This window comes from Streptomyces sp. NPDC005648, from assembly GCF_040605395.1.
Lineage (GTDB): Bacteria > Actinomycetota > Actinomycetes > Streptomycetales > Streptomycetaceae > Streptomyces.
Window position 1 is genome coordinate 1 of record NZ_JBEXCS010000054.1, and the last position, 57,671, is coordinate 57,671.

52 protein-coding genes and 1 riboswitch (1 of these 53 running past the window's edge) are annotated in these 57,671 nt (G+C 70.0%); of the genes, 34 read left to right on the top strand and 18 right to left on the bottom strand.

Features of this window, described 5'->3' with window-relative positions; genetic code table 11:
* A partial coding sequence (locus tag ABZT17_RS27605; RefSeq protein WP_356352426.1) for a sigma-70 family RNA polymerase sigma factor occupies positions 1–926 on the bottom strand: 926 nt, incomplete at its 3' end.
* Positions 927–1,117: 191 nt separating this feature from the next.
* On the opposite strand from ABZT17_RS27605, the gene ABZT17_RS27610 reads away from it, so the two are divergent.
* The 4 genes from ABZT17_RS27610 (at position 1,118) to ABZT17_RS27625 (ending at position 4,136) form a co-directional block, all read left to right on the top strand.
* On the top strand, positions 1,118–1,549 hold the full coding sequence (locus ABZT17_RS27610) for an SsgA family sporulation/cell division regulator (RefSeq protein ID WP_356352427.1): 432 nt from the start codon (positions 1,118–1,120) through the stop codon (positions 1,547–1,549).
* A gap of 54 nt (positions 1,550–1,603) precedes the next feature.
* A complete protein-coding gene (locus tag ABZT17_RS27615; RefSeq protein WP_356352429.1) occupies positions 1,604–2,380 on the top strand; it encodes an A24 family peptidase in 777 nt (258 codons plus the stop codon).
* A 79-nt stretch (positions 2,381–2,459) separates the two neighbouring features.
* On the top strand, positions 2,460–3,674 hold the full coding sequence (gene mqnC / locus ABZT17_RS27620) for a cyclic dehypoxanthinyl futalosine synthase (protein WP_356352431.1): 1,215 nt from the start codon (positions 2,460–2,462) through the stop codon (positions 3,672–3,674).
* 21 nt (positions 3,675–3,695) lie between these two features.
* Entirely contained in the window at positions 3,696–4,136 is a 441-nt protein-coding gene (locus ABZT17_RS27625) for a hypothetical protein (RefSeq protein ID WP_356352433.1), read from the top strand.
* 46 nt (positions 4,137–4,182) lie between these two features.
* Here the strand turns inward: ABZT17_RS27625 and ABZT17_RS27630 are convergent, their stop codons facing one another.
* Positions 4,183–5,148, bottom strand: coding sequence for a chitinase (locus ABZT17_RS27630; RefSeq protein WP_356352435.1), 966 nt, complete (start codon positions 5,146–5,148; stop codon positions 4,183–4,185).
* Between the two features lie 316 nt (positions 5,149–5,464).
* Between ABZT17_RS27630 and ABZT17_RS27635 the strand changes: the two genes are divergently transcribed.
* Genes ABZT17_RS27635 through ABZT17_RS27650 form a run of 4 tightly spaced genes read left to right on the top strand, consistent with a single transcriptional unit; the run spans position 5,465 to position 10,023 of the window.
* The gene (locus ABZT17_RS27635) at positions 5,465–5,878 is read left to right on the top strand and encodes a hypothetical protein (protein ID WP_356352437.1); all 414 of its coding nucleotides are present in this window, start codon (positions 5,465–5,467) and stop codon (positions 5,876–5,878) included.
* 17 nt (positions 5,879–5,895) lie between these two features.
* Positions 5,896–8,199 carry a glycosyltransferase gene (locus ABZT17_RS27640; RefSeq protein ID WP_356352439.1) on the top strand — a complete coding sequence of 768 codons (2,304 nt, stop codon included), beginning with the start codon at positions 5,896–5,898 and terminating at the stop codon, positions 8,197–8,199.
* A gap of 36 nt (positions 8,200–8,235) precedes the next feature.
* Positions 8,236–9,291, top strand: a complete 1,056-nt coding sequence (locus tag ABZT17_RS27645; protein ID WP_356352525.1) for an acyltransferase — start codon at positions 8,236–8,238, stop codon at positions 9,289–9,291.
* Positions 9,292–9,327: 36 nt separating this feature from the next.
* Positions 9,328–10,023, top strand: coding sequence for a demethylmenaquinone methyltransferase (locus ABZT17_RS27650; RefSeq protein WP_356352441.1), 696 nt, complete (start codon positions 9,328–9,330; stop codon positions 10,021–10,023).
* A gap of 85 nt (positions 10,024–10,108) precedes the next feature.
* Here ABZT17_RS27650 and ABZT17_RS27655 read toward each other — a convergent pair whose 3' ends face one another.
* Positions 10,109–10,423, bottom strand: coding sequence for a PASTA domain-containing protein (locus ABZT17_RS27655; RefSeq protein ID WP_356352442.1), 315 nt, complete (start codon positions 10,421–10,423; stop codon positions 10,109–10,111).
* Between the two features lie 110 nt (positions 10,424–10,533).
* Positions 10,534–11,058 carry a GNAT family N-acetyltransferase gene (locus tag ABZT17_RS27660; RefSeq protein ID WP_356352444.1) on the bottom strand — a complete coding sequence of 175 codons (525 nt, stop codon included), beginning with the start codon at positions 11,056–11,058 and terminating at the stop codon, positions 10,534–10,536.
* 98 nt (positions 11,059–11,156) lie between these two features.
* Here ABZT17_RS27660 and ABZT17_RS27665 point away from each other — a divergent pair, with 98 nt between their 5' ends.
* On the top strand, positions 11,157–12,473 hold the full coding sequence (locus ABZT17_RS27665) for a geranylgeranyl reductase family protein (RefSeq protein WP_356352446.1): 1,317 nt from the start codon (positions 11,157–11,159) through the stop codon (positions 12,471–12,473).
* 145 nt (positions 12,474–12,618) lie between these two features.
* Positions 12,619–12,936: a hypothetical protein gene (locus tag ABZT17_RS27670; RefSeq protein WP_356352447.1), complete on the top strand. Its 318-nt coding sequence runs from the start codon at positions 12,619–12,621 to the stop codon at positions 12,934–12,936.
* A gap of 40 nt (positions 12,937–12,976) precedes the next feature.
* Here the strand turns inward: ABZT17_RS27670 and def are convergent, their stop codons facing one another.
* Together def and ABZT17_RS27680 are read right to left on the bottom strand one after the other, a co-directional pair.
* The gene (gene def, locus ABZT17_RS27675; RefSeq protein ID WP_356352449.1) at positions 12,977–13,606 is read right to left on the bottom strand and encodes a peptide deformylase; all 630 of its coding nucleotides are present in this window, start codon (positions 13,604–13,606) and stop codon (positions 12,977–12,979) included.
* 370 nt (positions 13,607–13,976) lie between these two features.
* On the bottom strand, positions 13,977–14,777 hold the full coding sequence (locus tag ABZT17_RS27680; protein WP_356352451.1) for a C40 family peptidase: 801 nt from the start codon (positions 14,775–14,777) through the stop codon (positions 13,977–13,979).
* A 777-nt stretch (positions 14,778–15,554) separates the two neighbouring features.
* Here ABZT17_RS27680 and ABZT17_RS27685 point away from each other — a divergent pair.
* The 14 genes from ABZT17_RS27685 to nuoN are packed head-to-tail and all read left to right on the top strand — an operon-like array spanning position 15,555 to position 31,611.
* A complete protein-coding gene (locus tag ABZT17_RS27685) occupies positions 15,555–15,914 on the top strand; it encodes an NADH-quinone oxidoreductase subunit A (protein WP_003992243.1) in 360 nt (119 codons plus the stop codon).
* Between the two features lie 15 nt (positions 15,915–15,929).
* Positions 15,930–16,484: an NADH-quinone oxidoreductase subunit B family protein gene (locus ABZT17_RS27690; RefSeq protein WP_356352453.1), complete on the top strand. Its 555-nt coding sequence runs from the start codon at positions 15,930–15,932 to the stop codon at positions 16,482–16,484.
* A complete protein-coding gene (locus ABZT17_RS27695) occupies positions 16,481–17,227 on the top strand; it encodes an NADH-quinone oxidoreductase subunit C (protein ID WP_356352455.1) in 747 nt (248 codons plus the stop codon). The genes ABZT17_RS27690 and ABZT17_RS27695 overlap by 4 nt, the downstream gene beginning before the upstream one ends.
* Positions 17,224–18,546: an NADH-quinone oxidoreductase subunit D gene (locus ABZT17_RS27700; protein WP_356352457.1), complete on the top strand. Its 1,323-nt coding sequence runs from the start codon at positions 17,224–17,226 to the stop codon at positions 18,544–18,546. The genes ABZT17_RS27695 and ABZT17_RS27700 overlap by 4 nt, the downstream gene beginning before the upstream one ends.
* Positions 18,543–19,406, top strand: coding sequence for an NADH-quinone oxidoreductase subunit NuoE (gene nuoE / locus ABZT17_RS27705; protein WP_356352459.1), 864 nt, complete (start codon positions 18,543–18,545; stop codon positions 19,404–19,406). Before ABZT17_RS27700 ends, nuoE begins: the two co-directional genes overlap by 4 nt.
* Positions 19,403–20,752: an NADH-quinone oxidoreductase subunit NuoF gene (nuoF, locus tag ABZT17_RS27710; protein WP_356352461.1), complete on the top strand. Its 1,350-nt coding sequence runs from the start codon at positions 19,403–19,405 to the stop codon at positions 20,750–20,752. The genes nuoE and nuoF overlap by 4 nt, the downstream gene beginning before the upstream one ends.
* Positions 20,749–23,253, top strand: a complete 2,505-nt coding sequence (locus ABZT17_RS27715) for an NADH-quinone oxidoreductase subunit G (protein ID WP_356352463.1) — start codon at positions 20,749–20,751, stop codon at positions 23,251–23,253. The genes nuoF and ABZT17_RS27715 overlap by 4 nt, the downstream gene beginning before the upstream one ends.
* A complete protein-coding gene (gene nuoH, locus ABZT17_RS27720; RefSeq protein WP_356352464.1) occupies positions 23,250–24,614 on the top strand; it encodes an NADH-quinone oxidoreductase subunit NuoH in 1,365 nt (454 codons plus the stop codon). The genes ABZT17_RS27715 and nuoH overlap by 4 nt, the downstream gene beginning before the upstream one ends.
* Positions 24,607–25,257: an NADH-quinone oxidoreductase subunit NuoI gene (gene nuoI, locus ABZT17_RS27725; protein ID WP_356352466.1), complete on the top strand. Its 651-nt coding sequence runs from the start codon at positions 24,607–24,609 to the stop codon at positions 25,255–25,257. Before nuoH ends, nuoI begins: the two co-directional genes overlap by 8 nt.
* A complete protein-coding gene (locus ABZT17_RS27730; protein WP_356352468.1) occupies positions 25,254–26,093 on the top strand; it encodes an NADH-quinone oxidoreductase subunit J in 840 nt (279 codons plus the stop codon). The genes nuoI and ABZT17_RS27730 overlap by 4 nt, the downstream gene beginning before the upstream one ends.
* Positions 26,090–26,389 carry an NADH-quinone oxidoreductase subunit NuoK gene (gene nuoK, locus ABZT17_RS27735; protein ID WP_242779136.1) on the top strand — a complete coding sequence of 100 codons (300 nt, stop codon included), beginning with the start codon at positions 26,090–26,092 and terminating at the stop codon, positions 26,387–26,389. Before ABZT17_RS27730 ends, nuoK begins: the two co-directional genes overlap by 4 nt.
* Positions 26,390–26,405: 16 nt before the next feature.
* Complete coding sequence (gene nuoL / locus ABZT17_RS27740) at positions 26,406–28,379, top strand: NADH-quinone oxidoreductase subunit L (RefSeq protein ID WP_356352470.1); 1,974 nt, start codon at positions 26,406–26,408, stop codon at positions 28,377–28,379.
* Between the two features lie 5 nt (positions 28,380–28,384).
* Entirely contained in the window at positions 28,385–29,956 is a 1,572-nt protein-coding gene (locus ABZT17_RS27745; RefSeq protein ID WP_356352472.1) for an NADH-quinone oxidoreductase subunit M, read from the top strand.
* Complete coding sequence (gene nuoN / locus ABZT17_RS27750; protein WP_356352474.1) at positions 29,953–31,611, top strand: NADH-quinone oxidoreductase subunit NuoN; 1,659 nt, start codon at positions 29,953–29,955, stop codon at positions 31,609–31,611. The genes ABZT17_RS27745 and nuoN overlap by 4 nt, the downstream gene beginning before the upstream one ends.
* A 92-nt stretch (positions 31,612–31,703) precedes the next feature.
* On the opposite strand, the gene ABZT17_RS27755 is transcribed toward nuoN, so the two are convergent.
* The gene (locus ABZT17_RS27755; RefSeq protein ID WP_356352475.1) at positions 31,704–32,312 is read right to left on the bottom strand and encodes a hypothetical protein; all 609 of its coding nucleotides are present in this window, start codon (positions 32,310–32,312) and stop codon (positions 31,704–31,706) included.
* Positions 32,313–32,612: 300 nt separating this feature from the next.
* Between ABZT17_RS27755 and recQ the strand changes: the two genes are divergently transcribed.
* The gene (gene recQ / locus ABZT17_RS27760; protein WP_356352477.1) at positions 32,613–34,628 is read left to right on the top strand and encodes a DNA helicase RecQ; all 2,016 of its coding nucleotides are present in this window, start codon (positions 32,613–32,615) and stop codon (positions 34,626–34,628) included.
* A 202-nt stretch (positions 34,629–34,830) separates the two neighbouring features.
* On the opposite strand, the gene ABZT17_RS27765 is transcribed toward recQ, so the two are convergent.
* The 8 genes from ABZT17_RS27765 to fahA form a co-directional block, all read right to left on the bottom strand.
* Entirely contained in the window at positions 34,831–37,761 is a 2,931-nt protein-coding gene (locus tag ABZT17_RS27765; protein ID WP_356352478.1) for a fumarate reductase/succinate dehydrogenase flavoprotein subunit, read from the bottom strand.
* A 29-nt stretch (positions 37,762–37,790) separates the two neighbouring features.
* A complete protein-coding gene (locus ABZT17_RS27770) occupies positions 37,791–38,612 on the bottom strand; it encodes an ABC transporter ATP-binding protein (RefSeq protein WP_356352480.1) in 822 nt (273 codons plus the stop codon).
* Positions 38,596–39,486: an ABC transporter permease gene (locus tag ABZT17_RS27775; protein WP_356352481.1), complete on the bottom strand. Its 891-nt coding sequence runs from the start codon at positions 39,484–39,486 to the stop codon at positions 38,596–38,598. The genes ABZT17_RS27770 and ABZT17_RS27775 overlap by 17 nt, the downstream gene beginning before the upstream one ends.
* On the bottom strand, positions 39,483–40,832 hold the full coding sequence (locus tag ABZT17_RS27780) for an ABC transporter substrate-binding protein (protein WP_356352483.1): 1,350 nt from the start codon (positions 40,830–40,832) through the stop codon (positions 39,483–39,485). The genes ABZT17_RS27775 and ABZT17_RS27780 overlap by 4 nt, the downstream gene beginning before the upstream one ends.
* 16 nt (positions 40,833–40,848) lie before the next feature.
* The gene (locus ABZT17_RS27785; RefSeq protein WP_016437651.1) at positions 40,849–41,076 is read right to left on the bottom strand and encodes a ferredoxin family protein; all 228 of its coding nucleotides are present in this window, start codon (positions 41,074–41,076) and stop codon (positions 40,849–40,851) included.
* A 42-nt stretch (positions 41,077–41,118) separates the two neighbouring features.
* Complete coding sequence (locus tag ABZT17_RS27790; RefSeq protein ID WP_356352485.1) at positions 41,119–41,907, bottom strand: GntR family transcriptional regulator; 789 nt, start codon at positions 41,905–41,907, stop codon at positions 41,119–41,121.
* 152 nt (positions 41,908–42,059) lie between these two features.
* Positions 42,060–43,001, bottom strand: coding sequence for a M56 family metallopeptidase (locus tag ABZT17_RS27795; RefSeq protein ID WP_356352487.1), 942 nt, complete (start codon positions 42,999–43,001; stop codon positions 42,060–42,062).
* Positions 43,002–43,220: 219 nt separating this feature from the next.
* Positions 43,221–44,426 carry a fumarylacetoacetase gene (gene fahA, locus ABZT17_RS27800; RefSeq protein WP_356352489.1) on the bottom strand — a complete coding sequence of 402 codons (1,206 nt, stop codon included), beginning with the start codon at positions 44,424–44,426 and terminating at the stop codon, positions 43,221–43,223.
* A gap of 212 nt (positions 44,427–44,638) precedes the next feature.
* On the opposite strand from fahA, the gene ABZT17_RS27805 reads away from it, so the two are divergent.
* The 3 genes from ABZT17_RS27805 to ABZT17_RS27815 all read left to right on the top strand — a co-directional run bounded on the left by ABZT17_RS27805 (position 44,639) and on the right by ABZT17_RS27815 (position 48,237).
* Complete coding sequence (locus tag ABZT17_RS27805) at positions 44,639–45,886, top strand: ATP-grasp domain-containing protein (RefSeq protein ID WP_356352527.1); 1,248 nt, start codon at positions 44,639–44,641, stop codon at positions 45,884–45,886.
* A gap of 90 nt (positions 45,887–45,976) precedes the next feature.
* Positions 45,977–47,179, top strand: coding sequence for an FAD-dependent oxidoreductase (locus ABZT17_RS27810; protein WP_356352491.1), 1,203 nt, complete (start codon positions 45,977–45,979; stop codon positions 47,177–47,179).
* Positions 47,180–47,433: 254 nt separating this feature from the next.
* On the top strand, positions 47,434–48,237 hold the full coding sequence (locus ABZT17_RS27815; protein ID WP_356352493.1) for an HAD family hydrolase: 804 nt from the start codon (positions 47,434–47,436) through the stop codon (positions 48,235–48,237).
* Between the two features lie 47 nt (positions 48,238–48,284).
* On the opposite strand, the gene ABZT17_RS27820 is transcribed toward ABZT17_RS27815, so the two are convergent.
* Positions 48,285–48,767: a transglycosylase SLT domain-containing protein gene (locus ABZT17_RS27820; RefSeq protein ID WP_356352495.1), complete on the bottom strand. Its 483-nt coding sequence runs from the start codon at positions 48,765–48,767 to the stop codon at positions 48,285–48,287.
* A 6-nt stretch (positions 48,768–48,773) separates the two neighbouring features.
* Positions 48,774–48,965: riboswitch (cyclic di-AMP (ydaO/yuaA leader) on the bottom strand.
* Positions 48,966–49,518: 553 nt separating this feature from the next.
* Between ABZT17_RS27820 and ABZT17_RS27825 the strand changes: the two genes are divergently transcribed.
* The 5 genes from ABZT17_RS27825 to ABZT17_RS27845 all read left to right on the top strand — a co-directional run bounded on the left by ABZT17_RS27825 (position 49,519) and on the right by ABZT17_RS27845 (position 55,367).
* Complete coding sequence (locus tag ABZT17_RS27825) at positions 49,519–50,529, top strand: polyprenyl synthetase family protein (RefSeq protein ID WP_356352497.1); 1,011 nt, start codon at positions 49,519–49,521, stop codon at positions 50,527–50,529.
* A gap of 250 nt (positions 50,530–50,779) precedes the next feature.
* Positions 50,780–51,796, top strand: coding sequence for a CHRD domain-containing protein (locus tag ABZT17_RS27830; protein ID WP_356352499.1), 1,017 nt, complete (start codon positions 50,780–50,782; stop codon positions 51,794–51,796).
* A gap of 290 nt (positions 51,797–52,086) precedes the next feature.
* A complete protein-coding gene (locus ABZT17_RS27835; protein WP_356352501.1) occupies positions 52,087–53,340 on the top strand; it encodes a sigma-E factor regulatory protein RseB domain-containing protein in 1,254 nt (417 codons plus the stop codon).
* Positions 53,341–53,452: 112 nt separating this feature from the next.
* A complete protein-coding gene (locus ABZT17_RS27840) occupies positions 53,453–54,430 on the top strand; it encodes an ABC transporter ATP-binding protein (RefSeq protein WP_356352503.1) in 978 nt (325 codons plus the stop codon).
* Positions 54,417–55,367 carry an ABC transporter permease gene (locus ABZT17_RS27845; protein WP_356352505.1) on the top strand — a complete coding sequence of 317 codons (951 nt, stop codon included), beginning with the start codon at positions 54,417–54,419 and terminating at the stop codon, positions 55,365–55,367. Before ABZT17_RS27840 ends, ABZT17_RS27845 begins: the two co-directional genes overlap by 14 nt.
* Positions 55,368–55,398: 31 nt before the next feature.
* On the opposite strand, the gene ABZT17_RS27850 is transcribed toward ABZT17_RS27845, so the two are convergent.
* Positions 55,399–55,995, bottom strand: a complete 597-nt coding sequence (locus ABZT17_RS27850; RefSeq protein WP_356352507.1) for an NAD(P)H-dependent oxidoreductase — start codon at positions 55,993–55,995, stop codon at positions 55,399–55,401.
* Positions 55,996–56,246: 251 nt separating this feature from the next.
* On the opposite strand from ABZT17_RS27850, the gene ABZT17_RS27855 reads away from it, so the two are divergent.
* Complete coding sequence (locus ABZT17_RS27855; RefSeq protein ID WP_356352509.1) at positions 56,247–57,494, top strand: tetratricopeptide repeat protein; 1,248 nt, start codon at positions 56,247–56,249, stop codon at positions 57,492–57,494.
* Positions 57,495–57,545: 51 nt separating this feature from the next.
* Here ABZT17_RS27855 and ABZT17_RS27860 read toward each other — a convergent pair whose 3' ends face one another.
* Positions 57,546–57,671 carry the final stretch of a VOC family protein gene (locus tag ABZT17_RS27860; protein ID WP_356352511.1) on the bottom strand. Its footprint extends 351 nt past the window's final position, so only the last 126 of its 477 coding nucleotides appear in the window; its start codon lies off the right edge, out of view; the stop codon is at positions 57,546–57,548.

The following is a 57,671-nucleotide window of genomic DNA, read 5'->3' on the forward strand; positions in this document are numbered from 1 at the left end:
GTGCCCGCTCCCGTGCCCGCGCCGGCCGTGCCCGCTCCCGTGCCCGCGCCGGCCGAGCCCGCTCCCGTGCCCGCGCCGGCCGAGCCCGCTCCCGAGCTCGCGCCCGCTCCAGTTGCTCCAGCCGCCCCCGATCCCGAAGACACCCCCGAAACCCCGCCGGCCGCGCTTGCCGCGAACGTCAGTAGGTACTTCGTCGTTCCGCCGACGGCCAGGGTCAGCAGTGCCGGGCCCACCAGTGCCGGCAGGCGGTTGTTCGCGGTCATCAGGGCCGCCAGACGGGACCGGCAGTCGTCGCACGTGTCCACATGGCCCAGCAGCCGCTCCGACTGCTTCGCCGTGGCCGCGCCGCGCACATACGCCGGCATCCGAGCCCAGTGCACCCGGCACGCGGGATCGTCCGGCGCGCCGGTCTGGGCGCGGAGGAACGCCTGCCGCATTCCCTCCCGCGCCCGGTGCAACAGCACAGCCGTCGCCCCCTCCTTGGTCCCGAGCTGCGGCCCGATCGCCGCGAGGGGCTGCCCCTCCGCCTCCGACAGCCACAGCGCCTTGACCCACCGCTCGGGCAACTGCCCCAGCACCCGCACCACGAGGTCGACGGAGGAGACATGCTCCGCCGGGTCGTCCTCCCAGGACGACCCCTGGCGGCCCACCGTGATCCGCTCCTCGCCGTGCGGGTCCTGAGGCGTCTCCCGCACCGACGTCCCCGCCGCCGTCGCCAGATGCCGCACCGTCGTCATCAGATACGCCGGCACGTTCTCGATCTCGTGCCCCTCCGCCAGCCGCCGCCAGACCCTGAAGTGGGCCTCGGCGACCAGGTCTTCGGCCACCCAGGGGTTCCGGGTGAGCGAACGCGCGTACGCGACGAGGCGCGGCTGCTGCTCCTCGTAGATACGGGCATACGTGGCGGTGGCGGAACCGTCGGACATGGCGGAACGCTCCAGTTGCTGCCTGCGAAGGGGCCAAAGGGTTTGTCAGCCTAGATGGCAAAACTTTCAATCAAAGTTTCGGCTCCCGCAGAAAGTGACGCACGTCACAGCAGCAACTTCCGTAAGCGGCGTAATGCAAACCGCCCCCCGGCACTCCACCTAGTACGTCCCGCCCGAACCCGGAGGCCCCCGTGCCCATCACCCTCGAACAGACCACCGGCGCCCGTCTGCTCACCCCCGACGACGACGAACTCGCGCTCACCGTCACCCTCCGCTACACCTGCGCCGACCCCCTGGCCGTGCACTTCGTCTTCCCGCCCTGGATCTCCCTCGACGGCGAGGAGGTCACCTGGACCTTCGCCCGCTCCCTCCTGGAGGAGGGCCTCGACGCCCCCGCCGGCCTCGGCACGGTCCACATCCGCCCCGCCGACCCGTCCCACACGTTCGTCGAGTTCCGCACCGAGGCCGGCATCGCGGTCGTCCTGTTCCGCACCCCCGTCCTGCGCCGCTTCCTCCTCCGCTCCTACGAGATCACCGAACCGGGGGGCGAACCCCTGGAACCGGCCCTCGACCGCGACCTTGCGGCTATGTTCGGCATGTCCGACACCGACCGCGCCGCATGAACCGCCGCGTGGAAGAGGAAGAAGAGGAAGAAGAAGGGGAGGGAAGGGGGGGCGATGGTCGCACCGCTCGTCATCGTCGCCGCCCTGTGGGGCGCGGCGGTCGGTCTGCTGCTCCCGCACGCCGCCTACCGCTTCTCCGTGCCCGAGGAGGAGGACTGGCTCGGCACCTGCCCGGAAGGCCACCCGCTCGCCGGCTGGATCGGCCGGAACCGGTGTGAGCGGTGCGCCGAAACCGCCGTAGCGACAAGGAAAGCGACCAGGAAAGCGACCAGGACGAAGACCGAGTCGTACGGTCCCGGTGCCGCCGGCCTCTGTCTCGCCACCGCCCTCGTCTGCGCCGCCCTGGCCGCCGCCACCGGCACCCGCCCCGAACTCGGGGTCTGGCTGCTGCTCGCGCCCGTCGGCGTGCTGCTCGCGGTCGTCGACCTCCGGGTGCAACGGCTGCCGGACGCCCTGACGTTGCTGTTCGCGGGCGCCGCGCTCGCGCTGCTCGGGGCCGTGGCGCTCGTACCGGAGCACGCGGGTGACTGGCCGACCGCGCTGTACGCGGCCCTCGCGCTCGGCGCCGCCTTCTTCGGGCTGTTCCTCCTCAACCCCGGCGGCATGGGCTTCGGCGACGTGAAGCTGGCGGTCGGGCTGGGAGCCGTCCTCGGGTGGTACGGCTGGGGGACGGTCATGGTGGGCACCTTCGCCGCGTTCCTGCTCGGAGCCCTCTACGGCGGCCTGCTCGTCCTTCTGCGACGGGCCGGGCGCAAGACGGCCATCGCGTTCGGGCCGTTCCTGATCGGCGGGGCCTTCCTGGGGCTGCTGGTGGGGGCCTACGCGGCCTGACGTCGGGCTTGTCACAGGCCTGGCGTAGGCTGGCTTGGTCCGTCCACGACCCTTGACGAAGCCTGCGAAAGGGACCCCGGTGACCGAGAAGGCCGACCTCACCTCTATTGATGTCACAGCCGTCCTCGACCGTGCCGCCGCAGGTGGGCGGATCACTCCCGAAGAGGCGCTCGTCCTCTACCGCGACGCGCCCCTGCACGCGCTCGGCGCCGCCGCCGACGCCGTGCGCCGCCGTAGGTACGCCGGCATCGAGCACATCGCGACGTACATCATCGAGCGGAACATCAACTACACGAACGTGTGTGTGACGGCGTGCAAGTTCTGCGCCTTCTACGCCGCGCCCAAGGACACGGCCAAGGGCTGGACGCGTGACCTGGACGACATCCTGCGCCGGTGTGCGGAGACCGTCGAACTCGGCGGGACGCAGATCATGTTCCAGGGCGGACACCACCCGGACTACGGCGTCGAGTACTACGAGAAGCACTTCAAGGCCATCAAGGACGCGTTCCCGCAGCTGGTCATCCACTCCCTCGGCGCGTCCGAGGTCGAGCACATGGCCCGGATCAGCGGGGTCTCGGTCGAGGAGGCCATCACCCGTATCCACGAGGCGGGCCTCGACTCCTTCGCCGGCGCCGGCGCCGAACTGCTCCCGGAGCGCCCGCGCAAGGCGATCGCCCCGCTGAAGGAGAGCGGCGAGCGCTGGCTGGAGATCATGGAGACCGCGCACAGGCTGGGTGTCGAGTCGACGTCGACCATGCTCATGGGCACGGGCGAGACCAACGCCGAGCGCATCGAGCACCTGCGCATGATCCGCGACGTACAGGACCGCACGGGCGGCTTCCGCGCCTTCATCCCGTACACATACCAGCCCGAGAACAACCATCTGAAGGGCCGTACGCAGGCCACGATCTTCGAGTACCTGCGGATGATCGCCATCGCGCGCCTCTTCATGGACAACATCCAGCACATCCAGGGCTCCTGGCTGACCACGGGCAAGGAGGTCGGCCAGCTCTCCCTGCACTACGGCGCCGACGACCTCGGCTCGATCATGCTGGAGGAGAACGTCGTCTCCTCGGCGGGCGCCAAGCACCGCTCCAACCGCCTCGAGATCATCGACCTGATCAGGAAGGCGGGCCGGGTTCCCGCCCAGCGCGCGACGACCTACGAGCACATCGTGGTCCACGACGACCCGGCGAACGACCCGGTCGACGAGCGGGTGATGTCCCACATCTCGTCGACGGCCATCGCGGGCGGGACGGCCCACCCCGAACTGAAGCTGCTCGCGTCCAACTGACCAGCCCCTACCGACGATCCAGTGCTGACGATTCACGCGGCGGACGAGGTCCGGTACGGCACCGAGACGCTGAAGGACGGTGCCGTGGCGGTCGAGGGCAGCCGGATCGCCGCGGTCGGTCCGCTGGAGGAGATGCGGAAGCGGTTCCCCGGAGCGCGCGTGCGGTCATGGCCGGGGGTGCTGGGGCCGGGCCGTGTCCACGAGGGACCGCTGCCGGACGCCCCGAGTCCCCGCGAGCGCGTCCACGCGGTCCTGAAGTCGGGTGCCACGGCCGTTCGGGAGGAGTACGTCGACTCGCCCGAACTGCGTGCCGCGGCCACCCGGAACGAGGTGCTGGTCATGGCCTCCGCGCAGTCGCCGGCGCTCACCGTGCACGGCCGGGCGGACCTGGCCGTCCTCGACGACACCGGCGCCTGTCTGGCGACGGTGTGCGCCGGACGGCTGGTGCACCGGCGCCGCTAGGGTCCAGCGGATCTGCGGATCTGCGGATCTGACGATCGGCGGGGCTTCAGCCCGCGAAGGCCTTCCCGAAAGCCCCCGAACTCTGTTTCACCCCACTGCAGTCGGCCGCGGCGTCCGTGCCCCCGCCCTTCGCGCACTGCTGGTCCCTGGACGTCGACCACATCGACACCCAGGCGATCCCCTTCTCCTCGGCGAACGTCCGCACCTGCGCCGCGTCGGAGAGCGTGAACGTCTCGCCGGCGACGTCGTTGACCCCGATCATCGAGGTCAGCGCCATGCCCTGCCAGGCACCGGCGGCGGAGAGCGCGAACACCTTCCGCAACTGCGTGTGCGCGGCCTTCGCCGAGGTCAGCGCGTAGTCCCCCATGTCGCCCGCGTACGACTCGCCGTAGTCCATGGTCATGATGTTGACCGTGGAGACCTGGACGTCGTACGTGTTCGCGGACTCCAGCAACGCCAGGCTGTCGGAGTCCAGTCCGGACGGCATCACGGGCAGGGTGAAGGAGACCTCCAGATCGGGCCGTTCCTTCTGCAGCGCGGCTATCGCCTCCGAGCGCAGCGCGACCGTGTCCGCGTCGGTGAGCTCGTCGCCCTCGATGTCGAAGTCGGCCTGGCTGGAGCCGGCGGCGTCAAGTGCCGTGGCGTAGGCGGCGGCCAGCTTCGTCGCGCTTGCGCAGGTCGTCGCCAGTTCCTTCCCGGACGCCCCGCCGAAGGAGACCCGCACACTCGCCCCGTCCTCTGTGAGCTTCGAGATCCGGGACTTCACGGCCGAGTCGGAGAGCGAGTCCTCACCGTTCCACTTCGGAGTGCAACTGCTGCCGTCCGCGATGACGAAGGCCAGGTTGTACGCCTCCGGAGAACCGGCCGAGTCAGTGCCGGAAGCCTCCGTGGCGCTGACGTAGGGCGCGTACGAGGTGCTGGGCGAGGCCTTCTGCGCCTGAGGGGAGCAGCCCGTCGTGGCCAGGGCAAACACGCAGGCGAACCCGGTGGCCGGCTTCAGCAGACTCCGCATGGACCATGCACCCGCTCTCGTGATTTCCGTCTCAGGACCGGAACAAGGTCCCATCAGGGCCCTATTCAAAAGGAGAACGTCTCATACGAAGCCGTCGTTCATGAGAACAGCCAATGCACAGGAAATACATGGAACATGTTGCTTGAATAGGGCCAACTGCGCGAAATGAAAGGGGTATTCGGCGCTTTCCGGTCCGTCCCCCGGCGCGCAGCTATTCACAGAAATTCTCAGGCGGGAGACAGGTTGAGGCGTTTCTCATATGCGTCTCACAAGAAGCCGGACAGCGGGCACATAAAGCCTGCCTAATATCCGTGGAATGTATTCCGAGCCTGCCTTCGAAAACGGCGCGACCCCTGGAGGTCGCCGCCGCAAACGCCGCGGCAACGGGTCCGACGCGGGACCCGTGTTCGTCGACAGCTCCGGGCGCCGCTCCAAGCTGCTGCGCCGGATCGGCCTCCTCGTCGGTGTCCTGTGCCTCGGGTACGCCGTCGTCCTGGGCCTCGCCTTCATGGGCATCGGCCTCTCGAACCCGTCCTCGGTGCTGCCCTTCGGCAACGGCCGGGGCGGCCCGGCCGGCAACGGGCCCGCCGGCCTCCGTCAGCAGGGCGGCATCGGCAGCCAGGTCGGCAGCCGGCCCAGCGGCGCCCCCACCGGCCTGCCCTCACGCCTTTCCGTCGGCACGGCCGTCCCGTCCGCGACCTCGTCCCCGTCCGCCACCACGGCCGACTGACCGGAACGCGACACCCCATGACTACGACGACGCCCTCACGACGCCGCCGCCGCGCCCCCTCCCGGATCGAACGGGCGGCGGGCAGGGCCGCGGCACTCCAGAGACCCCGGGTCATCCTGGCCGGTCTGCTCCTGCTCGCGCTGACCAGCGTGATGCTGCTCGACGGCTATCTGCGCGCCGAGGTCGGCGGCGACCAGCGTGTGCGCGACGGGGCCAGCTCCAGCGAGGTGCCCGACAAGATCCTCGACGGCGGCCCGATCCTGACCTTCCGGGGCGGCACGGCGACCACGCTCTCGGTGCCGGAGAAGACCATCGCCCTCACCTTCGACGACGGCCCGAATCCCACCTGGACGCCCCAGATCCTGTCCATCCTGGAGAAGTACGACGTCCCGGGCACGTTCTTCCTGGTCGGCTCGATGGTCTCGCGGTATCCGGACATCGTGAAGAACATGGTCGAACAGGGCGACGAGGTGGGCATCCACACCTTCACCCATGTCGACCTCTCCTACCAGAGCGGCTCCCGGGTCGACCGTGAGATGCAGCAGACCCAGCTGGCGCTCGCGGGCGCGGCCGGGATCACGACCACGCTGTTCCGGGCGCCGTACTCCTCGGAGACGGACGCCATCGACAACTACAGCTGGCCCGTCTACCAGAAGCTCGGCAAGGACGGTTACACCAGCGTCTTCGTCGACACCGACAGCGACGACTGGAAGAAGCCGGGCGTCTCGAAGATCGTCAGCTGGGCCACGCCGAAGGACGGCAAGGGCGCGTCGGTCCTGATGCACGACGCGGGCGGTGACCGCTCGCAGACCGTGAAGGCGCTGCCCGAGTACATCGAGAAGATGCGGGCGAAGGGCTACACCTTCACCACCATCAGCGGCGTCATCGAGAAGGACAACGCGAGCAATCGACTGTCCACGGGAGAGCTGTCAACGGGAAAGCAGCCCACGGGAGAACAGTCCACGGGTGGCCTCTACGGACGGGCGGCGACCGGCGGCTCCGGCCGCACCCGGCTCCAGGCGGCGCACCGCACGGCCACCGGCACGACCCTCTACGAGGGCAAGGCCCTGATCGCGGTCGTCGCCGTCGCCGAGTGGACGGTGCCGGCGCTGTCGTACGGACTCGTCGTCGTGGGGGTGGCCGTCATGGGGCGGTTCGGGATGATGCTGGTCCTCGCCCGGCGGCACCACAGACAGCGCAACAGACGCCGCTTCAGCTGGGGGCCGACGGTCACCCGCCCGGTGAGCGTGATCGTCCCGGCGTACAACGAGAAGGAGTGCATCGCCAACACCCTGCGGTCGCTGTCGAAGAGTACCCATCCGATCGAGATCATCGTGGTCGACGACGGCTCCACGGACGGCACCTCGGAGATCGCGCGCAGTGCCGCGTACGAACTCGGCATGACCAACGTCCGGGTCGTCCGGCAGGAGAACGCGGGCAAGCCGGCCGCTCTCAACAACGGGGTGCGCAGCGCCAGTCACGACATCGTCGTGATGATGGACGGCGACACGGTGTTCGAGCCGGAGACCGTGGGGCACCTGGTGCAGCCGTTCGCCGATCCGGCCGTCGGCGCGGTGGCCGGCAACGCCAAGGTCGGCAACCGCGACACCGTCATCGGCGCCTGGCAGCACATCGAGTACGTGATGGGCTTCAACCTCGACCGGCGCATGTACGACCTGCTGCGCTGCATGCCGACGATCCCGGGCGCGATCGGCGCCTTCCGCCGTGAGGCGGTGCTCCAGGTCGGCGGGATGAGCGAGGACACGCTCGCCGAGGACACGGACATCACCATCGCCATGCACCGCGCGGGCTGGCGGGTCGTCTACCAGGAGCACGCGCGCGCGTGGACGGAGGCGCCCGGCTCGCTGGGGCAGCTCTGGTCGCAGCGCTACCGGTGGTCGTACGGCACCATGCAGGCCCTGTGGAAGCACCGCAAGTCCCTCACGGACAGGGGGCCTTCGGGGCGCTTCGGCCGTGTCGGCATGCCTCTCGTGGTGATCTTCCAGATCGTCACACCGGTCTTCGCCCCGCTGATCGACGTCTTCACCGTCTACTCGATGATCTTCGTCGACTTCCGGGCGGCCCTGTACGCGTGGCTCGCGGTCCTGGGCCTCCAACTGTTCTGCGCGGCCTACGCCTTCCGCCTCGACCGTGAGAAGTACCGCTATCTGCTGATGATGCCGCTCCAGCAACTCGCCTACCGCCAGATGATGTACCTCGTCCTCATCCACTCCTGCATCACCGCCCTGGCCGGCGGGCGCCTGCGCTGGCAGAAGCTGAAGCGGACGGGCGAGGTCGGCACGCCGGCGGGGGTGGGCTGAGTGGGGGCCCACAGCAGAACCGCACCGGCCCCCGTCATGGCGCCCTCCCGGCCGCCCTCCGCCGGGAGGGACCGCTATTTCGACGCCCTCCGCGCCCTCGCGCTCATCCGTGTCGTCACCTACCACACCTTCGGCTGGGCCTGGTGCGGCATGGTGTTCCCGTCCATGGGGATCATGTTCGGCCTGGCCGGCACGCTCATGGCGAAGTCGCTCGAACGCCCCGCGGGAGAGGTGGTGAGGAGCCGGCTGCGCCGCCTCCTGCCGCCGTTCTGGTTCTGGGGCGCCTTCGTGGTGCTCGCCATGCTGGTCCACGGCTGGATGCCCGGCTGGCAGATCGTCTACTGGGTCGTGCCGCTCGGCGACCCGCCCGGCAACGCGTGGGGCGAACAGGCCTGGGAGATCCTCTGGTACCTGCGGACGTACCTCTGGTTCGTCCTGCTGTCACCCGTTCTGCTGAAGGTCTTCCGTCTGGCCCCGATCCCGGTCCTGCTGCTGTCCCTCACCCCCGTCCTGGTCCTGGACTTCCTCTGGTCCGGTCCCGACAACCGCTTCGGCAGCGCCCTGTGGGACTTGTCGACGTACCTCTTCTGCTGGCTGCTCGGGTTCGCCCACCGCGACGGCGTGCTGGGGCGGATGAAGCCGGTGCCGGTCGTCGTGACGGCGCTCGCCGCGGTCGGGTTCGGCGGCTGGTACGCCCTCGCCCACCAGGCCGACTTCGGCACCTACGACCTCGACGAGAACCCGCTCGCCCAGGCCTTCTGGTCGGCCGGCTGTGTGCTGCTCCTGATGTGGGCGAAGGCGTACTTCCGGATCGACTTCGCCTGGCTGGCCCGCCTGCGCCGTACCGACCGGGTCGTGACGGTCTTCAACTCGCGCGCGGTGACGATCTACCTCTGGCACGAGATCGCGCTGATCCTGGCCGTGCCGCTGATCGACCGGTTCTGGGACGTTCCCGCCTTCGAGAAGTGGCTGCCGCTGGACAGCCAGTGGTTCATGTTCGGCGTCGGCTGGGTCCTGATCGCGGTGTCCGTCCTGGCCTGCGGCTGGGTGGAGGACGTGGCGGCGAGGAAGCGGCCGAAGCTGCTCCCCTGAGCGGGCCGTGGGGGTCGTACTGCAAGAATGGCGGGCGTGACCCGCGCTTCCCTGAACAAGCAGCCGCACGAAGTCGCCTCGATGTTCGACGACGTGGCGGAACGGTACGACCTGACCAACGACGTGCTGTCGCTCGGCCAGGACCGGGTGTGGCGCAAGGAGGTGGCCCGGGCGGTCGACGCCCGGCCCGCGCAGAAGGTGCTGGACCTGGCGGCCGGCACGGCCACCTCGTCGCTGCCGTTCGCCCGCACCGGCGCGTACGTCGTCCCGTGCGACTTCTCGCTCGGCATGCTCCAGGTCGGCAAGAAGAAGCACCCGTGGCTGCCGCTGACGGCCGGCGACGCGACGAAGCTGCCCTTCAAGGACGACACCTTCGACGCCGTCACCATCTCCTTCGGGCTGCGCAACGTGCAGGACTTCGACGCCGGGCTGCGCGAGATGTACCGGGTGACCAAGCCCGGCGGCCGGGTCGTGATCTGCGAGTTCTCCCACCCGACCTGGGCGCCCTTCCGCACCGTCTACACCGAGTACCTGATGCGGGCCCTGCCGCCGGTCGCCCGCGCGGTCTCCTCCAGCCCCGACGCCTACGTCTACCTCGCCGAGTCCATCCGCGCCTGGCCCGACCAGGCCGCGCTGGCCGAGCACCTGAAGAAGGCCGGCTGGTCGAACGTGGCGTGGCGCAACCTGACGGGCGGGGTGGTGGCCCTGCACCGCGGGTTCAAGCAGGCCTGAGCCGCGTCAGCGGGTCCGGTCGGCCCCGCACGGGCGGTCCGGGCCGACCGGCGTCCCTGCTCGGATCGCGCGCCGCGGTCTCAGGTCAGATCGCGCACCTGATCACCTCGAACTCGTCCCCGGGCTCGTCGATCTCGCGCTGCAGTCCGCCTCCGGAAGGCCGCGGAAGGCGTGGCTCGCGCACCCCTCCGCCGCCCTCTCCGTGGCCGAAGTCGAACCACACGTAGACCACGGAGTCCCGGGGCACCTCGGCATCGGGCTGCGGATACTGCCGTACGACGTACTCGACGACGGTCTGGTGGAAGTCCGGCCGGTCCGGAGCGTTGACGAACAGACCGTTCGCCTCGGCCGTCTTGCGCGCGTCCATGGCCATCAGGCCGACCAGCCTGGGAACACGCACTTCGGGTGTTTTGGGTGTTATGCGCACAGATGTCACCCCCAGCGGTACTGGCAGGGTAACCGCCCGGGGGTGCCAACCGGAAGCCTCAAGTGTCTTTCTGTAGCGGTCGGTTACTCAGTGTGACCATTCTTGAGGTCGAGCCGGAAACAGAGCGCGTCCTCCGGGAGGCGGGGGTGCGGGAAGGTCTCCGCGAGCTCCATGCCCAGCCGCCGGGTGACCGCGATGGACCGCTCGTTGCCGGGGCGGACCATCGCCACGACGCTCGCCACGTCCGCCGCCCGCAGCCGCTCCAGCGTCATCCGGGCCGCCGCGGTCGCGTACCCCTTGCCCCAGTACGCCCGCCCGAGCCGCCAGCCGATCTCGATCTCGCCCTTGGGCCCCCAGTCCTGCGGCCATGGCTGGGCGCCCGTGAAGCCGATCACCCGCCCGGACTCGTCGACCATGGTCCACAGACAGAAGCCCAGCTCGGCGTCGTGCCGGCGCTGCCGGGCCGTGAGCTCCTCGTAGACGTACAGCTCCGCCGACCGGCCGCCGTGGAACTCCATCACATCCGGGTCGTCGAAGACCCGGTGCCAGGCCACGGCGTCCTCGTCGGTGGGGACGCGCAGCCGTACGACGGGGAGAGCTCGGTTCACGGGGGCAGCCCTTCAGCCGGGTGATCAATTCTGCTGAATAGACTGCCTGTGTCCAGTGCCGGTCGGCACAGAGATTTCGAACTTGGGGAGATCCCGCCGTGACCGTCGTGCCCGAGCCCCACTCCGAGCCCTCCCCCGAACCGTTTACCGAGAACACCGCCGATGTGATCGTCGTGGGCGCGGGCCCGGCAGGCTCCACGACGGCGTACCACCTCGCCAAGGCCGGACTCGACGTCCTCCTCCTGGAGAAGACCGAGTTCCCGCGCGAGAAGGTCTGCGGCGACGGACTGACCCCGCGCGCGGTCAAGCAGCTCGTCGCCATGGGCATCGACGTCTCCGAGGAGGCGGGCTGGCTGCGCAACAAGGGTCTTCGGATCATCGGCGGAGGCGTGCGGCTCCAGCTCGACTGGCCGGATCTCGCCTCCTTCCCGGACTACGGCCTCGTCCGCAAGCGCGACGACTTCGACGAGCAGCTCGCCCGCCAGGCCCAGAAGGCCGGCGCCCGCCTCTTCGAGCGCTGCAACGTCGGCGCTCCCGTCGTCGACGACCGCACCGGCCGGATCACCGGCGTGCACGCCAAACTCGGCGAGGAGAAGCGCGAGGTCACCTTCCACGCGCCCCTCGTGGTCGCCGCCGACGGCAACTCCACCCGCCTCTCGCTGGCGATGGGCCTGCACCGCCGCGAGGACCGCCCGATGGGTGTCGCGGTCCGGACGTACTTCGAGTCGCCCCGCCACGAGGACGACTATCTGGAGTCCTGGCTGGAGTTGTGGGACCGCCGCGGCGCCCAGGACCGGCTCCTGCCCGGCTACGGCTGGATCTTCGGCATGGGCGACGGTACGTCGAACGTCGGCCTCGGTGTCCTCAACACCTCCGACTCCTTCAAGGAGCTCGACTGGCGCGAGGTGCTGAAGGCCTGGTGCGCGTCGATGCCGGAGGACTGGGGCTACACCCCGGACCACATGACCGGCCCGATCCGCGGCGCCGCCCTCCCGATGGCCTTCAACCGCCAACCGCACTACACACGCGGCCTGTTGCTCGTCGGCGACGCCGGCGGTCTGGTGAACCCCTTCAACGGCGAGGGCATCGCCTACGCCATGGAGTCCGGCCAGATCGCCGCCGACGTCATCGTCCAGGCCCACGCCCGGCCGACCCCCGCGAGCCGTGAACTGGCGCTCCAGCGTTACCCGCGGGTGCTGAAGGACACGTACGGGGGCTACTACACACTGGGCCGCGCCTTCGTGAAGCTCATCGGCAACCCGAAGGTCATGAAGATCGCGGCCCAGCGCGGGCTCACCCACCCCGTGCTGATGAAGTTCACGCTGAAGATGCTCGCCAACCTCACCGACCCGACGGGCGGCGACGCGATGGACCGGATCATCAACGGACTGAGCAAGGTGGCGCCGAAGGCGTAGTCCGCCACCGAACGGCCAAACCGGGCATATGGATCGCGTCAGGATCCGGGCCGGGGGCTCGACGGCCCCTGGCCCGGACCCGAGTGGCGGCACACACTGAAGGCAGCCCAGTCGCTACCCGGTCCGAATCGCAGGTGTGGCACCCATGAAGACCCCGGCAGTACTTCTCCTCGTCTTCGTCCTCGTCCTCGTCGTGGCTGCCATGGCCGGTACGACGGCGTACGCGCGCCGTCGCGGTGACGGCGCGGTTGGCCGGACGGTCGTCCGCTGCCGCGACGGGCATCTCTACACGACGACCTGGATCCCCGGGGTCTCCTTCAAGTCCGTCCGCCTCGGCCGCCACCGCTGGCAGTACTGCCCGATCGGCCGGCACTGGACCATGGTCACGCCGGTGCGGGACGACGAACTGACGCCCCAGGAACGGGACCTGGCCGCCACCCACCACGACCGGCACCTACCCTGACCCCGCCCGCCCCGCCCCCGCCCGCCGTCCCCGACGCCCATCAGCCCCGACGCAACTCGACGACCTTGGCCGCGCGCCGGGCGAACACCTCGTCGCGCCGGTCGGCCATCCGCCTGAGCGCCTCCTTGCGGTCCCGCCCGGAGAGCCGGTCCAGGTAGACGTGGCCGTTCACATGGTCGGTCTCGTGGGCCAGGCACCTGGCGAAGTATCCGGTGCCCTCGACACGCAGGGCGTTGCCGTCCCTGTCGAGACCGTGCACGACGGCACGGTCGGGCCGCGGCACGTCCATCCAGCCTCCCGGCACCGAGAGACAGGCCTCGGGCTCGTCGAGCAGACGCCTTTCGGAGGCGGCGAGATGCTCCAGCACCGGGTTGACGATGTGCCCGACATGGCGCACCCCGTCGTCGTCCGGGCAGTCGTACACGAACAACCGCAGACCGACCCCCACCTGGTTCGCGGCCAGTCCTGCCCCGTCCGCGATGTACATGGTCAGGAACATGTCGTCGATCAGTGCCGCGAGATCCGGCCCGAACTCGGTGACGTCCCGGCACGGCTTGTGCAGCACCCCTTCCCCGACCTCGGTGACGCGCCGCACCGCCCCGCGCCGTGCCTCCGGCGCGAGGGGTGGATACGAGTCGACGGGCCGGCCCTGAACGAAAACACTGGGCATCGCGTAGCTCCTTTGTCGTGCCTGCCGTGTGCGTGGCGAGAATGCCGTGGCGGCGGGACAACGGGCTTCCGGCCTCCGGAACCCCTCCCCGACCTCCGGAACTCATGACAGCAGACCCCGCCCGGAAGCCGCAGCAGAACTCCGGCCACACCGCAGACACTTCCTTGCGGGTGCGGGTGCGGGTGCGGGTGCGGGCCCGGACTCGGGGGGAGGGGCGCCGGGGGAGGGGCGCCGGTGTGGGAGCGGGCGCGCACGCCTCACCGGCGGTCAAGGGCCCGGGGAGGGTGGTGCGACGGAAGGGCCGCTGCCCCCGAGCGGCTGCGGCCCTTCCGTGCGTTTGTGCGGCGCCGTGTCGTCGTGGCGCCGTGGGTCAGAGCACCCGGACCGCGCCGGTCGGCGGGTCGTAGGACAGCGGCTTCTCGGCCACACCGGTCGAGGGGTTCTGCGCGCCGACGAACATGCCGTCACCGACGTACAGCGCCACGTGGTACGCGCTGCCCGCGCTGCCCCAGTACAGGATGTCGCCCGGCTGCAGGTTGCTCAGCGACACCTGGGTGCCGGCCGTCGACTGGTCCTGCGAGACGCGCGGCAGGCTGATGCCGACCTGCTTGAACGCGGTCTGTATGAGCCCCGAGCAGTCCCACGAGTTGGGGCCGGTGCCGCCGGAGACATACGCGTCACCGATCTGGGCCTTGACGAAGGCGATGACCGCCGCGGCCGAACCCGTGGCCGTCGACGAGCTCGTCGAGGCGCTGGAGGTCGTGGAGGCGGCCAGGGTGGTCCGCTCCGCGCTGCGGGACGAGGCGCGCTCCGCGGCGGCCTTGCGGGCCTCCTCGGCCTTCTTCTTGGCCTCGGCCTTCTTCTTCGCCTCCGCGAGGTCAGCCTTGGCCTGCTTCGCGGCGGCTGCGGCTGCCGCGTCACGCTCGGCCTGCAGCTCGTAGTTCGCGGCCGTCTGCTGGGTGGCGTCCGCGGACTGGGCGACCTGGGCGGCCAGGTCGGCCGTCAGGGTGGGCAGTTGCAGGGTCTGTGTGGTCTCGGCTGCGTTCGCCGAGGCCGCACCCGCCGCCGCCATGCTGAGAACGCCACCGGCAACTCCGGCACGCACGGCGAGGTTCGTCGTCGCGCTGCGGCGGGGTTTCCGGTGGCTGCGTATGTGAGCGGTGTGGGACATGAGAACAACCGGTATCAGGGGCTCCTCCATACCTTCAAGAAACGTGTGCTGCGCCACAGTTGTTCATCCAGCCCCAATAATCCCGGGCGTGGCGTTCCTTATTGACGCCGTAACGGACATTGCGGACGCGCCCCATCGAGCCCGTGATCACGGTGTTTCGTCGGTACGCCCGAATTGCCCGCGACTTACCACCGGTGGGGACAGTTGGCCAAGCCCGGTTCTCAGCCACCTCTCATGGATGTGGCGGAGGTCACGCAACGGTTACGCCGGTGCCCGCGTCACGCGCGTAGATCACGACGGGATTGCGGCCGGGTCGCGAGCGGGTCGCGGCTGACGCGCTCGTGAATGTGTGCACGCGTCCACATCGCAGCCCGCTTCTCACCTTGATGTGTGAATGGAGCCCACTACCAAGCCGCTGAGTCCAGCGCCAATTTGCATGCAGGGGAACTCTCTTGATATTGAGACGACCCTTCCGAACTGCGCCGACGAGCCAAAATGTCACCTCCGGTGATCACTCGGACGCTTCACGTACGAAGATCACCGCTCATCCGACTTCATGATCCTTCGTCAGGTGGTGGAGATCACAAAGGTTGTGCAATACCCCGTGTCGCAGATCACAGAGCGGCGGGCATAAGATGCGAGGCAGTTGGGCTTGTGACCTGCTTCACATGTTCTCGATCTTCGTTGGGACGAACGGAGGTTAGAGCGGCGTATGAGGCTCGTGTGAGTCCGATGCCATCGCCAGCAGTCAGTGCCGACTGAGAGGAGCGAGGAGCGGTGAACGCGTATGCGCCCATCCTCGTACTGGGAGCCCTCGGGGCAGGCTTTGCGATCTTCTCCGTGGTCATGGCCACGCTGATCGGTCCGAAGCGGTACAACCGGGCCAAGCTCGAGGCCTACGAGTGCGGTATCGAGCCGACCCCCACGCCGGCCGGCGGCGGGCGCTTCCCCATCAAGTACTACCTGACGGCGATGCTCTTCATCGTCTTCGACATCGAGATCGTCTTCCTCTACCCCTGGGCCGTCACCTTCGACGCCCTGGGGATCTTCGGGCTCGTGGAGATGCTGCTCTTCGTGCTCACCGTCTTCGTCGCGTACGCGTACGTATGGCGGCGCGGCGGCCTGGAATGGGACTGAGGGGCCTTTAACGACATGGGACTCGAAGAAAAGCTGCCGAGCGGCTTCCTGCTGACCACCGTCGAGCAGGCCGCGGGCTGGGTGCGCAAGGCGTCCGTCTTCCCGGCCACCTTCGGCCTGGCCTGCTGCGCCATCGAGATGATGACGACCGGCGCCGGACGCTACGACCTGGCCCGCTTCGGCATGGAGGTCTTCCGCGGCTCACCCCGCCAGGCCGACCTCATGATCGTCGCGGGCCGGGTCAGCCAGAAGATGGCGCCGGTCCTGCGGCAGGTCTACGACCAGATGCCGAACCCCAAGTGGGTGATCTCCATGGGGGTCTGCGCCTCCTCGGGCGGCATGTTCAACAACTACGCGATCGTCCAGGGCGTCGACCACATCGTCCCGGTCGACATCTATCTCCCGGGCTGCCCGCCACGGCCCGAGATGCTGATGGACGCGATTCTCAAGCTGCACCAGAAGATCCAGACCTCCAAGCTCGGCGTGAACGCCGCGGAAGCGGCCCGCGAGGCGGAGGAAGCGGCGCTCAAGGCCCTGCCCACGATCGAGATGAAGGGGCTGCTGCGGTGAGCGACGTGAACGGCACCGGTAATGGTGTGAACCCCGAGAAGGACCTCGGCGCCTCCAACCTCCCCGGCCAGCGCGGTGAGGGCGGCGAGGAGATCCGCGTCCAGCGGGGCATGTTCGGCGCCGACAAAGGCGGCGACACCTCCGGCTACGGCGGCCTGGTCCGCTCGATCCGTCTCCCGGGACCCGCGGCCCGCCCCTACGGCGGCTGGTTCGACGAGGTCGCCGACGAGCTGGAGGGCGCCCTGGAGGAACAGGGCCTGCTGCCCGACAACGCCATCGAGAAGACGGTCGTCGACCGCGGCGAGCTCACCTTCCACATCGAGCGCGAGCACCTGCCGCGCGTCGCCCGCACCCTGCGCGACGACCCGGCGCTGCGCTTCGAGCTCTGCACCGGCGTCAGCGGAGTCCACTACCCGCACGACAAGGGCCGCGAGCTGCACGCCGTCTACCACCTGCGCTCGATCACCCACAACCGGCTGATCCGCCTGGAGGTCAGCGCCCCGGACGCCGACCCGAAGATCCCGTCCCTGGTCTCCGTGTACCCGACCAACGACTGGCACGAGCGCGAGACCTACGACTTCTTCGGAATCGTCTTCGACGGCCACCCGGCCCTGACCCGGATCATGATGCCGGACGACTGGCAGGGCCATCCGCAGCGCAAGGACTACCCCCTCGGCGGCATCCCCGTCGAGTACAAGGGCGCCCAGATCCCGGCTCCGGACCAGCGGAGGTCGTACTCGTGAGCACTTCGCAAGCCTCTCCTCGCGAGACCACGGAAGGCACCGTCTACACGGTCACCGGTGGCGACTGGGACGAGGTCGTCCAGTCCGCGGCCCGTGCCGACGACGAGCGCATCGTCGTCAACATGGGTCCCCAGCACCCGTCCACCCACGGAGTGCTGCGCCTGATCCTGGAGATCGACGGCGAGACGGTCACCGAGGCACGCTGCGGCATCGGCTACCTGCACACGGGCATCGAGAAGAACCTCGAGTTCCGCACATGGACGCAGGGCACCACGTTCGTGACGCGCATGGACTACCTGACGTCCTTCTTCAACGAGACCGCCTACTGTCTCGCCGTCGAGAAGCTCCTCGGCATCGAGGACCAGATCACCGAGCGCGCCAAGATCATCCGGGTGCTCCTGATGGAGCTGAACCGGCTCTCCTCCCACCTGGTGTGCATCGCCACCGGCGGTATGGAACTCGGCGCCACCACGATCATGATCTACGGATTCCGAGATCGTGAAATGATTCTCGACATCTACGAGCTCATCACGGGCCTCAGGATGAACCACGCGTACATCCGCCCCGGCGGACTCGCGCAGGACCTGCCGCCCGGCGCGGTGGACCACATCCGCGAGTTCGTGAAGAAGATGAAGAAGAACCTCCCGGAGTACGACAAGCTCGCCACCGGGAACCCCATCTTCAAGGCCCGTATGCAGGACGTCGGCTATCTCGACCTGGCCGGCTGCATGGCCCTCGGCGCCACCGGCCCGATCCTGCGCTCCACCGGCCTGCCGCACGACCTGCGCAAGACTCAGCCGTACTGCGACTACGAGACGTACGACTTCGACGTCCCGACCGCCGACACCTGCGACTCCTACGGCCGCTTCCTGATCCGACTGGAGGAGATGCGCCAGTCGCTCAGGATCGTCGAGCAGTGCCTGGACCGGCTGCAGCCCGGCGCGGTCATGGTCGCCGACAAGAAGATCGCCTGGCCCGCCCAGCTCGCCCTGGGACCGGACGGGCTCGGCAACTCCCTCGACCACATCAAGAAGATCATGGGTACCTCCATGGAGGCCCTGATCCACCACTTCAAGCTGGTCACCGAGGGCTTCCGCGTCCCGCCGGGACAGGCGTACGCGGCCGTCGAGTCGCCCAAGGGCGAACTCGGGGTGCACGCCGTGTCCGACGGCGGCACCCGCCCCTTCCGGGTCCACTTCCGCGACCCGTCCTTCACCAACCTTCAGGCCATGGCGGCGATGTGTGAGGGCGGCCAGGTCGCCGACGTCATCGTCGCCGTCGCGTCCATCGACCCCGTGATGGGAGGCGTCGACCGGTGACCACCAGTTCCTCCGGCGTCAGCCTGGGCATGCCCGAACTGCCCGCGCCCGCCTACCCGGACGACGTCCGCGCCCGGCTCGAGGCGGACGCGCGCGAGGTGATCGCCCGCTACCCGGACTCCCGCTCGGCACTCCTGCCGTTGCTGCATCTCGTGCAGGCGGAGGAGGGCCATGTCACGCGCACCGGGATGCAGTTCTGCGCGGACGTGCTGAACCTGACCACGGCCGAGGTCACCGCGGTCGCCACCTTCTACACCATGTACCGGCGCAGGCCGAGCGGTGACTACCAGGTGGGCGTCTGCACCAACACCCTGTGCGCGGTGATGGGCGGCGACGCGATCTTCGAGGAGCTCCAGGAGCACCTCGGCGTCGGCAACGGCGAGACCACCGAGGACGGCAAGGTCACCCTGGAGCACATCGAGTGCAACGCGGCCTGCGACTTCGCGCCGGTCGTGATGGTCAACTGGGAGTTCTTCGACAACCAGACCCCGGGCAGCGCCAAGCGCCTCGTCGACGACCTGCGCGCGGGACGGGTCGTGGAGCCCACGCGCGGGGCGCGCCTGTGCACGTTCAAGGAGACCGCGCGGATTCTGGCCGGCTTCCCCGACGAGCGGCCAGGGGCCGTCGAGGAGAGCGGCAGTGCGGGACCCGCGTCGCTGGTGGGCCTTCGCCTGGCAAGGGGAGAGGCCGCACCCGCGCGCGTGGTCCATCCGCGGGACGGCGGCCCGCACGACGAGCAGGACGGGGCCGTGCACGAGCCCTCTCCCAGCGAGCACCTGAGCTCACACGACGCGCCACAGGACACGTCGGCCTCCGACCCCGCCCACCCGGCAGGGCCTGCCGCCGAGGAGGGGGAGTGATGACCTTGGCACCCGAACTCAAGAACAACAGCCCCGAGAAGCTGCTCGCACCCGTGCTGTCGGCCTTCTGGGACGAGGACCGGTCCTGGTCCCTGGACGTCTACCGAAGGCACGAGGGCTACGAGGGGCTCCGCCAGGCGCTGGCGATGTCGCCGGACGACCTGATCGCGTATGTCAAGGACTCAGGTCTGCGCGGCCGCGGTGGCGCGGGGTTCCCGACGGGAATGAAATGGCAGTTCATCCCCCAGGGTGATGGAAAGCCACACTATCTAGTTGTCAACGCCGACGAGTCGGAGCCGGGAACCTGTAAGGACATCCCGCTCCTGTTCGCGAACCCGCACAGCCTCATCGAGGGCATTGTCATCGCGTGTTATGCCATCAGGTCGTCGCATGCCTTCATCTATCTGCGTGGTGAAGTAGTCCCCGTATTGCGGCGGTTGCACGAGGCCGTGCGCGAGGCCTACGCGGCGGGCTACCTCGGCGAGAACGTCCTGGGCAGCGGCCTGAATCTTGAACTCACCGTGCACGCCGGCGCCGGCGCGTACATCTGTGGTGAAGAGACCGCACTGCTGGACTCGCTCGAAGGCCGCCGGGGTCAACCGCGGCTCCGTCCCCCTTTCCCCGCTGTCGCGGGCCTCTACGCGTGCCCGACTGTTGTGAACAACGTCGAGTCGATCGCGTCGGTTCCCGCGATTCTCCATCGGGGCAAAGAATGGTTCCGCTCGATGGGCAGCGAGAAGTCCCCGGGCTTCACGCTCTACTCGCTCAGCGGCCATGTCGTCAGCCCCGGCCAGTACGAGGCCCCGCTCGGCATCACACTCCGCCAGCTGCTGGAGATGAGCGGCGGCATGCGGCCCGGCCACCGGCTCAAGTTCTGGACGCCGGGCGGCTCCTCGACGCCGATGTTCACCGACGAGCACCTCGACGTACCCCTCGACTACGAGGGCGTCGGCGCCGCCGGCTCCATGCTCGGCACCAAGGCCCTCCAGTGCTTCGACGAGACGACCTGCGTCGTCCGCGCCGTCACCCGCTGGACCGAGTTCTACGCCCACGAGTCCTGCGGCAAGTGCACACCGTGCCGCGAAGGGACGTACTGGCTCGTGCAGTTGCTGCGCGACATCGAGGCCGGCAAGGGCGTGATGTCCGACCTCGACAAGCTGAACGACATCGCCGACAACATCAACGGCAAGTCGTTCTGCGCCCTCGGCGACGGCGCCGCCTCGCCGATCTTCTCCTCGCTGAAGTACTTCCGTGAGGAGTACGAGCAGCACATCACGGGCCGCGGGTGCCCCTTCGACCCGGCCAAGTCGACGGCCTGGGCCGACCGCACGGAGGTGAACGCATGACCGTGACCACCAATGCTCCCGCGGGTGGGGGAGAGGCGGCGGTCCCGCCGGAAGATCTCGTCTCGCTGACGATCGACGGAGCCGAGATCAGCGTGCCCAAGGGCACCCTGGTCATCCGCGCCGCCGAGCAGCTCGGCATCGAGATCCCCCGGTTCTGCGACCACCCTCTCCTCGACCCGGCCGGCGCCTGCCGTCAGTGCATCGTCGAGGTCGAGGGCCAGCGCAAGCCGATGGCGTCCTGCACGATCACCTGCACGGACGGCATGGTCGTGAAGACGCACCTCACCTCGCCGGTCGCCGAGAAGGCCCAGCACGGTGTGATGGAGCTCCTCCTCATCAACCACCCGCTGGACTGCCCGGTCTGCGACAAGGGCGGCGAGTGCCCCCTGCAGAACCAGGCGATGTCCCACGGACAGGCCGAGTCCCGCTTCGAGGGAAAGAAGCGGACGTACGAGAAGCCCGTACCGATCTCCACCCAGGTGCTGCTCGACCGTGAGCGGTGCGTGCTGTGCGCCCGCTGCACCCGCTTCTCCAACCAGGTCGCGGGCGACCCGATGATCGAACTGATCGAGCGGGGCGCCCTCCAGCAGGTCGGCACCGGTGAGGGCGACCCCTTCGAGTCGTACTTCTCCGGCAACACCATCCAGATCTGCCCGGTCGGCGCCCTGACCTCGGCGGCGTACCGATTCCGCTCCCGCCCCTTCGACCTCGTGTCCTCGCCGAGCGTGTGCGAGCACTGCTCCGGCGGCTGCGCGACCCGCACCGACCACCGGCGCGGCAAGGTCATGCGGCGCCTCGCGGCCAACGACCCCGAGGTCAACGAGGAGTGGATCTGCGACAAGGGCCGCTTCGGCTTCCGGTACGCCCAGCAGCGCGACCGCCTTCAGACGCCCCTGGTGCGCAACGCCGAGGGCGATCTCGAACCGGCCTCCTGGCCGGAGGCCCTGCAGATCGCCGCCCAGGGGCTGCTCGCCTCGCGCGGCCGCACCGGCGTCCTCACCGGAGGCCGCCTCACCGTCGAGGACGCCTACGCGTACAGCAAGTTCGCGCGGGTGGCCCTCGACACCAACGACATCGACTTCCGCGCGCGCGTGCACACCAGCGAGGAAGCCGACTTCCTGGCGGCGCGGGTCGCCGGACGCGGACGCGATCTCGACGGTACGGGTGTCACGTACACCTCCCTCGAGAAGGCGCCCGCGGTTCTCCTGGTCGGGATCGAGGCCGAGGAGGAGGCGCCCGGCGTCTTCCTGAGGCTGCGCAAGGCCTGGCGCAAGCACGGCCAGAAGGTGTTCTCGCTGGCCACGTACGCCACCCGCGGTCTGGAGAAGACGGGCGGCACCCTGCTGCCGGCCGCCCCCGGCACCGAGACCGAGTGGCTGGACGCGCTCGCGAGCGGGGTCGGCCTGGAGGAAGGCGGGGCCGCGGCGGCGGAGGCGCTGCGCACCGAGGGCGCCGTGATCGTCGTGGGTGAGCGGCTGGCCGCTGTGGCGGGCGGTCTGACGGCCGCCGTACGGGCGGCCTCCGCGACCGGAGCGCAGCTGGTGTGGATCCCGCGGCGGGCCGGTGAGCGGGCGGCCGTGGAGGTCGGCGCACTGCCGTCGCTGCTGCCGGGCGGCCGTCCGGCGACCGATCCACGCGCGCGTGACGAGGTCGCCGCCGCCTGGGGTGTCGCCGAACTCCCGCACCGCTACGGCCGCGACACCGGCCAGATCGTCGAGGCGGCCGTGAGCGGCGAGTTGCAGGCCCTGGTGGTCGCCGGAGTCGAGATCGCCGACCTGCCGGACCCGGCACGCGCTCGTGAAGCACTTCACGAGGCCGGCTTCGTGGTCTCGCTGGAGCTGCGGCCCAGCGAGGCCAGTGAGCACGCCAGTGTCGTCCTCCCGGTCGCCGCGGTCGCCGAGAAGGCCGGCACCTTCCTCAACTGGGAGGGCAGGGTGCGCTTCTTCGACGCCGCGCTCAAGCCCGACCAGATGACCCGCCGCCTCGCGCCGACCGACGCGCGCGTGCTGCAGATGCTGGCCGACGCCATGGACGTACACCTGGGCCTGCCGGACCTGCGCACCATCCGCGCGGAGATCGACCGGCTCGGCGCCTGGGACGGGCCGCGGGCCACCGAACCCCTGGAGAGCGGGGGCGTGCTGCCGCGGCCCGCCGCCGGGGAGGCCGTGCTCGCCGGACACCGGCTGCTGCTCGACCAGGGCCGGCTCCAGGAGGGCGACGAGGCGCTCGCCGGAACCCGGCACGCCGCCCACGCGCGCGTGTCGGCCGCGACCGCCGCGGAGGCCGGCGTCAAGGACGGCGACGTCATCTCCGTCACCGGCTCCTTCGGAGCGGTCGAACTCCCGTTGCGGATCACCGAGATGCCCGACCGAGTGGTCTGGCTCCCGCTGAACTCCGTCGGCGGAGGCGTCGCCTCCGACACCGGGGCGCTGCCCGGCGCCCTCGTCCGCATCGGCCCGGCGACGCTCGCGGCCGAGGCCCCCGAGGAGGTGGAGGCATGACCCCGTACCTCGCCGCTGAAGACCTCTCGATGTTCGGCCGCGACCCCTGGTGGCTGGTCGTCGTCAAGGCGGTGTTCTGCTTCGCCTTCCTGATGGTGACCGTGCTGTTCTCCATCGTCTGGGAGCGCAAGGTCGTCGCCTGGATGCAGCTGCGCATCGGCCCCAACCGGCACGGCCCCTGGGGCATGCTCCAGTCGCTCGCCGACGGCATCAAGCTGATGCTGAAGGAAGACATCATCGTCAAGCGCGCGGACAAGGTGGTCTATGTCCTCGCACCGATCGTCGCGGCCATCCCGGCCTTCATGGCGATCGCGGTGATCCCCTTCGGCCCCGCCGACAACGAGATCTCGATCTTCGGCACCCGCACCACGATGCAGCTCACCGACCTGCCGATCGCGATGCTCTACATCCTCGCGGTCGCCTCGGTCGGCATCTACGGCATCGTCCTCGCGGGCTGGAGCTCGGGATCCACCTATCCGCTCCTCGGCGGCCTGCGTTCCTGCGCGCAGATGATCTCCTACGAGATCGCCATGGGCGCCGCGTTCGCCTCGGTGTTCCTCTACTCGGGGTCGATGTCGACGTCGACGATCGTCGAGCAGCAGCACGACCGCTGGTACATCCTGCTGCTGCCGGTCTCCTTCATCCTCTACATCGTCACCATGGTGGGCGAGACCAACCGCGCCCCCTTCGACATGCCGGAGTCCGAGGGCGACCTGGTCGGCGGCTTCAACACCGAGTACTCGTCGATCAAGTTCGCGATGTTCATGCTCGCCGAATACGTCAACATGGTGACGGTCTCGGCCGTGTCGACCACGCTCTTCCTCGGCGGCTGGCGCGCCCCCTGGCCCATCAGCACCTTCTGGGAGGGCGCCAACCACGGCTGGTGGCCGCTGGCCTGGTTCGTGATCAAGGTCCAGCTGCTGCTGTTCTTCTTCATCTGGCTGCGCGGCACCCTGCCCCGCGTCCGCTACGACCAGCTGATGAAGCTCGGCTGGAAGGTCCTCATCCCGGTCTCCGTGGTCTGGCTGATGCTGGTGGCCACCGTGCGGGCGCTGCGGAACGAGAACTACGACTTCGCCGACATCGCCCTCTACATCGGCGGCGGCGTCCTCGCCCTGCTGCTTCTGTCCTTCGTCGCCGACATGTTCCGCGAGAAGGCGAAGGACGCCGAGCAGAGCGCCGCTCGGCCGGCCGAGTTCGACCCGATGGCGGGCGGATTCCCCGTGCCGCCACTGCCGGGGCAGGAGCTCGCGCCGGTGCCGAGGCGCAGCCCGCGCCGGGAGCGGGAGCTGATTGTCAGTGGCGGGTCGGATACTGCCAGTGACGGATCTTCGGATGGAAAGGAGGGGTCCGATGGCTGAGGAGCCGAAGGAGACAGAGCAGCTGAAGCCTGGCTTCATGAACCCCGTCGCCGGCTTCGGCGTGACCTTCAAGGCCATGTTCAAGAAGCGGCTGACCGAGCAGTACCCGGAGCAGCAGAAGACCACCGCCCCTCGCTTCCACGGACGGCACCAGCTCAACCGCCATCCGGACGGCCTGGAGAAGTGTGTCGGCTGCGAGCTGTGCGCCTGGGCCTGTCCCGCCGACGCCATCTATGTGGAGGGCGCCGACAACACGGACGAGGAGCGCTACTCGCCGGGCGAGCGGTACGGCCGCGTCTACCAGATCAACTACGCCCGCTGCATCCTGTGCGGCCTGTGCATCGAGGCGTGCCCCACGCGCGCGCTCACGATGACCAACGAGTTCGAACTGGCCGACAGCAGCCGCGCCAACCTGATCTACACCAAGGAGCAGCTGCTCGCGGGGCTCGAGGACGGCATGGTCGACAGCCCGCACGCGATCTACCCGGGCACGGACGAGCAGGACTACTACCGGGGACTCGTCACCGAGGCCGCGCCCGGCACCGAGCGCCAGGTCGCCGTCTCCAAGGGCGAGGTCGTCCAGGAGGCCGCCTCGACCTTCGGTGAGGAAGAGCCCGCGTCGGAGAAGGTGATCGGCCGATGAGCGCGCAACTCGCCGCCTACTCCACCTCCACGGGAGAGGCCTTCCAGTTCTGGGTCCTCGGCACCGTCGCCGTGGCCGGCGCCCTGGCCACGGTCTTCATGAAGCGGGCCGTGCACAGCGCGCTGTCGCTCGCCGGCACCATGATCATCCTGGCGATCTTCTACCTCGCCAACGGCGCCTACTTCCTGGGCATCGTGCAGATCGTCGTCTACACCGGCGCGATCATGATGCTGTTCCTCTTCGTGGTGATGCTCGTCGGCGTGACGGCCGCGGACTCACTGAAGGAGACCATCAAGGGCCAGCGCTGGCTGGCCCTTCTCTGCGGTCTCGGCTTCGGCATCCTGCTCCTCGCCGGGATCGGCAACGCCTCCCTCACCGAGTTCAACGGCACCGGCCAGGCGAACGCGAACGGCAATGTGGAGGGCCTCGCCACCCTCATCTTCACCAAGTACGTGTTCGCCTTCGAAATCACCGGCGCCCTGCTGATCACGGCCGCCATCGGCGCCATGGTGCTCACCCACCGCGAGCGCACCGAGCGGGCCAAGACGCAGCGCGAGCTGTCCGAACAGCGCGTCCGCGAGGGCAAGCACGTACCCCCGCTGCCGGCCCCCGGTGTGTACGCGCGGCACAACGCGGTGGACATCCAGGGCCTGCTGCCCGACGGCACCCCGTCCGAGCTCACCGTCAGCAAGACGCTGCGTGACCGGGGCCAGGTCCGGGACGTGTCGGCCCAGGCACTGAACGACCTCAAGGCGCTGGAGCAGCGCGCGGAGGAACGCCTGGAGCGCACCGAGATCGAACCGGCCACCTTCAAGCGGGAGGAGGCGTCGAAGTGAACCCGGTCAACTACCTGTATCTCTCGGCCCTGTTGTTCACGATCGGCGCCACCGGCGTGCTGATCAGGCGCAACGCGATCGTCGTCTTCATGTGCATCGAGCTGATGCTGAACGCCTGCAACCTCGCGTTCGTCACCTTCTCCCGGATGCACGGCAACCTCGACGGCCAGATCATCGCGTTCTTCACGATGGTCGTCGCCGCCGCTGAGGTCGTGGTCGGGCTCGCGATCATCGTGTCCCTGTTCCGTTCCCGCCACTCGGCCTCGGTCGACGACGCCAGCCTGATGAAGCTCTGAGGGGTCGGAAGAAAACGTGGAGAACCTGATTGCGCTGCTGGTGGCGGCGCCACTGCTCGGAGCGGCCGTACTGCTGTGCGGCGGCCGGCGGCTCGATGCCGTCGGCCACTGGATCGGCGTGCTGCTGTCGACCGCGTCCTTCGTGTTCGGTGTCATCCTCTTCACCGACCTGCTCGGCAAGGACGCCGAACACCGGACCCTGACCCAGCACCTGTGGACGTGGATTCCGGTCGAGAGCTTCCAGGCGGACGTCACCTTCCGTCTCGACCAGCTCTCGATGACGTTCGTCCTGCTGATCACCGGCGTCGGTTCGCTGATCCACCTGTACTCGGTCGGGTACATGGAGCACGACGAGCGCCGCCGCCGCTTCTTCGGCTATCTGAACCTGTTCCTCGCGGCGATGCTCCTGCTGGTCCTCGCCGACAACTACCTGCTGCTGTACGTCGGCTGGGAAGGTGTGGGCCTCGCGTCCTACCTCCTCATCGGCTTCTGGCAGCACAAGCCCAGCGCGGCCACGGCGGCCAAGAAGGCCTTCCTGGTCAACCGGGTCGGCGACATGGGCCTGTCCATCGCGATCATGCTGATGTTCACGACGTTCGGCACCTTCGCCTTCGGACCGGTCCTCGGCCACGCGACCGACGCCTCCGAGGGCAAGCTCACCGCGATCGCCCTGATGCTGCTGCTCGCCGCCTGCGGCAAGTCCGCCCAGGTGCCGCTGCAGTCCTGGCTCGGTGACGCGATGGAGGGCCCGACCCCGGTCTCGGCCCTCATCCACGCCGCGACGATGGTGACCGCGGGCGTCTACCTCATCGTCCGCTCCGGAGCGATCTTCAACGCCGCGCCGGACGCGCAGACCGCGGTCACGGTCGTCGGCGCCGTCACGCTGCTGTTCGGTGCGATCGTCGGTTGTGCGAAGGACGACATCAAGAAGGCACTGGCCGGCTCGACCATGTCGCAGATCGGCTACATGGTGCTGGCGGCGGGCCTCGGCCCCATCGGCTACGTCTTCGCGATCATGCACCTGGTGACGCACGGCTTCTTCAAGGCAGGTCTCTTCCTCGGCGCCGGTTCGGTCATGCACGGCATGAACGACGAGGTCGACATGCGCAAGTACGGCGGCCTCAGGAAGTACATGCCGGTCACCTTCATCACCTTCGGCCTCGGCTACCTCGCCATCATCGGCTTCCCGGGTCTGTCCGGCTTCTTCTCCAAGGACAAGATCATCGAGGCCGCCTTCGCCAAGGGCGGCACCGAGGGCTGGATCCTGGGCACCTGCGCCCTGGTGGGCGCCGCCATCACCGCCTTCTACATGACGCGCGTGATGCTGATGACGTTCTTCGGAGAGGAGCGCTGGAAGAACCGGCCCACCCGCTCCCCGGAGGCACCGAGCGCGGAGCCCGCCGCCGCGCACCACGGCGGAACCGCGTCTGATCATGCCGCTGACGCGACGGGCGAGCCGCACCCGCACGAGTCCCCGAAGGTCATGACCATCCCGATGATCGTGCTGGCTTTCGGCTCGGTCTTCGCCGGCGGGTTCTTCAGCATCGGCGACCGCTTCCTGCACTGGCTGGAGCCGATCACCGGCCACAGCGAGGGCGACTCCCCGCTCAGCGCGGGGGCCGTCACCGGCGCGACCATGGTCTGCCTGATCATCGGCGTCGGCATCGCGTACGCCATGTACGGCCGGCGCCCGGTGCCGTCCGTCGCCCCGCGCGGCTCGCTGCTCACCCGGGCCGCCCGGCGCGACCTGCTGCAGGACGACTTCAACCATGTCGTCCTGGTCCGCGGCGGCGAGCACCTGACCCGCTCCCTGGTCTACGTCGACCACACCCTGGTCGACGGAGTCGTCAACGGCACGGCGGCCTCGGTCGGCGGCCTCTCCGGGCGCATGCGCAGGCTGCAGAACGGCTTCGCGCGCTCCTACGCGGTCTCGATGTTCGGCGGTGCGGCGATCCTCGTCGCCGCGACCCTGCTGATGAGGGCGGTCTGATACCGATGTCCTTTCCTCTGCTGACAGCGACGGCGGCTCTCCCGGCGATCGGGGCGATCGCCACGGCCGCCGTGCCGGCCGCCCGGCGCACCGCCGCCAAGTGGCTGGCGCTGGGCGTCTCGCTCGCCACCCTCGCCCTCGCGATCGCCATCCTGGTCCGCTTCGACCCGGACGGCGGGCGCTACCAACTCACCGAGTCCCACGCCTGGATCAAGGACTTCGGGGTCCGTTACGAGCTGGGTGTGGACGGCATCGCGGTCGCCCTGATCGCGCTGACCGCCCTGCTGATCCCGTTCATCATCCTCGCGGGCTGGCACGACGCCGACCCCCTGGAGACCGGCAGCAAGCGGTGGCGGCCGACGCAGGGTTTCTTCGCGCTGATCCTGGGCGTCGAGGCGATGGTGATCATCTCCTTCGAGGCCACCGACGTCTTTCTCTTCTACATCTTCTTCGAAGCCATGCTCATCCCGATGTACTTCCTCATCGGCGGCTTCGGGGACCGTGCCCACGAGCACGGCGAGGAGGCGGCGTCCACGCAACGGTCGTACGCGGCCGTGAAGTTCCTCCTCTACAACCTGGTCGGCGGCCTGATCATGCTGGCCGCGGTGATCGGCCTCTACGTGGTCGCAGGGAACTTCAGCCTCCAGCAGATCGCCGAGGCCCGCGCCAACGGCTCGCTCCACATGGCGACCAGCACCGAACGCTGGCTGTTCCTCGGCTTCTTCTTCGCCTTCGCGGTGAAGGCGCCGCTGTGGCCGCTGCACACCTGGCTGCCCAACGCCATGCAGGAGTCCACCGCCCCGGTCGCCGTCCTCATCACGGCCGTCGTCGACAAGGTGGGCACCTTCGCGATGCTCCGCTTCTGCCTCCAGCTGTTCCCGGAGGCGAGCAAGTGGGCGACGCCCGTCATCCTCGTACTGGCCCTGATCAGCATCGTCTACGGGGCGCTGCTCGCCGTCGGACAGCGGGACATCAAGCGCCTGGTGGCGTACGCGTCGATCTCGCACTTCGGCTTCATCATCATGGGCATCTTCGCGATGACGAGCCAGGGCCAGTCCGGCGCGACGCTCTACATGGTCAACCACGGGATCTCGACGGCCGCACTGATGCTGGTGGCCGGCTTCCTGATCTCGCGGCGCGGCTCGCGGCTCATCGCCGACTACGGCGGTGTCCAGAAGGTCGCCCCGGTGCTCGCCGGCACCTTCCTGATCGGCAGCCTGGCGACCCTGTCGCTCCCGGGTCTCGCGCCCTTCGTGAGCGAGTTCCTCGTCCTGGTCGGCACGTTCACCCGCTACCCGGCGATCGGCATCATCGCGACCTTCGGCATCGTGCTCGCCGCGCTCTACACCCTCGTCCTCTACCAGCGGACGATGACGGGCCCGGTGAAGCAGGAGGTCTCCGCGATGCCGGACCTCAGGGCGCGTGAGCTGGTCGTCGTCGCCCCGCTGATCGTGCTGTTGATCTTCCTGGGCGTCTACCCGAAGCCGGTGACGGACATCGTCAACCCGGCGGTGAAGTCGACCCTGTCCGACGTACACAAGAAGGACCCCAAGCCCTCGGTGGAGGCGGCCAAGTGAGCGCAACAGCCGTCCACAGCCTGTGGACAACGGCGGCAACCGCAGCCGATCCGATCTCCAAGATCCCCGCACCCAAGATCGAGTACGGGCAATTGTCGCCCACCTTGATCGTCGTGGGCGCGGCGATCGTCGGGGTGCTGATCGAGGCCTTCGTGCCGCGCAAGTCCCGCTACTACGCCCAGGTGTTCGTGTCGGCCGTGGCGCTGTGTGCCGCCTTCGCGGCGGTCGTCGCGCTCGCGGCCGACGGCTACGGCACCACCAAGGCCCATATCGCGGCGATGGGCGCGATTGCGGTCGACGGACCGGCCCTGTTCCTCCAGGGCGTGATCCTGCTGTCCGGACTGGTCGGCCTGTTCACCTTCGCCGAACGGCGCCTGGACCCGGAGGCGCACGGCAACCGCGTCGACTCGTTCGCCGCGCAGGCCGCGTCCGTGCCCGGCAGCGACAGTGAGAAGGCCGCGGTCAAGGCAGGCTTCACCACCACCGAGGTCTTCCCGCTGCTCCTCTTCGCGATCTCCGGGATGCTGGTCTTCCCGTCCGCCAACGACCTGCTGACGCTCTTCGTGGCCCTGGAAGTCTTCTCGCTGCCGCTCTACCTGCTGTGCGCGCTGGCCCGCCGCAAGCGGCTCATGTCGCAGGAGGCCGCGGTCAAGTACTTCCTGCTCGGCGCGTTCGCCTCCGCGTTCACGCTGTTCGGCATCGCACTGCTGTACGGGTACGCGGGCTCGGTGTCGTACTCGACGATCGCGCAGGTCGTCGACGGCACGGTCACCAACGTCGACCCGGCGCTCGCCGACACCATGGGCAACGACGCGCTGCTGCTGATCGGCGGCGCGATGATCGTCATGGGGCTGCTGTTCAAGGTCGGCGCCGTCCCGTTCCACATGTGGACGCCGGACGTCTACCAGGGCGCGCCGACCCCCGTGACCGGCTTCATGGCGGCGGCCACGAAGGTGGCCGCCTTCGGCGCGCTGCTCCGCCTGCTCTACGTCGTCCTGCCGGGCCTGCGCTGGGACTGGCGGCCGGTCATGTGGGCGGTCGCGATCGTCACCATGCTGGGCGGCGCGATCGTCGCGATCACACAGACCGACATCAAGCGGCTGCTGGCGTACTCGTCGATCGCCCACGCGGGATTCATCCTGGCGGGTGTCATCGCCACGTCGAAGGACGGCGTCTCGTCCGTCCTCTTCTACCTGGGCGCCTACTCCTTCGTGACCATCGGTGCCTTCGCCGTCGTCACCCTGGTGCGCGACGCGGGCGGCGAGGCGACGCACCTGTCCAAGTGGGCCGGTCTCGGCCGCCGTTCACCGCTCGTGGCCGCCGTGTTCGCGGTGTTCCTGCTGGCCTTCGCCGGCATTCCGCTGACCTCTGGCTTCGCCGGGAAGTTCGCCGTGTTCAAGGCGGCGGCGGAGGGCGGGGCGGCCCCGCTGGTCGTGATCGGTGTGATCTCGTCCGCGATCGCGGCCTTCTTCTACATCCGTGTGATCGTGCTGATGTTCTTCAGCGAGCCGCGCCCGGAGGGTCCGACGGTCGCCGTGCCGTCGCCGCTGACGATGACGGCGATCGGGCTCGGTGTCGTGGTCACGCTGGTGCTCGGTGTGGCACCGCAGTACTTCCTCGACCTGGCCAGCCAGGCGGGAGTGTTCGTGCGCTGAGGAGCCCGCAAGGCCGCTCAGGGCCGCTGGGCAGCACACAGACGAAGGCCCCGGTTCCCCCTCTGTGGGAGCCGGGGCTCTTTCGTCCCTCCTCAGTGGCCTGTGCCACCCATGCCGCTCATTGCGCTCGTGCCGCTCATCCCGCTCGTCGCGGTGGTGGAGGGACACTTCACGTCCGGGTTCCAGGGGAAGAAGAGCCCGCTGGGGTTGCGCTTGTAGAGCCAGACATGCAGGTCGTAGTGGGTCGGCATGCCCTTGTAGTGACCGGGCATCGGCCCCTGGAAGTCGTGCCCCAGCATGTGGGGGCGCGGCATGGTCTTGCCGGCGAGCGGAACGACCCACTCCACGCCGACCAGTCTGCGGCCCCCGTGCCCGTCGTCCTCGTAGAGGAGACCACCGGGAACCTTCGGGTCGAGGGAACCGAAGTGGTCCGGGTTGAAGTAGTGGTAGCCCATGGCGCCCTGACCCGACCGGTCGACGGTGCAGTCATGGGCGACATAGCCGTCGGCGAGCGCGTTCGGCTCATAGGCGTACTTCGCCGTGACGGCGTACGTCTCGGCGAGTTGTCGCTGCACGGAGACGTCCTGCTGCTGGAGGGAGACATCCGGGCCGGGAGAGTCGGCGTGGGCGGGCGCGGCGACCGGTGTGAGGGCGAGGGCGGCGGTGAGGGCGAGGGCGGTCTTGGCGAGGCGAGAGGGCATCGGGCGGGACTCCTTGGCAGCGCGCGGTACGGATCTCGGACCATGAGCGGGCCGGGCGATCCGGCCCCCGGTCCGCCCGAGCAGCTTCTTCCGGGCGCGGGGCGCCCGCCATGCGGACAAGGCCATTGGGCTGAGCGGTCGGCCGGACGGGGGTCTTCAGGTCGCCGAGGCGGGTGACCGGGTCGGGCTGGTGTTCGCCTCGTGTACGAGCCTGTGGATAACTCGGGCACTGTCGGTGGCGAGCCCTATCGTGGAGGCAGTGGTCGAGGGACGACGCACGGGGGACGAGCGATGCACGGAATGGGCGGGACGGTTGTGACGACCGAGGTACACACGCCTGCGGCACACGGCGAGAGCGAGGCACTGGCCACGCTCCACCGCGTCTTCGGGTACGACAGCTTCCGCGGCGAACAGGAAGCGGTCATCGAGCATGTCGTGGCCGGTGGCGACGCCGTGGTCCTCATGCCGACCGGTGGCGGCAAGTCGCTGTGCTACCAGATTCCGTCCCTGGTCAGACCTGGCACGGGAATCGTGGTCTCCCCGCTCATCGCGCTGATGCAGGACCAGGTGGACGCGCTGCGGGCGCTCGGCGTGCGCGCCGGGTTCATGAACTCCACGCAGGACTTCGACGAGCGGCGCGTGGTCGAGGCCGAGTTCCTGGCCGGCGAGCTGGACCTCCTCTATCTGGCGCCGGAGCGGCTGCGTCTGGACTCCACCCTGGACCTCCTCTCCCGGGGCAAGATCGCGGTCTTCGCGATCGACGAGGCGCACTGCGTGTCCCAGTGGGGCCACGATTTCCGCCCCGACTACCTCGCCCTGTCCCTGCTGGGTGAGCGCTGGCCGGACGTCCCGCGCATCGCGCTCACGGCGACGGCCACGCACGCGACGCATCAGGAGATCACCCAGCGCCTGCACATGCCGACGGCCCGGCACTTCGTGGCGAGCTTCGACCGGCCCAACATCCAGTACCGGATCGTGCCCAAGGCCGACCCGAAGAAGCAGCTGCTGGCCTTTCTGCGGGAGGAACACACGGGCGACGCGGGCATCGTGTACTGCCTGTCCCGCAAGTCCGTGGAGTCGACGGCGGAGTTCCTGTCCCGCAACGGCATCGAGGCGGTGCCGTACCACGCCGGTCTGGACGGGGGCACCCGTGCCGCGCACCAGTCCCGTTTCCTGCGGGAAGAAGGCCTCATCGTGGTCGCCACCATCGCCTTCGGCATGGGCATCGACAAGCCGGACGTCCGCTTCGTCGCCCACCTCGACCTGCCCAAGTCGGTCGAGGGCTACTACCAGGAGACGGGCCGTGCCGGGCGTGACGGACTGCCCTCCACGGCCTGGATGGCGTACGGCCTCAACGACGTCATACAGCAGCGCAAGCTGATCCAGTCCGGCGAGGGCGACGAGGCCTTCCGCCGCCGGGCCGCCTCCCACCTGGACTCGATGCTGGCGCTGTGCGAGACCGCCCGGTGCCGACGCGGCCAGCTCCTCGCCTACTTCGGCCAGGACCCGGACCCGACGGGCTGCGGCAACTGCGACACCTGCCTCACCCCACCCGAGACCTGGGACGGCACCGTCGCCGCGCAGAAGGTGCTGTCGACCGTGGTGCGGCTGCAGCGGGAGCGCGGGCAGAAGTTCGGCGCCGTGCAGATCGTCGACATCCTGCTGGGCAAGCGGACCGGCAAGGTCATCCAGTTCGACCATGACCAGCTGTCCGTGTTCGGTATCGGCCAGGACCTCGAAGAGGGCGAATGGCGGGGCGTCGTACGGCAGTTGCTGGCACAGGGGCTGCTCGCGGTCGAGGGCGACTACGGCACGCTGGTGCTGACCGAGGCGAGCGGCTCGGTGCTGCGGCGAGAGCGGGAGGTGCCGCTGCGCAAGGAGCCGAAGAAGCCGGCGACCGTGCGGGCGGCGTCCGGTTCCTCCGCCAAGGGCGAGCGCAAGGCGAAGGCCGCGGCCCCCGAACTCCCCGAGGCTCTCCAGCCTGCCTTCGAGGCCCTGCGCGCCTGGCGCGCCGAACAGGCCAGGGAGAACGGCGTCCCTGCCTACGTCATCTTCCACGACGCCACACTCCGCGAGATCGCGACCGCCTGGCCGACGTCGGTGCGCCAGCTGGGCGGCATCAGCGGGGTCGGCGAGAAGAAGCTGGCGACCTACGGCGAGGGCGTCCTGGCGGTCCTGGCCTCGCTGGGCGACGGACCGGGCACGGCTCCGGCGGCCGCCGCCGGCCCGAGCGGGACTTCCGCCACCGCCGACGTGTCGAGCGCCGACGACGACTGGCCCGAGATGGACGAGGAGCCGGAACCGGACTGGATATAGAGGTGGATACAGAGGCCCGGTCCGGCAGCGAATCGGCACCGAATCGGCACCCGACTGGATGTGGGGCGGGTCGGGCGCGGTAGCCGTCCACGCGGCGCCGCATCTTCACACGGTCGCGGGAGTCGCCGGCTGCTGCCGACGCCCCACCGCGCTGGGCCCGGCCGCCGCCCTTCCCTGACCGAGCCCGACCGGGCGGCGGCCGTCACAGCGCCCGTGCCGCGTACGCCCTGACGTCCGCGTCCGTGTCCGTCGTCGCCGTGGCCAGCGCCGCGCGGGCGTCCTCGGTGGCGTTGTGCCGGGTCAAGGCCAGTACGGCGGCCTTGCGGACGTCGGCGTTCGGATCGGCGAGGGCCTTGGCGAGGGCGGGGACGGCCACATCCGGTTCGGCGGCGGCGAGGGCGGTCGCGGCACCTGACCTCACCTGCCAAGCCGAGGCGGCGAGGGCGGCCACGGCGCGGGCGGCGAGCGGTGCCGGGCAGCCGGTGGTGCCCAGCACGGCGTAGGCGGCGCCTTGGACCAGCGCGTCGGGGTCGTCGGTGAGGGCGGTCAGGGCGGCGAGGGTGCTGCCGGAGCCGGAGCCGGAGCCGGAGCCGGAGCCGGAGCCGGAGCCGGAGCCGGAGCCGGAGCCGGAGTGGGCGTCGGGGCTCTCAACGTTCGCACCGCTCCCACTGTTCCCACCGTTCGCACCGCTCCCACCGGCGCCCCCCTCCACCCGCCCCGCCCAAACCGTCGCCAACCCCTTCGCGAGGGTCACCCGGACCTCGCGAGACGGGTCGGTGGTTGCCGCTCGGGCCAGTTCGGGGGCGGCGTCCACCGAGACGAGGGCGCGGACGGCCTCGATGCGGACCGGGATGTCCGCGTCGGTCAGGGCCCCCGCGTACAGCGCCGCGTCACCCAGGCGCAGGGCGCGCAGGACATCGAGGGAGGCGGCGCGGACGACGGGGTCGGATTCGGTGAGCGCGGCGGCGAGACCGTCACGCAGGGCGGGTTCGGGCGGCAGTGTCTCGACCAGTTCGCGGAGTGAGGCGGCCGCGGCGGCCCGTACCTCGGCGGATCCGTCGCGGAGGGCGTCGGCGAGGGCGGGCCCCGTTCCCGGCGGCACCGTCTCGGTGAGGACGGCGACGGCCTCGCGGCGGACGTTGGGCGCCGGGTCGGTCAAGTAGGGCCGCAGGGAGTCGAGTTCGGGTTCCTCCTCGGCGAGGGCGACGAGCTCCAGGAGACGGGCCGAGGCCTGCTCGGGACTCGTGAGCGGGGTCTCGGACGCACCGCCCCGCGCCGGCTCGGCAGTGCCGGCATTCCCGGCGCCCCCGGCCGCCCCAGCCCCATTGGCCACCGGAGCCACGTCCCGTGACCCCGCCGTCGCCACGTCCTCGGGGTGGACCTCGCCGAGGTGTCGGGGAGCACCGCCCACCGGCGTGAACTCGCCGACGGGAACCAGATAGGGAGCCACGGGACGAGCCGTGAACTCCATCGCACCGGAGGGGGACTTGTGCAGGTCGAGATGGTGGAACCAGGAGGCGTCGTCACGGTGGGGGTGGTCGAGCCGGTCGTGGTAGAGGCCCCAGCGGGACTCCGTGCGGGCCAGCGACGCCCGCGCGGCCATCTCCGCGCAGTCGCGGATGAAGGAGACCTCGGCGCACCGCATCAGTTCGTGCGGGGTGCGGGCGCCCATCTCGGCGATGTCGGTCCGCATCCGCTCGAAGGACTCAAGGGCCAGCGAGAGCCGCGCCCCCGATTTCGGCGGGGCCACGTAGTCGTTCACGAAGCGGCGCAGCTTGTACTCGACCTGGGTCTGCGGCGGGCCGTCCGGGTTGCGCAGCGGACGGTAGATCAGTTCGTGCGCCTCGCGGAGCTGATCGGTGGGCAACTCGCCTTCGTAGGCCTGGTACTGGGCGGCGTCCGCCCCCGCCAGATCGCCGAAGACGAACGCGCCGATCATGTAGTTGTGCGGCACGCAGGCCAGGTCACCGGCGGCGTACAGACGCGGGACGGTCGTACGGGCGTGGTCGTCCACCCGTACTCCCGAGGCCGAATGGCCGCCGCACAGGCCGATCTCCGAGATGTGCATCTCGATGTCGTGGGTGCGGTAGTCGTGGCCGCGGCCGGAGTGGAAGGTACCCCGGGTCGGGCGCTCGGTGGAGTGCAGGATCGACTCCAGGGACGAGATCGACTCCTCGGGGAGGTGGCTGAGCTTCAGGTACACCGGCCCCCGGTCGGAGGCGACCTCCGCCGCGAACTCGGCCATCATCTGGCCCGACCAGTAGTCGGAGTCGACGAAGCGTTCGCCGTGCCGGTTGACCTGGTAGCCGCCGAAGGGGTTGGCGACGTAGGCGCAGGCGGGGCCGTTGTAGTCCTTGATCAGCGGGTTGATCTGGAAGCACTCGATGCCCGTGAGTTCGGCGCCCGCGTGGTAGGCCATGGCGTATCCGTCACCGGCGTTGGTCGGGTTCTCGTACGTGCCGTACAGGTAACCGGAGGCCGGCAGTCCGAGGCGCCCGCACGCGCCCGTCGCCAGGATCACGGCGCCCGCGCGCACCGTCACGAACGCGCCCGTGCGTGTGTTGAAGCCGACCGCCCCCACGGCCCGCCCCTCCGTGGTGAGCACCCGCACCGGCATCACCCGGTTCTCGATGCGGATCCTCTCCCGCATCTCGCGCCGCCGCAGCTGCCGGTAAAGGACCTTCTTGACGTCCTTGCCCTCCGGCATCGGCAGCACATAGGAGCCCGAGCGGTGCACCTGGCGGACCGCGTAGTCGCCGTGCTCGTCCTTCTCGAACTTCACGCCGTACGACTCCAGCCGCTGCACCATGCCGAAGCCCCGGGTGGCGGTCTGCCGGACGGTGGACTGGTCGACGATGCCGTCGTTGGCGCGGGTGATCTCGGCGACGTAGTCGTCGGGCTCGGCGCGGCCGGGGATGACCGCGTTGTTGACGCCGTCCATGCCCATGGCGAGTGCGCCGGAGTGGCGGACGTGCGCCTTCTCCAACAGGAGTACGTTCGCGCCGTGTTCGGCGGCGGTCAGGGCGGCCATGGTGCCGGCGGTGCCGCCGCCGACGACCAGCACGTCGCAGCTGATCTCCTCGGCGTCGGTGAGCGCGGGGATCTGCAGGGGGGTCTTCACGGGGGTGGTCACCGGGGTGCCCTTCGGTTCCGGGGTGCCTTTCAGGTACCGAGCGAGGAGAGGACGTCGCGCCGCAGCGCCGCGCGCGCGGGATCGTCGTGCGCCGTACGGTCGCGTGGGCGCGGCACATCGCGTACGGCGGTGAGCCGGCCGTTGCCGAGGAGGGCGACGCGGTCGCCGAGGAAGAGGGCCTCGTCGACGTCATGGGTGACGAACACGACTGTCGCGCCCGTACCCCGCAACACCTCCACCAGCAGGTCCTGCATGCCGGCCCGGGTCTGGGCGTCGAGGGCTCCGAAGGGCTCGTCCATGAGGACGGCGCGTGGTGCTCCCGCCAGCGCCCGGGCCAGCTGGGCGCGCTGGCGCTGCCCACCGGAGACCCGGTGCGGCAACTGCCGTGCGTGGTCGGCGAGTCCGACCCGCGCGAGCCAGGTCTCGGCCTGCCGCCGGCGCTCGGCCCGGGCCGAGCCCTTGATGGCGAGCGGCAGTTCGACGTTGGCGCGCAGGGTGCGCCAGGGCAGCAGGGCGTCCTCCTGGAAGACCAGGGCACGGTCGGCCGCGGGACCCGTGACCGGGCCGCCGTCCTGGTCGATCTCCCCGGCCAGCGGGGACAGCAGCCCGGCCAGTGTGCGCAGCAGGGTCGACTTGCCGCAGCCGGACGGGCCGACCACGGTGAGGATCTCGCCGGGCGCGACATCCAGATCGACGTCAGCCAGAACTGGGGCGTCGGGGCGGCCGAGGCCGGCGCCGCGCAGGGTGAGCCGCGTGCCCCGCCGGGCTGCCGGTGTCTTCGTCCCGGCAACGGGAGTCCCGGCGACTTCGGTGTCGGTCGCGGTGACCTCGGTGTCAGACGAGGTGCTCATCGCGTGCCTCCTCGGTCGACGGGACGGTGTCCGCCCCGGTGGGTGCGGAGGCGGCCGCCGCCTTGACCGGCCGGGGTCGCCCTCCGGGGACGTACGACGTACGCGGCAGCCAGCGGGTCAGCCGGCGACCGAGCAGCTCCACCGCGGTGGAGGTCACCCAGCCCAGGACACCGATCGTGACCATGCCGACGAAGACGCCGGCGTAGTTGACGACGGTGTAGTCCTGCCAGGTGCGGTAGCCGACGCCGTACTGGCCGGAGATCATCTCGGCGGAGATCACACAGATCCACGAGACGCCGATGCCGACCGACAGGCCGCCGAAGATGCCCGGCAGCGCGCCGGGCAGCACGACCGAGCCGAGGATCCGCCACCGGCCGCCGCCCATCGTCAGCACCGCCTCCTCCCACACGGGGATGAGCGCACGGACCGCGTGCCGGGTGGAGACCAGGACGGGGAAGAAGGCGGCGGTGCAGGTGATGAAGACGATGCCCTGCTCGTTGGAGGGGAACAGGAGGATCGCGACGGGCACGAGCGCGATCGCCGGGATGGGGCGGACGACCTCCAGCACCGGCCCGAGCAGGTCCTCGGCCGGCCGCGAGCGCGCCACGAGCACGCCCGTCGCCACACCCAGCACGGCGGCGAGGAGGAAGCCGGTGAGGATGCGGGTGAGGCTGTCGGTGAGGTCCGTCCAGTAGTCGGGCCCGGACAGCCGGTCGGCGAAGGCGCGGGCCACGTCGGCGACCGTAGGGAACTGCGAGAAGCGCAGCCACAGGTCGACGTTCAGGCTGGTCAGCAGCTGCCAGAGCCCGAGGGCGGCGGCGAGCGAGGCAGCCCTCAGCGCATACCGCCCGGCTGTCGGCAGCGGCCGGCTCATGACGCCCGCTCCAGCGCGTCGGCGTATGTGACGACCCGTGCGCCCCCGTGCGCGTCGACGTACGCCTTCGCGGTCGAAGGCGCGACGAAGGGGAGAAGCCGCTTGCCGTCGGCCACCCAGACCGCCCGGTCGGCGAACCAGAGGGTGCCCGTGGTGGCGTCGGGGACGTACGCGGCGCGGACGGAGTCCTGGTGCCGGGCCACGTAACTCAGCAGCTCGGCGGGGGACTTGAAGCCGATCGTCCGCTCGGAGCCCTTCGGCCACACCTCGTCGGCCGTGGCGGAAGCCGGCGGTGTCGCCGCGAGGCGCCTGGCGTAGTCGGCGCCGAGGGCCTTCTTCACGTACTGGTCGTCGACGAACGCGTCCACGTCGATGTCCCCGGTCAGCTTGGCGGTCTTCAGGATCGACACGTCCTGCTCGAGCGCGGAGACGAGCTGCGGTTTGACCGCCGGGTCGAAGGTCGAGATGCCGTGGGCGCCGTTGTAGAGGTAGACCACCTCGGCGGGCAGACCGGTGGCCTCGGCGACCTTCTCGGCGGCGGCGACGGGATGGGCGTTCAGATAGTCCGTGGCCTCGGCCTGGGACTTCAGGAACGCCTCCAGGACCGCCGGGTGCGCCTTGGCGAAGTCCTGGCGGGCGGTGACGCCGTGGAAGGTGGGGAGGTTCAGCTCGGCACCGTCGTACAGGGCCTTCGCCTTGCCCTGGAAGGCGAGCAGCCCGGGCCAGGCGACGAACTGGGACAGCGCGTCCGTACTGCCGGCCGCGAGCGCCGAAGCACCCACCGCGGGCTGCTGGTTGAGCTTCTCGATGCCCTTGTCGGGGTCGATTCCGGCGCGCTGCAGAGCCCGTACGAGGGTGCCGTCGGCGGCGGAGCCGACGCTGGTGGAGACCTTCTTGCCCTCGAGGTCCGCGAGGGAGGTCAGCTTGGAGTCCGGGGCGGTGACGATCGTGTTGAGGCCGCCGCGCAGGTTGTAGCCGGTGACCGAGACCAGACGGGTGGGCCGGCCGAGCTGCTTGCCGCGGGCCGCGTTGATGAGCAGCGGGAAGTCCCCCATCGAGCCGATGTCGATCTTCCCGGCGGTCATCTGGGCGGTGATCGGGGCGCCGGTGGCGTAGTCCTGCCAGTCGACCTTGTAGGTGTGGCCGTCGTGCAGGGCGTTGAGGTCGCGCTCGAAGTAGCCGAGGGAGCGCAGCAGGGTGCCGGCCGTGACCGTGTTGATGGTCTTGGACTGGTAGCCGACCGTGATGGTGACGTTCGTGCCGTCGCCCGCCTCGGCGCTGCCGCCGCAGGCGGTCAGGGGCAGCAGGAGAAGGGCCGCGGACGCGGCGAGTGCGGTGCGTTTCATGGGAGTTGGTGGCCTTTCACCGGAGCAGGTAGGGCATGTTGACCGTCACGGCTCCGGTGGGGCAGCGGGCCGCGCACGGGCCGCAGTACCAGCACTCGTCGACGTGCATATAGGCCTTGCCGCTGCTGTCGTCGATGGCGAGGGAGTCCAGCGGACACATGTCCACGCAGAGCGTGCAGCCGTCGATGCACTTCGACTCGTCGATGGTCACGGGCACGTCGGCCCGCTGGGGCGCCAAAGGCATGGCTGTCTCCAGGAAGGTCCGGCTCAGGGGTGGGTGAGCGGGTCAGAGGGAGCGGTGCAGCAGACCGCTCATGGTGATGCGGTCGCCCCGGAACCGGATGAACTCCAGGTCGACCGGGCGGCCGTCCGCGAGATGCGTGAGCCGTTCGAGCATCAGTACGGCCGCGCCGCGCGGGGCTTCCAGTACGGCGGCGGAGTGGGTGTCGGCGTTGACCGCCTCCAGGGTGATCTCGGCGTGACCGAGACGTTGGCCGGTGATGGCCTCCAGGAGCCGGAAGACGTCGTTGTTCTCCAGGTCGGCGCCGAGCAGGGCGGTGCCGATGTCGAGCGGGATGTAGGTGAGGTCGAGGGAGAGGGGCAGGCCGTTCAGCCTGCGCAGACGTTCGATGTAGAGGACGTCGGCGCCGGGCTGGACACGGAGGCGTTCGGCGACCGGGGCCGGTGCGGGGGCGGGGCCCATCGTGCGGACCTCGTTGGTGACCGTGCCGTGCTCATGGAGGGTTTCCGCGAGCCCCATCAGCCGGTCCAGCCCGTGCGGGTACTTCCGGGCGACGACCACGGTGCCCACACCGGGCAGCCGGTCCACGAGCCCCTCGGCCCGCAGCAGGTCCAGGGCCTGGCGGACGGTGTTGCGGGTGGCGCGGTAGTCCGTGGCGAGGACGGTCTCGTGGGGGAGGGTGCCGTCCGGAAAGCCGTCGGCCAGCAGCTGGTGCCGCAGCAGGTCGGCGAGCTGCCGCGCCTGATCGGCCCGCAGCCGACGCCGCGCCCGGTGGGCGGCGACGGTGGTCGCGCCCTGGCCGGCGTGGTCTCGGATGCGGTCGCTGGGTGGCATGTTTCGAACCATAGCGAGGCGGTAGGGAATGAAGTGTTGCGGGAGTGTTGCGCCACCCCGGGCTCCGTCGGATGAGCCGCTGACCTGGGGTTTCCGGTGGTGTGCGGGAAGATCTGCCACTCGGGTTTCCGGCCGGCGCGCGGTGGTGTCCCCTACGACAGCGCGGTGAGTCCCGGGGCGAACACGATCAGCAGCGGCAGCAGCGGAACCAACGCGGCGAGGGTCGTCGTGAGCGCCCGGTGCCGGCGTCCGAGACGCGGCGGAGGCTGCAGCAACCGGTCCACCCGCTCACCCAGCAGCCGATGGCTCGACGCACACGACAGCACACCCCGGTGCTGGTTCAGCTCGATCAACGCCAGCGCGGTCGTCAGATGCCCGCACCGCCGCGACGCCGTGTCGTCCGCCGCCAGCTCCACCAGCCGATGCGTCTGGTCGCAGAAGTGGGCGAACAACGGCACCCGCGGAAACCCGGTGGCCAGCGCGCTCGACAGATGCAGCAGCCAGTCGTGATGGGCCCGCGCGTGATCCCGCTCATGCGTGAGTACGGCGTCCAGCTGCGGGTCGGTCAGCCGATGCAGCGCGCCGGTCGTCACGACCAGCTGCGGCGGATGCCCCGGCATCCACCAGGCGTCGGGATACTCGTCCTCCAGCACCAGCAGCGGCCCCCGCGCCGCCGCCTCCAGCCCGGCGGGCAACTCGGGCGCCCGCTCCCGCAGATGCGCCCGGGTCACCCCGCGCCGTCGCCGCGCCTCGACCAGCTCCCGGGCGAGCATCGCGGTGGTCCAGGCGGCACCGCAGGCCAGCAGCAGAGTGAGGGCGGCCGCCCACACGGGCGCGGACGAGAGGTCGTACGCGGCGGTCACCGCGGGCGGCGCGGGCGCGAAGAGCTGGGCGCGTACGGTGCCGAACACGGCGGCCGCCCCCAGCGTCAGCGCCGTCACACAGCACAGCAGAACGGTGGCGACCAGGCACTGCCACACCCACAGCGCGACCACGGGCTCCCGCTCGGGCCAGCCGGCCCGGACCAGGGCACGCGGGACCGGCACGGCGGCCGTCAGCACGACGACACTCAGCAGGAGCAGGCAGATGACCATGCCGCGGGCTCCGGTTCCTGGTCGGAGGAAGGGGCGGGAACGGGCCGGCCGACCTGGGCCGGCCACGGCGCACGAGTACCCGCCGCCAGTATGACGGCGATACGGGCGCCAGTCAGGAGACGCGAAGGACCCACTACGTCATGTGAACGGGCCGTCACCCGACATCCGGCCCCCTGACCTCGACCGACCGTCACCCCGCCCGCGTCACGCCGCGGCTCCTCACCCCGCCACGATCCGCCCCACGACCTCACCGAGGCCCACCCGGCTCCCGTCCGCTCCAGGTGCCCAGGCCGTCAGCGTCACCACGTCGTCGTCCTCCAGGAACGTCCGCTTGCCCTCCGGGAGTTCCAATGGATCCCGTCCGTTCCAGGTCAGCTCCAGCAGCGACCCCCGCTGACCGGGCTCCGGCCCGCTCACCGTGCCGGACCCGTACAGGTCCCCGGTCCGCAGGGACGCGCCGTTCACCGTCATCTGGGCCAGCTGCTGGGCGGCCGTCCAGTACATGGTGGAGAACGGCGGCTCGGAGACGACATGGCCGTTGATCGCGACGGAGATCCGCAGGTCGTACCCACCGGGCTCGGCCTCCGCGTCCTCCAGATAGGGCAACAACGCGTGAGTGCGCTCCGGCGGCGCCACCCGCGCGTGCTCCAGCGCCTGGAGCGGGGTGATCCACGCCGACACCGACGTGGCGAACGACTTGCCGAGGAACGGTCCGAGGGGGACGTACTCCCAGGCCTGGATGTCCCGCGCCGACCAGTCGTTGAGCAGGCACAGCCCGAACACGTGCTCCCGGTAGTCGCCGAGCGCCACCGGCTCGCCGAGCGCCGTCGGCACACCCACCACGAAGGCGACCTCGGCCTCGATGTCGAGCCGCACGGACGGTCCGAAGACGGGCGCGGGGTCCGTCGCCGCCTTGCGCTGCCCGGACGGTCGTACGACATCCGTCCCCGACACGACCACCGTCCCCGAGCGGCCGTGGTAACCGATCGGCAGATGCTTCCAGTTGGGCGTCAGCGAGTCCGCGGCGTCCGGGCGGAAGATCTGTCCGACGTTCCGCGCGTGGTTCTCGGAGGAGTAGAAGTCGACGTAGTCCGCGACCTCGAACGGCAGATGGAGCCGCACCGAGGACAGCGGACGGAAGAACCCCTCGACCTCGCCCCGGCGCTCCGTCACCCAGGAGACCAGCGCACGCCGCACCTCCTCCCACACCTCGCGCCCCGCCCCGAGCAGCGGGTTCAGTGTCGGTTGCGTGAGCAATGACGCGTGCGGCGAGCCGAGCGCGCGGGCCGCCGCGCCCGCGTCGAGGACATGGTCGCCGAGCCGGACGCCGACGGTCCGCTCCGCCGTCCCGGGCACCGAGAACACGCCGTACGGAAGGTTGTGCGAACCGAAGGGATCGCCCTCGGGGACATCGAAGGGGGGCATGAATGCTGCCTCGCTCTCGTGCGTTCCGTGTGGTCAGGCCACACGTTACGGCTGAGTTGCCTGTCCTGGGCAGTGTCTAAAGAGTTTGCAATGTCCGAATTGGGCTTGTCGGACGTGGCAATTCCGGCTTAGCGTCCTTTGGGGGACACGGACGGGGTGGGTCCGGTCCGTAGGGGGGACGCGTGGGGGGACCCGTGGCCAGGACCAGCAGTGTGCCTTTCGAGGCCGACCGTGATGTGCCGGGCCTGATCGTCAAGTTCGGCGACTATCCGCTGCACCACGGCGGCGTGGGCGCCATACGCAGTCTCGGCCGCCTCGGCGTGCCCATGTATGCAATCACGGAGGACGCCTACACACCCGCCGCCTCCTCGCGCTATCTCAAGAAGGCCTTCGTCTGGCCGACCACCGGCACGGAGGACCCCCGCCATCTGGTGGACGGACTGCTGCGGATCGGCCGCCGCATCGGCCGGCCCACCGTCCTCGTCCCCACCGACGAGGAGGCCGCCGTCCTGATCGCCGAGCACCAGGACGAACTCGCCGGCCGCTTCCTGTTCCCACGGGTCGACCCCGCCCTGCCCCGCCGTCTGGCGAGCAAGCAGGGCCTGCACGAACTCTGCGTGGAACACGGCATCCCGAGCCCGACGGCCGCCTTCCCGCAGTCGTACGACGACATCGTGACCTTCGCCGAGAAGGCCCGCTTCCCGGTGGTGGCCAAGAACCGCGAGGCGTTCGTACGGCGCAAACAACCGGCGGTCAACGGCACGACCAGGATCGCCACCCGCGAGGGCCTGCTCACCCTCGCCCGCGACTGGGGCGAGCATCCCGGCGTGATCCTCCAGGAGTACCTGCCCCGGGAGGACGCCGAGGACTGGATCGTGCACGCCTACTTCGACCAGGACTCCACACCGCTCGCGATGTTCACGGGCGTGAAGGTGCGCTCCTGGCCGCCGCACGCCGGGATGACCGCCAACGCGTACGTCGTCGACAATCCCGAACTCGCCGACCTCGCCGCGCGGTTCATCAAGGAGATCGGCTTCACCGGCATCGTCGACCTCGACCTGCGCTTCGACCGGCGCGACGGACAGTACAAGCTCCTCGACTTCAACCCGCGCATGGGCGCCCAGTTCCGGCTCTTCGAGAACGAGTCGGGGGTGGACGTCGTCCGTGCCATGCATCTGGACCTGACCGGCCGCTCCGTCCCGGAGGGGGAACAACGCGCCGGTCACCGGTACATCGTGGAGAACATCGACCTGCCCGCCCTGCTTGCCTACCGCCGCAGCGGCTATACGACGCCGCACGCACCGGCGCGCGCGAGCGGGACGGAGCTGGCCTGGCTCGCGGGTGACGACCCGCTGCCGTTCCTCACGATGCTCGCGCGCTTCGTGCGGCCGGGCGCGAAGCATCTTTATCAGCTGTGGCGCACCAACCGCCGCGGCAGCACGACCAGTTCGAACAGCTAGCCGGCGGATTCGCCGCGACTGCGGTGCCGGCCCTGCCGGCTGTCCGAGCCGGACACGAAGTGACGAAGTGACGTCCTGGGGAGGGACTTCGTGATTGAACCGGTTGCAGTCATCGGCGCCGGGCCCTTCGGCCTGTCGACCGCGGCCCATCTGCGGGCCCGCGGCATCCCGGTGCGCGTCTTCGGCGAGCCCATGGTCAGCTGGCGCGACCACATGCCCGTCGGAATGCTCCTGAAGTCCACACCGGTGGCCTCCAGCCTGGACGCGCCGCAGCCCGGCCACAGGCTGGCCGACTACTGCGACGCCGCCGGCGTCAAACGCCTGGTGACGGACGAGGACATCATTCCGGTGGAGACCTTCATCGCCTACGGCGAGTGGTTCCAGCAGAAGCTGGTCCCCGAACTGGAGCGGGTGCGGGTGGTGTCGGTGGACGGCCGCAAGGGCGGCGGTTTTGAACTCAAGCTGGACTCCGGCGAGTTGTTCACCGCGCGCGCCGTCGTCGTGGCGACCGGCCTGTCCGGACTCGCCCACCTGCCCGCCGAGCTCGCCACCGCCGCGGCGGACGGACCCACCCCCACGGGCCCCGTCTCGCACAGCTCCCAGCACCACGACCTCACCCGCTACTCCGGCAAGGACCTGATCGTCGTCGGCGCCGGACAGTCCGCGCTGGAGACGGCGGCCCTCGCGGCCGAGGCGGGCGCGCAGGTGCGGGTGGTCTCCCGCGGCAGCGGCAGGGTCGCCTTCGGCGCGCCGCCCTGGAAGCAGCCCAGGCTGCGCCCGGAGTCGCCCTTCGGCCGCGCCTGGTCCCTGTGGGCCCTCAGCTACTACCCGCACCCCTACCGCTACCTCCCGGCCCAGACCCGCCACTACCTGGTCCGCCGTGTCCTCGGCCCGCTCGGCGCGTGGTGGCTGCGCGACCGCTTCGAGGGCAAGGTCCAGGTCAGCGAGGTCGACCGGATCGTCCGCGCGGACGCGGACGGCGACGGCGCCACACTGTCGGTCCGCACCCATGGCGGCCAGACCGAGAAGCTGTCGGCCGACCACGTCATCGCGGCGACCGGCTACCGGGTCGATGTCGCGGCGATGGACTTCCTCGGCCCCGAACTGCGCACCCATGTGGCCGTGAGCCGCGGGACGCCCAGGCTGGGCGCCGGGTACGTCTCCTCGGTCCCCGGCCTGTACTTCACCGGCCTCCCGGCGGCCGGCTCGTACGGCCCGGTGATGCGCTTCGTGTGCGGCACCGAGTTCGCCTCGCCGAGGCTCGCCAAGCATCTGGCGGCGGCGCACGCCTGATCCCCTCACCACCACGGCCCCCGATCCGTCAGTCCAGTGGGTGCGACGGAACCAGCCTCGCACCCACCACTGACAACAGCCCTCGGACGCGGCGCCGACGGGTCTCGAACGCGGCGTTGCGAGGGCCCGTCGGAGTCACCCGGTGACCACAAGGGTCCGTGGTGGTACGGAAGTTGACCGAGGGGCGACCGTGAACAAGGCGGTCGACCGGTTCGCGATGAGTCGGTGGTGCGTCCTGTCCGTATTCTCTGATCATGGCCGCACCCACCGCATATGCACTCATCGCCACAGACCTGGACGGCACGCTGCTCAGAGGCGACGACACGCTCTCCGACCGGTCCGTCGCCGCCCTCGCGCGCGTGGCGAAGGCCGGCGCCCGGCACCTCGTGGTGACCGGCCGCCCGGCCCCGAGAGTGCGGCCGCTCCTCGACGACCTCGGCAGCAGGGGGCTCGCGGTGTGCGGACAGGGCGCGCAGGTGTACGACGCCGGCGCGGACCGTCTGCTGTGGTCCGTCACCCTGGACCGGGAGCTCGCCGAGACGGCCCTCGGCAAGATCGAGGCCGAGGTCGGCCAGGTCTACGCGGCCGTCGACCAGGACGGCGTGGACGGCCTCACGCTCATCGAGCCGGGCTATCTGATGCCGCACCCCACACTGCCCGCGGTACGGGTCGAGCGCCGCGACGACCTGTGGTGCGAGCCGATCAGCAAGGTGCTGCTGCGCCACCCGGACCTGTCCGACGACGAGTTGGCGACCACCGCGCGCGCGGTGGTCGGTTCCCTGGCCACCGTCACCATGTCCGGGCCCGGCACCGTCGAACTGCAGCCATGCGGCATCACCAAGGCCACGGGCCTCGCCCTCGCCGCGGAACACCTGGGCCTGGGCCCACGGGAGACGATCGCCTTCGGGGACATGCCCAACGACATCCCCATGTTCGACTGGGCCGCCCATGGGGTCGCCATGGCCAACGCCCATCCCGAACTCAAGGCGGTGGCCGACGAGATCACCCTGTCGAACGAGGACGACGGCATCGCCGTCGTCCTCGAAACACTCTTCTGAACGGACCGAGCGGACCGACCCGAGCGGACCGGGCCGGACCGACGGGCTCAGTAAGCGCCGTACACGTTGTCGATCGAGCCGTAGCGCGCGGCCGCGTAGTTGCAGGCGGCGGTGATGTTGGCGACCGGGTCGTACGGATCCCACGCCGTGCCGCTGACGTGGTACGCGGCGAAGGTCGGGTCGATCACCTGGAGCAGGCCCTTGGAGGGGGTGCCGGCCAGGGCGTTCGAGTCCCAGTTGTTGATGGCGTACGGATTGCCGGACGACTCGCGGATCACGTTGCGGTAGATGCCGTCGTACGACCCCGGGATGCCGTGCTGGGCCATGACCTGCAGCGAGGCCCGGATCCAGCCGTCGAGGTTGTTGGCGTAGCCCAGCGAGGAGGCGGTGACCACGGACGTGGTGGCCGCGGAGGCGCTGGTCGCGCCGATGACCGGGAGGGCGAGTACGGCGGCGCCCGTGCCGATGACGGCGAGCTTGCGGGCGAGGCGGGAGCTTCTGGAGCGGCGGCGGTGAGCGGCAGCAGGCATGACGGGGTTTCCTCTCCGGCGCCTGCGAGGTGAGCTGTCGGGTTCGGGCGGGAGCTGCCCGGCCGTACCGTCGTAGGACGACACGACTACACCCCGAGCCGGTTCCGGAATGTCCGAAGACATCCAGGGTCGGCGACTTACCTGGGTCCCCCGCTCCTGCCGTGCGTTCTCGGTGGATGGTTCGGGCGGCGGCAGGATTAGGCGTCCGCCCGACAGGCCGGGAACGTATGCGAGAGCACATGTCCGGAACAAGTGCCGGATTCACACATCGGGCCGTTTGACCTCGGTGTGGGGTGTTTGGGGTGCTTGATCCTTTGCGGCCGCCAAGCCTCAACTGGCATGCCGGAAAAGGCGGATCGGCCGAAATGCACCGGAATGTGGATCATGACCCGAGGTGAGCCAAGTCACGGGCTTTCGCAAGAGTGGTAAATCGGGCAATGACCCCAACTCATAGTCAAATGCCAGTCGGTGGAATCCGCTCATCTCACGCGGACCGGCAAAAGTCCCCCGGGTCCGCCGGAGGGCGCCCGTGTGCCGCCATCACCCGGTCGGGTGATGTGTCGAGTGGATAAATATCCGTTGTTATCGGTCGATCAGAAACATACCGGGCGTGATCCGATACCGCCCCTGCTGGACGGGTGGGCGGCATGGGTGATCGAAAGGTGACCGGATACGCTGACTTGAGTGAAGGCAGCGACCTATCGACAAACCGTGTAACCGCCAGTAGACACCAGCAGACAGGAGACCCCTCGTGACCGTCGTCGGGCCGTTCGGGCTGAGCGTGCGGGACCAGGCTCTGGAAGCCGATGTCCAGGCCGGATTGGCGGCCGTCGAGGAGGGCTTGCTCGAGGCCACCAAGAGCGAGGTCCCCTTCATCACGGAGGCCGCCCAGCACCTGGTGCGGGCGGGTGGAAAGCGCTTCCGGCCGCTGCTGGTGATGCTTGCCGCCCAGTTCGGTGACCCCTACGCCCCCGGAGTCGTACCGTCGGCCGTGGTGGTGGAGCTGACCCACCTGGCGACGCTGTACCACGACGACGTCATGGACGAGGCGGCCGTACGGCGCGGGGTGGACAGCGCGAACACCCGCTGGGGCAACTCGGTGGCGGTCCTGACCGGCGACTTCCTGTTCGCGCGCGCGTCGCACATCCTGGCGGACCTCGGCCCGGAGGCCGTCCGGGTCCAGGCCGAGGCGTTCGAACGCCTGGTCACCGGACAGATCCTGGAGACGGCGGGCCCCCAGGACGGCCGCGACCCGGTCGAGCACTACCTGGACGTGCTCAGCGGCAAGACGGGCTCCCTGGTGGCGGTCTCGTGCCGCTTCGGCGCCATGATGTCGGGCGCCGACGAGACGGTGGTGGACGTCCTCACCCAGTACGGCGAGCGCCTGGGCGTCGCCTTCCAGCTCGCCGACGACGTACTGGACATCGCGTCCGACTCCCGCGAGTCGGGCAAGACGCCGGGTACGGACCTGCGCGAGGGCATCCCGACCCTTCCGGTGCTGCGGCTGCGGGAGCGGGCGGAGCGGCTGGGACTGGCCGAGGACATCGCCCTGCGCGAGCTCCTGGACTCCGACCTCACCGATGACGCGCGGCACGCCGAGGCGCTGGCCGGGCTGCGGGCGCACCCCGCGCTGGAGCAGGCCCGCCGGGACACCGTGCGGTACGCGGAGGACGCCCGCTCCGCTCTGGCGCCCCTTCCGGAATGCGACGCGAAGGCCGCTCTGGCGGAGATGTGCGACGCGGTGGTCCACCGGGCGGGCTGACCCCTGCCGCTGCCCTTTCGGTCCCCCCGGATGTTCATCTTCTGCACCCCCGTAGGCCCGAACGGACCTTGTCCCCGGCTGCCGGGACGGGCTGGGATTGCCGGGCCGGTGGTTACCGCCGACCGGCGACCGGCCCGCTGTGATGCACGTCACAAGCCTGGACTGAGTCCAATCTAAGATCCCTTCCGTACTCATACCCAGAAGGCCGACGCAGGGGGTGTCGGCCGGTCTACGGGGAGAAAACAACATCATGGGCAAGAACACGACGTTCTCGAAGCGCCGTAAGAGCCTGATCGTCACCGCCGTCGCGGTGGCCACCGCCGGCGGCGTCGCCGCGATGGTCATTCCCGCCTACGGCGCCACCGGCACCCGCACCGACCACGCGGGCCACGCCGGCATGAACGAGCAGGGCATCGTCACACAGAGCGGGACCGTCTCCGGCGGCACCGGAGGAACCCTTCTCGCCACCAGCCTGCGCGGCGCCAACGAGGTGCCCGTCGCCGGTGGCCCGGCCGTGGGCGACAAGGACGGCGCCGCACTCGAGTTCATCAAGGTCAAGGGCGACAAGGTGTCCGTCGCCGTCACCTGGCGCGGCACCGGCAAGCCGACCATGCTCCACATCCACCAGGGCGCCAAGGGCACCAACGGCGGCGTCAAGGTCGACTTCAGCAAGCTGCTCAAGAACAGCCGGCGCCACAGCGTCACCGGCACCGTCAAGGTCGAGGACCCGGCCCTGCTCGACGCGCTGAAGAACGACCCCGGTTCGTTCTACGCCAACCTGCACACGGCCGAGTTCCCGGGCGGCGCCGTCCGAGGCCAGCTCCACAAGGTCACCGTCGCCGCCTTCGACTTCCGTGACGCCTTCGACAACTTCCAGGCGTCCGTGGTCAAGGGCAGGCAGATCTACGAGTGCAAGCCCACCGACGCCGGCGGCTACGCCTTCGCCCAGCGCGACGTCAGCGCCCTGCTCGGCGGCGGCATCCGGCACTCCTTCGTCGCCCCCAACTCCGGTACACCGCAGTGGGTCGCGCCCGACGGCAGCGCCGTCACCGGAGCCGTCCAGTCCAAGACCCCGAACGGCAACGGCAACATCCCCGAGCTCGACCTCAAGGCCACCCGGTCCGGGAAGCACCACGGCCTGCTCGCCGGCACCGCGGAGATCCTGCGGCTGAACACCGTCGGCGGCGTCGCCCCGACCGGCTCCTGCGAGCCCGGCACCATCGTCGGCGTCCCGTACTCGGCGGACTACGTGTTCGTGCAGGGCTGACACGGGTACGTGTTCGTGCGGCACGGACACGGGAGTTGAGGGCCGGCAAGGCCTGCTCGGGCGGTGTCCTCCCCCTGCGACCCCTACGGATCGGGGGAGGCGCCGCCCTCTCGTGTCATACCCCAGGTGTACATGGAGTTGCCTCCGCGGTCTGACGCTTCTCCCTGGCCGATTTGGTGAACTGGAGACAACGGAAAACACCACTCCTCACCGATTCGGGTGAGAATGGCGGCTACGGGGTGGATGCACGGGAGTTGAAAGCCGCCGCCGACGACGGAGGTAGCGCACACATGGCACCGTACGAATCCGACGACAGCACGAGCGCCGGGGAGGTCGACGACCTGGGCACCGGCCGGCGCAAGGCAGCGCGGTACGTCGTCCCGGTCGCGGTGGTGGGGGTGGCGGCGGCGACCATCGGCCTCGTCCCCGCGCTCGCCGACTCCGGCGACCCCAACCTGCCGAAGATCAGCGCAGAGCAACTCATCGAGAAGATCGCCAAGTCGGACGTGCAGCAGATGTCCGGCACCGTGAAGATCACCACGGACCTGGGCCTGCCCGACCTCGGCGGCCTGGAGAACAGCCTGGTGTCCGGCGCCACCAAGGGCTCCGGCTCCGGCGACGGAACCTCCGCCGACCCCACGGCCAAGCTGACCGAACTCGCCTCCGGCACCCACACCTTGCGCGTCGCGGCCGACGGCCCGGACAGGCAGAAGCTCTCCCTGCTGGAAAACGCGGCGGAATACAGCCTCATCCACAACGGCAAGGACGTCTGGGGCTACGACAGCCAGTCGAACGAGGTCTACCACTCCACCGCACCGGACAGCGCCTCCGCGAAGAAGCGGCACGAGGAGCCCCCGGCCACACCCGACCAGCTCGCCAAGGACGCCCTCAAGGCGGCCGACGACACCACCTCGATCACCGTCCAGGGCACCGCGCAGGTCGCGGGCCGGGACGCCTACCGCCTGGTCATCAAGCCCAAGGACGCGGGCTCGACGGTCGGTCAGATCACCGTCGCCGTCGACGCGAAGACCGGGCTTCCGCTGAAGTTCACGCTGACCCCGGCGAGCGGCGGCGCCGCCGTGATCGACGCCGGCTTCACCCGGATCAGCTTCTCGAAGCCCGCCGCCTCGACCTTCGACTTCAAGGTGCCCAAGGGCGCGAAGGTCACCGAGGACAAGCAGTCCGACCACAAGTCCGCCCCGCTCGAGGGTCTCAAGGGCGACGACAAGACCGGCGGGACGGAGAAGAAGGGCAAGCCCGGCGAGGACCACGCCAAGGGCCCCGACGGGCTGAACGTCCTGGGCAAGGGCTGGGACTCCATCGCCACCTTCGACACCGGAGGCAAGGGCGTTCCGTCCGGCTCCGGGGCCGGCGGCGACTTCGGCGGCTTCCTGGACTCCCTCGGCGACAAGGTCACCGGCAAGTTCGGCTCGGGCACGATCTTCAAGACCCGTCTGATCAACGCCCTGATCACCGACAACGGCAAGGTCTACGTCGGCGCGGTCACCAAGGACGCCCTGGTGAAGGCGGCGAACGCGGGCTAGCGTCACCCACCCGGGTGAACGCGGAGCGGCCGGGAACCTGCCGGGGCGGCGGTTCGTCATCACTGTGAGTAATCACAGCGCGGGGCCGTACGAGCAGGAATCGAGGAAGCCGATGGACGACGAACCGTCCACCACGGAGCCGAAAGAGAGCGAGCCGGGTGACAGCGTCATCGCCACCCGGGCGCTCACCAAGCGCTACCGCGGCGGACAACTCGCCGTCGACGGCCTGGATCTGACCGTCCCGGCGGGCAGCGTCTTCGGCTTCCTCGGTCCCAACGGCTCGGGCAAGACCACCACCATCCGCATGCTGATGGGCCTGATCGAACCGACCTCGGGCTCGGCGCGCGTCCTCGGCCGCCCCATGCCCCGAGCCTGCCGCACCGTCCTTCCACACGTCGGGGCCCTCATCGAGGGCCCCGCGCTGTACGGCTTCCTCTCCGGCCGCGACAACCTCGTCCGCTACGACGCCGCCGACCCGACCGCCGACCCGCGCACCCGGCGTGCCCGCGTCGCCGCCGCGCTGGACCGGGTGGGTCTGTCGGCGGCGGCCGGCAAGAAGGCGAAGGCGTACTCGCTGGGCATGAAGCAGCGCCTGGGCCTCGCCGCCGCCCTGCTCCAACCGCGCAGACTCCTGGTCCTGGACGAGCCGACCAATGGCCTCGACCCCCAGGGCATGCGCGAAATCCGCTCCCTGGTCCGGGAGCTGGCCTCCGACGGCACCACCGTCTTCCTCTCCTCCCACCTCCTCGACGAGATCGAACAGGTCTGCACCCACGCCGCGGTCATGGCCCAGGGCCGCCTCATCACCCAGGGTCCGGTGTCCGACCTGGCATCGGGCGCCCGCAGCCGCCTCGCCATCACCACCCCGGACACCGCGGACGCGGCCCGGATCCTCAAGGAACAGGGCGCCGCGGATGTCGTGATCACGGAGGACCGGGTGACGGCGGAGCCCCCGGAGCGCGACCTGGCCGACATCAACGCGGCGTTGGTGAAGGCGGGCGTGCGAGTCCGGGCCTTCGGTCTGGAGCGCGCCTCACTGGAAGACGCCTTCGTGGCCCTGACGGGGGAGGGCTTCGATGTCGCAGGCTAGCGAGAACACCGGGCAGGGGACCGGGGCCGTAGCCGATGTGCGGCTGCCGGAGGCGGGGCGTGACCGGTCCCCCCTCACCACCGGCCGCCGAACCACCTTCCTCGGCACCCTCTTCCGCAACGAACTGCTCACCACGTTCCGCCGCTGGCGCACCCTCGCCCTGCTCGCCGTGCTCGCGGCGGTTCCCGTCCTCATCGGTATCGCGGTGAAGATCGAAACCGACGGGGACCCGACCCGCGGCCCGGGCGGAGGCGACGGAGGAGGCGGCCCCGCCTTCATCTCGCAGATCACCAACAACGGCCTCTTCCTGGTCTTCACCGCCCTCGCCGCCACCCTCCCCTTCTTCCTCCCGATGGCGATCGGTGTCATCGCGGGCGACGCGATAGCGGGCGAGGCCGGCTCCGGCACCCTGCGCTACCTCCTGGTGGCACCCGCCGGACGCACCCGCCTGCTCCTCACCAAGTACGCGACGGTGATGGCGTTCTGCCTGGTGGCCACCCTCATCGTGGCCGTCTCCGCACTCACCGTCGGCGCCATACTCTTCCCGCTCGGCGATCTGACCACGATCTCCGGCACCCGGATCAGCTTCGCCGACGGCCTCGGCCGGGCGCTTCTGATCGCCCTGGTGGTCGCCGCGTCCCTGATCGGCGTCGCCGCCCTTGGCCTGTTCATCTCGACGCTCACCAGCAGCGGTATCGCGGCGATGGCGACGACCGTCGGCCTGCTGATCACCATCCAGATCCTCGATCAGATACCCCAACTGCACACCATCCAGCCGTACTTCTTCTCGCACTACTGGCTGTCCTTCGCGGACCTGATGCGCGACCCGGTCTACTGGGACGACCTGCAGAAGAACCTCGGCCTCCAGGCCCTGTACGCGGCGGTGTTCGGGTCGGCGGCCTGGGCGAGGTTCACGACGAAGGACATCACGGCCTAGGCCCGGGCCGGCCGGTTGGGCCCGGCGGGTTTCAGGCGGCCTCGGACCACTGGTGGGGGAACCGGGCGGGCGGTGCCTCCTGGGCGAAGAAGGCCTTGGCCCGGGCCAGCGCCTCGGTGTCGTTCAGTACGTCGCCGCGCCTGCTGCCGTTGCCGAGGAGTACTCCGCCGAAGCGCATCCCCAGATACGCGGCCGAGTTGTTGAGGGTCCCGATCAGCGGGTCGGCGACCGAGAACTCGGTGTCGGCGAGAGCGGTGACGCCCCAGAGCGTGCGGCTGGCCATGGCCGCCCTGAAGTCGAGACCGGGGGTGCGCAGCCAGCCGGACCAGTAGTCGAGGTAGCGCTTGGTGAGGCCGGAGACCGAGTACCAGTACAGCGGGGAGGCGATCACGATGTCGGTGGCCGCGAGGGTGGCGTCCAGAAGCAGATCGGGGGCGCTGCCCGTCGGCGGCCGCACATGGTCGCTGTCGCGCCGCAGGTCGACGAAGTCCGGCAGCGGCTGCTCGGCGAGGCCGACCCACTGCTGCTCGACGTCCGCGGGCAGTTGCTCGGCGGCACGGCGGGCGAGCAGCTCGGTGTTGCCGTCGGTGCGGCTGCTGCCGAGGACGAACAGGAAGCGGCGCGACATGGATCCCCCAGATGGACGGCGAGGTGCAAGGGACGGTGTGGAGCAATAACAAGCATCTGCATTATATGCGCATGCATTCACCTGTCCAGGGTGCGTCCGGGCGGGCATTGGTGCCGGATCACTGGAACGAGGCTGTGACCTCGTGGTGACATGAGAACTGCGGGTGAGCGGAGAGACTCCACCATGAGCGTGATGAACGGATCGTGACGCGCTGACCGCCGGTTTTTCGGCAGATCCGAGTGAGGGCACATATGTCTCGACCCAGCCGGGAGAAGAACCGGGAGCAGTGGCCCCCGGAGCCCTCGGCCATACTGGCGGCGGCGCCGATCGACGTGCTCGTGCCCGCCGCCGGTCCGGACGCGGGAGGGGCGACGATAGGCGGTGTGCCCCTCGCGGTGGCCGACGGCGAGGACGTCCAGCAGGCGGTCCTGAGCCACCTCCACCGCATCGCCCTCGCCACCGGCCACCCGGTCCACGCCTCGATCCACGACGAGCGGCACGCCTGTGTCGTCCCGCTCCAGGTGAACCCGGACGGCTCAAGCCACCTCACGGGCGCACCGGCGCCCGCGCGGACGCCCGCCCCGCAGGACTTCGCACCACAGCCCCCGGAGGAGCGGCCGGCCCCACCGGCACCGCCGGCACCGCCACCGATGCCGGCGGTCCCTCTCGGCACGGTCGCGCCTCCGACGGGGGTGTTCGGCCCGCCTCCCGTGATGGACGCCGTACCGCCCGCGGACTCCGTACCGCCCATGGATCCGGTAGCCCCCACGCACGGTGCGGGCGGGGTGCGCGGAGGGGACGAGGCCGTATGGCCGGAGGCGCCCGTCGCGGCACCCCTGGACGCGCCGACCCCGCGCCTCACCCCCATCTACTCCAGTCCGTCGAGCTCCCCCGACACCTCGCTGCTGCGCCCCCTCCTCCCGGCCCTGGAGGCCGATCCCGACCCCAGGCCCACGTCCACCGCCCCCACCCCGGCGCGTGGGTTCGACGCGGTGGCGGAGGCCGTACTCGGGGACGAACCGCCCACCGTCCCGGCCTTCCTGATGGAGCCGATGGTGCGGGTCAACGAGGCCGTGCGGGCGGGGCGGATAGCGGAGGCGGCCGAGCTGGCCGACGGGGTCGTCGCGGAGGCGTCGGCGGTGCTGGGGGCGGAACACCCCGAGGTCCTCAAGGTGCGTGAACTGACCGCGTACATCTCCTACTTGGCGGGTGAGCCGGTCCGCGCCTTCCAGGTCTCGCTCGACCTCGCCCGGATCCACCGGCGCACTCGGGACGCGGAGGGGGCGTACGGCAATGTGCAGAGCGCGGCGTCCGCCTGGCGCGCCGTGCGCGACCCGGAGCTGGGGCTGGCGCTGGGACACGACCTGATCGGGCTGTGGACCGAGCTGGTCGCCGAGGACGGTCCGGCCGCGCAGGACGTCGAGCGGCTGGAGTCGGCCCGCACCCGTATGGGCCGACTCACGGAGCGCGCCCGCAAGGCGGCCCAGCGGTCGGGCTGACCTCGGAGCCGGGTACCGGTACCGAGGGGGCGCGGCCGGGCGCGCGGTGGCCTACTGCACGCAGAACTCGTTGCCCTCCGGGTCGGCCATCACCACCCACTCCCCGGCGGGCTCCTTCACTCGCCGCAGCACACTCGCCCCCAGCCCCGTCAGCCGCTCGACCTCCTCGTCCCGCCG

Bases quoted from the DNA above. Each gene is read 5' to 3' on its own strand.
- ABZT17_RS27670 (WP_356352447.1), top strand. From the start codon at position 12,619: ATGAAGACCCCGGCAGTACTTCTCCTCGTCTTCGTCCTCGTCCTCGTC.
- ABZT17_RS27790 (WP_356352485.1), bottom strand. From the start codon at position 41,907: ATGCCACCCAGCGACCGCATCCGAGACCACGCCGGCCAGGGCGCGACC.
- ABZT17_RS27820 (WP_356352495.1), bottom strand. From the start codon at position 48,767: ATGCCTGCTGCCGCTCACCGCCGCCGCTCCAGAAGCTCCCGCCTCGCC.
- ABZT17_RS27755 (WP_356352475.1), bottom strand. From the start codon at position 32,312: ATGCCCTCTCGCCTCGCCAAGACCGCCCTCGCCCTCACCGCCGCCCTC.
- ABZT17_RS27635 (WP_356352437.1), top strand. From the start codon at position 5,465: ATGTATTCCGAGCCTGCCTTCGAAAACGGCGCGACCCCTGGAGGTCGC.
- nuoH (WP_356352464.1), top strand. From the start codon at position 23,250: ATGACCCCGTACCTCGCCGCTGAAGACCTCTCGATGTTCGGCCGCGAC.
- ABZT17_RS27840 (WP_356352503.1), top strand. From the start codon at position 53,453: ATGGACGACGAACCGTCCACCACGGAGCCGAAAGAGAGCGAGCCGGGT.
- ABZT17_RS27830 (WP_356352499.1), top strand. From the start codon at position 50,780: ATGGGCAAGAACACGACGTTCTCGAAGCGCCGTAAGAGCCTGATCGTC.
- ABZT17_RS27845 (WP_356352505.1), top strand. From the start codon at position 54,417: ATGTCGCAGGCTAGCGAGAACACCGGGCAGGGGACCGGGGCCGTAGCC.
- ABZT17_RS27630 (WP_356352435.1), bottom strand. From the start codon at position 5,148: ATGCGGAGTCTGCTGAAGCCGGCCACCGGGTTCGCCTGCGTGTTTGCC.
- ABZT17_RS27690 (WP_356352453.1), top strand. From the start codon at position 15,930: ATGGGACTCGAAGAAAAGCTGCCGAGCGGCTTCCTGCTGACCACCGTC.
- ABZT17_RS27795 (WP_356352487.1), bottom strand. From the start codon at position 43,001: ATGGTCATCTGCCTGCTCCTGCTGAGTGTCGTCGTGCTGACGGCCGCC.
- fahA (WP_356352489.1), bottom strand. From the start codon at position 44,426: ATGCCCCCCTTCGATGTCCCCGAGGGCGATCCCTTCGGTTCGCACAAC.
- ABZT17_RS27815 (WP_356352493.1), top strand. From the start codon at position 47,434: ATGGCCGCACCCACCGCATATGCACTCATCGCCACAGACCTGGACGGC.
- recQ (WP_356352477.1), top strand. From the start codon at position 32,613: ATGGGCGGGACGGTTGTGACGACCGAGGTACACACGCCTGCGGCACAC.
- def (WP_356352449.1), bottom strand. From the start codon at position 13,606: ATGCCCAGTGTTTTCGTTCAGGGCCGGCCCGTCGACTCGTATCCACCC.
- ABZT17_RS27745 (WP_356352472.1), top strand. From the start codon at position 28,385: ATGTCCTTTCCTCTGCTGACAGCGACGGCGGCTCTCCCGGCGATCGGG.
- ABZT17_RS27730 (WP_356352468.1), top strand. From the start codon at position 25,254: ATGAGCGCGCAACTCGCCGCCTACTCCACCTCCACGGGAGAGGCCTTC.
- ABZT17_RS27775 (WP_356352481.1), bottom strand. From the start codon at position 39,486: ATGAGCCGGCCGCTGCCGACAGCCGGGCGGTATGCGCTGAGGGCTGCC.
- ABZT17_RS27640 (WP_356352439.1), top strand. From the start codon at position 5,896: ATGACTACGACGACGCCCTCACGACGCCGCCGCCGCGCCCCCTCCCGG.
- ABZT17_RS27615 (WP_356352429.1), top strand. From the start codon at position 1,604: ATGGTCGCACCGCTCGTCATCGTCGCCGCCCTGTGGGGCGCGGCGGTC.
- ABZT17_RS27770 (WP_356352480.1), bottom strand. From the start codon at position 38,612: ATGAGCACCTCGTCTGACACCGAGGTCACCGCGACCGACACCGAAGTC.
- ABZT17_RS27715 (WP_356352463.1), top strand. From the start codon at position 20,749: ATGACCGTGACCACCAATGCTCCCGCGGGTGGGGGAGAGGCGGCGGTC.
- ABZT17_RS27785 (WP_016437651.1), bottom strand. From the start codon at position 41,076: ATGCCTTTGGCGCCCCAGCGGGCCGACGTGCCCGTGACCATCGACGAG.
- ABZT17_RS27780 (WP_356352483.1), bottom strand. From the start codon at position 40,832: ATGAAACGCACCGCACTCGCCGCGTCCGCGGCCCTTCTCCTGCTGCCC.
- ABZT17_RS27835 (WP_356352501.1), top strand. From the start codon at position 52,087: ATGGCACCGTACGAATCCGACGACAGCACGAGCGCCGGGGAGGTCGAC.
- nuoI (WP_356352466.1), top strand. From the start codon at position 24,607: ATGGCTGAGGAGCCGAAGGAGACAGAGCAGCTGAAGCCTGGCTTCATG.
- ABZT17_RS27850 (WP_356352507.1), bottom strand. From the start codon at position 55,995: ATGTCGCGCCGCTTCCTGTTCGTCCTCGGCAGCAGCCGCACCGACGGC.
- ABZT17_RS27645 (WP_356352525.1), top strand. From the start codon at position 8,236: ATGGCGCCCTCCCGGCCGCCCTCCGCCGGGAGGGACCGCTATTTCGAC.
- ABZT17_RS27680 (WP_356352451.1), bottom strand. From the start codon at position 14,777: ATGTCCCACACCGCTCACATACGCAGCCACCGGAAACCCCGCCGCAGC.
- ABZT17_RS27855 (WP_356352509.1), top strand. From the start codon at position 56,247: ATGTCTCGACCCAGCCGGGAGAAGAACCGGGAGCAGTGGCCCCCGGAG.